The following is a 55458-nucleotide window of genomic DNA, read 5'->3' as shown; positions in this document are numbered from 1 at the left end:
GCCGGCGGCATAACCGAGCGGTACCAGCGGCGCGATGAAGTCATACACGTCCAGCAGGTTGCGCTTGCGTTTGCGCGCCCACAGCGCCATGCCGATCAACACGCCGAGGAAGCCGCCGTGGAAGCTCATGCCGCCTTCCCACACTTTGAAGATGCGCAGTGGCGTCAGCAGCATTTCCGGCTGGTAGAAGAATACTTCGCCCAGGCGTCCGCCGACGATCACACCCAGCATGCCGTAGAACAGCATGTCGTCCAGGTCTTCCTTGGTCCAGCCTTGCGCGGCGATATGCGGCAGCTTGATGCGCAGGCGGCCAAGCCCGATGAACATGGCAAAAGCCAGGACGTACATCAGGCCATACCAGTGGATCGCCACAGGACCCAGGTGGATGGCGACCGGATCGGGCATTGGATGCATTAACGGCATTCAGATTCTCTTTCTCATTAATTCCAAAAAGCCGCGCAGCACGGGCGAGGCATTGTCGCGCCGCCAGGCCAGGCCGGTTTCCACCAGCGGCGTGCTCTGGACCAGGGGCAGGTACTCCACCCCGGGGCGGCGCAAATTCGACACGGATTGTGGCACAAGTGCGATACCCATGCCAGCCGATACCAGGCTGACGATGGTCTGCATCTGGATCGCTTCCTGCGCCACCTCGGCGGTGATGCCGGCATCGCGGAACACCGACAGGATGGCGTCGTACAGCCCGGGCGAGATATGGCGCGGAAAAATGATCAGCGGCAGGCCGGCCAGCTTGCGCAGATCGGCGGCGCCGGTGCGCTTGCCTGCATGCGCCACGGCCGGCAGTCCCGCAGGCGCGGCCAGCACCAGCGGCTCGCTCAGCACGGGCAGGTATTCCAGTTCCTGGCGGGCGCGGTCGGGCAGGGGAGGGATCAGCAGGCCGGCATCGACCCGGCCTTCCAGCAGGTCGTCGAGCTGCAGGTCGGACGTGGCCTCCTTCAGCGTGATTTCGACTTGCGGGTATTCAGCGCGATAGGCGCGCAGGGTAGGCGGCAGCACGCTGTAGTCGGCAGAGGACACGAAAGCCAGCGACAGCCGCCCGCTGGCGCCGGTGGCGGCGCGCTGCACCAGCGCCGCCAGCCCGGCCGATTGTTCGAGCAGGCGGCGCGCCTCCGGCAGCAGGGCTTCGCCGGCAGCCGTCAGCGCCACGCCGCGCCGGTTACGCTCGAACAGCGGTGCGCCCAGCATCTCTTCCAGCGCCATGATGGTTTGCGACAGCGGCGGCTGGGTCATATGCAGGCGGCGCGCAGCACGGCCGAAATGCAGCTCCTCGGCGACGGTGGCGAAGTAGCGCAGCTGGCGAAGTTCGATATTCATTCGCAAAGCATATCACAGCAGTGCATATCATATATTTGACAACTCGCCATGGGCGAGGCACCCTAGGACTCTTACTGAGGAGACCCCGCCATGCCGCAATACCGTTCCTACACCACCACCCAAGGCCGCAATATGGCAGGCGCTCGCGCCCTGTGGCGTGCCACCGGCATGAAGGACGGCGATTTCAATAAACCGATCATCGCCGTGGTCAACTCCTTCACCCAGTTCGTACCGGGCCACGTCCACCTGAAAGACCTGGGCCAGCTGGTCGCGCGCGAGATTGAAGCAGCCGGCGGCGTGGCCAAGGAATTCAACACCATCGCAGTCGACGACGGCATCGCCATGGGCCACGGCGGCATGCTGTACTCGCTGCCCTCGCGCGACCTGATCGCCGACTCGGTGGAATACATGGTCAACGCCCACTGCGCCGACGCCATGGTCTGCATTTCCAACTGCGACAAGATCACGCCCGGCATGCTGATGGCTGCCATGCGCCTGAATATCCCGGCAGTCTTCGTCTCCGGCGGCCCGATGGAAGCGGGCAAGGTGGTCAAGGCTGTCAACGGCGGCGAAAAGATCATCAAGCTGGACCTGGTCGACGCCATGATCAAGGCCGGCGACAGCAGCGTATCCGATGCCGACGTGGCGGAAATCGAGCGTTCGGCCTGTCCGACCTGCGGTTCCTGCTCCGGCATGTTCACTGCCAACTCGATGAATTGCCTGACCGAAGCGCTGGGCCTGTCCTTGCCTGGCAACGGCACCATCGTCGCCACCCACAGCGACCGCAAGGAACTGTTCCTGCGCGCCGGCCGCCTGATCGTGGAGCTGGCCAAGCGCCACTACGAACAGGATGATTACACCGTGCTGCCGCGCTCCATCGCCAGCAAGGAAGCGTTCGAGAACGCGATGGCACTGGACGTATCGATGGGCGGCTCCACCAACACCGTGCTGCACCTGCTGGCTGCTGCGCACGAAGCTGGCGTGTTGTTCACCATGGCCGACATCGACCGTATCTCGCGCAAGGTACCTTGCCTGTGCAAGGTGGCGCCAATGACCGACAAATTCCACATCGAAGACGTGCACCGCGCAGGCGGCATCATTTCCATCCTGGGCGAACTGGCGCGCGCCGGCCTGCTGGACACCACCCAGCACACCGTGCACAGCCCGACCATGGGCGACGCCATCGAAAAGTACGACATCAAGCGCAGCGACGACGCAGCGGTGCACCAGCTGTTCCGTGCAGCGCCGGGCGGCGTACCGACCCAGGTGGCGTTCTCGCAATCCGAACGCTACGCCTCCTCAGACCTGGACCGCAGCACCGGCTGCATCCGCGACCTGGAACACGCTTACTCGAAGGACGGCGGCCTGGCAGTCCTGTACGGGAACATCGCGGAAAAGGGCTGTATCGTGAAAACCGCCGGCGTCGATGAATCGATCCTGAAATTCAGCGGCAAGGCACGCGTATTCGAAAGCCAGGACGCAGCGGTGGAAGGCATCCTGGGCGATTCCGTGCACGAAGGGGACGTCGTCATCATTCGCTACGAAGGCCCGAAAGGCGGCCCGGGCATGCAGGAGATGCTGTACCCGACTTCGTACATCAAATCGAAAGGCCTGGGCAAGGCCTGCGCGCTGTTCACCGACGGCCGCTTTTCGGGCGGCTCGTCCGGCCTGGTGATCGGCCACGCCTCGCCGGAAGCGGCGGAAGGCGGCGCGATCGGCCTGGTGGAAGAGGGCGACATGATCGACATCGACATCCCATCGCGCACCATCAACCTGCGCGTAACGCCGGATACGCTGGCAGCGCGCCGTGCCGCAATGGAAGCGCGCGGCGCCGACGCCTGGAAACCGGAGAATCGGGAGCGCTACGTCTCGCAAGCCCTGCAAGCCTACGCCGCGCTGACCACCTCCGCCGACCGCGGCGCAGTACGCGACCTCAGCCAGCTCGCGCGTAAGTAATTAAAAGTCGGGGTCAGCTCCGGCAATCGGACAGAATGTCCGATTGCCGGAGCTGACCCCGACTTTCATCTGCTGTAGTTAAGGTGGTATTGGGCTGGGGTGAGGTTGGTCAGGTCCTTGAACATGCGGCGCATGCCTGAGTCGCTGCTGAAGCCCAGTTCGTGGCTGATCGTGGTAGCGAATCATCTTGAAGCCCTGAGCCGCTGCCCGGTTCAGCGGGCAGCGCTACAGGAGGGGGCGCACGGCGCCTGGATGGCCAGACGCTTACTTACGTTTCTTGAGGTCGTCGAAGGCCTTCTTGACGCGGTCTTTGCGGCGTTGCTCGTCGACGTTGTGGGCCTTGCGCTTGTCCAGTCCCAGCATCGGTTCGATGAACTCGAACCAGAGGAAGGCGGCGGCCATGGCGCCGATGATCCACCACCACGACAGGTCGGCGAACTTCCAGACTTCAAAGTACTTCAGTGCCACGAGGGCGATTATCAATAAAATAATGGGCATGGAAAACTCCTTAGTATTCCATCATAGCAATATCCAGCTAACGGTCAACCCATAATACGCAGCGTGCGTTGTGGAGTAGAATTGTGTCAGTTTTTTTCCCGGAGATGAAAATGAAACGTTCACTGTTGGTTGGTTTCCTGGTAACCGCGGCTTTCTCGTCGCAGGCTGCTTTCGCAAATGCTGACCTGGCCAAGGCCAAAAACTGCATGGCGTGCCACGCAGTGGCCACCAAGCTGGTTGGCCCGGCATACAAAGATGTCGCTGCCAAGTACGCCGGGCAGAAAGATGCTGAAGCCAAGCTGGTACAGAAAGTGATGAAGGGCGGTTCCGGCGTGTGGGGCGCAGTCCCAATGCCAGCCAACCCGCAGGTAAGCGAGGCGGAAGCCAAGACCCTGGTGAAATGGGTCCTGTCGCAGAAATGAATTGGGGTTGACTTAAAAAAGCCGGGCGAGCCCGGCTTTTTTTTATTTGATTACTTCGATGCGCGTCTTCTTGTCGGCCTTGTAGCCGAACAGCGTCAAGGCGCCGTCCTTGATGTCGCCCTTGGCGTCGAAGGCGATAGTGCCGCTGATGCCGTCATGCTTGACCTTCTTCAGGAAGGGCAGGTACTTGGCCGGGTCGGTCGACTTGGCGTCGGCCATGGCGTGGGCGATGGCCATTGTTGCATCATAGGCGTACGGGGCGTAAATCTGCACGTCGTAGCCGTAGCGTTTTTTGAAGCGGACGGCGAATTCGTCCAGCTTTTTCTCCTGCTCCGCTGTCACGCCGCCGGCTTCCGCGCATACCACCACGTCGTCGGCGCCGCCCGACAGCTTCGGCAGTGCTTCGGTGCAGATGCCGTCGCCGCCCATCAGCTTGGCCTTGATGCCCAATGCCTTCATCTGGCGCAGCAGAGGGCCGCCCACCGAGTCCATGCCGCCGAAGAATACCAGGTCCGGGTTCTTGGAACGGATCGAGGTCAGGATGGCGTTGAAGTCGGTCGACTTATCGGTGGTGAACTGCTTGTCCACGATCTGCACGCCGGCGCCTTTCTTGGCTTCCTTCAGGAATTCGGCGGCCACGCCCTGGCCGTAGGCGGTGCGGTCATCGATCACTGCGATGCGCTTGGCGCCCAGTTTCTGGGTCGCGTATTTGCCCAGCGAGCTGCCCAGCTTGAAGTCGTTCGCCACCACGCGGAAGGTGGTGTTGAAGCCCTGGTTGGTATACACCGGGCTGGTGGACGAGGCGGAAATCTGCGGAATCCCTGCGTCGTAGTAGATCTTGGAGGCAGGGATGGTGGTGCCGGAATTCTGGTGGCCGATCACGCCCTGCACTTTGGCGTCGACCAGTTTCTGCGCAGCCGAAGTACCCTGCTTAGGGTCGCCGGCGTCGTCTTCGGACACCATCTCGAATTTGACCGCCTTGCCGTTAACCTTGAAACCTTTGGCGTTCAAGTCTTCCACCGCCAGGCGGACGCCGCTCTGGTTATCCTTGCCCAAATGGGCGGACTGGCCGGACAGCGGGCCAACGTAGCCGATCTTGACCAATTCCTGGGCGCTTGCGGCGCCAGCAAAGGCCAAAGCGATGGCGGCGATGATGGTTTTGGTTTGCATTGCACTTTCTCCTGAAACGAAAATGGGCCGCCATGCTGGCTGGCGGCCCACGGGCTCCCCCCCGATAATTCTCGTGTATTACTTGACTACTTCCATCCTGGTCTTGATGCCGCCCTTGTAAGTGAACAGGGTCAACGCGCCATCCTTGATGTCGCCGAACTGGTCGAATTCAACCAGGCCGGTCACGCCCTGGTGCTTGATCTTGGCCAGCACCGGCAGGTACTTGGCAGGCTCGGACGAATTGGCTTTTTCCATGGCGTCGGCCATGGTCATGATGGCGTCGTACACATACGGTGCGTACAACTGCACTTCCTGGCCGTACTTCTTCTTGTAGCGGGCACGGAAGTCATCCATGTTCTTCTGCATGTCGGCAGTCACGCCGCCCGCTTCGGCGCAGGTGACCACGCCGTCTGCAGCAGCGCCGGCGGACAGGCGGTACAGCGCATCGGTGCAGACGCCGTCGCCGCCCATGAATTTGGCGGTGATGCCCAGCGCCTTCATCTGGCGCAGCAGAGGGCCGCCCACCGAGTCCATCCCGCCGAAGAATACCAGGTCCGGATTCTTGGACTTGATGTTGGTCAGGATGGCGTTGAAGTCGGTCGCATTGGCGTTGGTGAACTCCTTGCCGACCACTTGCACGCCCGGCAGGGCTTTCTTGGCGCCTTTGACGAATTCGTCGGCCACGCCCTGGCCGTAAGCGGTGCGGTCGTCGATCACGGCGATCTTCTTGACGCCCAGCTTCTGCACGGCGTAGGCGCCGAGGGTGCCGCCCAGCTTATTGTCGTTGGCGACCACGCGGAAGGCGGTGTTGAATTTCTGCTTGGTGTACACCGGCGACGTAGCGGCCGGGGAAATCTGCGGAATGCCGGCGTCGAAGTAGATCTTGGAGGCCGGGATGGTGGTGCCGGAATTCAGGTGGCCGATCACGCCCAGTACCTTGGCGTCCACCAGTTTCTGCGCGGCGGTGGTGCCCTGTTTCGGGTCGCCGGCATCGTCCTCGAACTGGACGACGAACTTGACCGCCTTGCCGCCGATCTTGACGCCCTTGGCGCCAAGGTCTTCGACGGCCATGCGGGCGCCGTTTTCCATGTCCTTGCCCAGGTGGGAGTTGGGACCCGATACAGGGGCGACGTGGCCAATCTTGATGGTGTCCTGGGCGTAGGCGCTGCCGGCAAAGGCCAGTGCGAGGGCAACAGGGGTGAACTTGATCTTGAACTGCATCGGGGGCTCCAGTCAAAAAGTCATATTTGCCAGAGAAAATACAACAAAAACCCCGAATGGCAAAGAGGGAATTAATCGCGGCGGCTGGAACCGGCCTGCAGCTGGGTGATTTCCTGTTGCACAGCGCGGGTAACGATCTTGCCGATGGTGTCGTGCAGGCCTGCGCGGATTTCCGCCGTCAGGGCGTGCAGCGCGTGCTCAAGGACTTCGGCCAAGCTGTCCTTGATGCGTTGTTCGAGTACGAAATCGACTCGGTTCGACAGTTGCTGCAGCACCTGTTCGGCGACGCGGCGTTCCAGCGCCTGCCATCCCAAGGCGTTTTCCTCGGTGAACGGTGTTTGTGCGACCGCTGCCGGCACCTCGTCCTTCATGATTTCGGTCAGGACCGGGATGCTGGCGTCGAAAGGCTGGTTCATTGACTACTTGCCTACAGTGAGGTGTTTGAGCGGGAAATCCTGGCGCTTGTAGGCAGCATAGCGCAGGCGGCCAGCCGCGGCATCTTCCTCGTCGGAAGAGATGACTTCGATCAAACGAGGAAAAGCCTCGAACTGGGCCGGTGCGCGGCGCGCCAGGTTCACCAGCAGGCCCGCTTGCGGCAGTTCGGCGGTGCCGCTGTCGGCCAGCACGATGGCGGAATCAGGCGCCAGCGGATCGTCGGCGTGGGCGTGGGGCAGGAAGTCGGTGGCGGAGAAGGTCCACAGGGCCTTGTCCAGCTCCGCCAGTTGCGCCGCATCTTCAGTCATGACGACGATGCGGGGCGTGCTGGCGTAGGCTTTACGCAGCAGGCGGCAGGCATAGGCAACCTTGTCCGGCACGCCGCTGTGGAAATCAATCTGCGTCATTATTTCTTTGAAGCGTCTTAGAAGCGGAAGTTTGGCGATGCGTTTTTCTGCTCGTCGCGTTGGCGCGCCTTCTCCGCCGCGGCTGCAGCGCGCTCGGCATCCGCCTTGGCGGCGGCTGCTTCTTCGGCGCTCGGACCGCGCGGCGGTGCGGCCGGTGCCGGCGGCGGGTTCGAATAGCCCTGTGGCAGCATCTTCTCGGTAGGGTAGCCGGCCTGGGTCAGGGCGCTATCCCATGCACTCTGTTCGAAACCGATCTGGCGCGTACGCCCCACCAGCAGCAGCGGCACCTGGCCGTCGCTGCCGGCCTTTTTCAGGGCGTCAAAGTCATCGGTGGAGGAAACGGTCTTTTCGCGGTATGGAATACCGCGGTTGGCCAGCATGGTGCGGGCCATGTTGCAGCCGGCGCCGCAGTTGGCCGTGGTGTACAGCACCACCGGACGGGAGCGCACAGCTTCCGCCAGTTCCGATGGCAAGGCAACACCGCCGGCGCCGGCGGTGTTGTAATTCTTCACCTCAGCCTTCTGGGCAGTGGCGGGCGGCGGCGTCGCAGTAAAGTGGGTGACGCCTTTTTCGTCCTTCCACTTGTACATCTGGGCGTGCGCCGCGCTGGCAGTCAGCAGCAGCAAAAGCAGGGCAGCGCGTTTCATTGAATCTCTATCTCCTTTATGCCGCCATGCCGCTGTGGCGCAGCAGGGCGTCGATGGTCGGCTCACGGCCGCGGAATGCGGTAAACGACTCCAGGGCCGGGCGCGAACCGCCGACGGCCAGGATCTCTCGCTGGAAGCGCTTACCAGTATCGGTGGACAGTTTGCCGCCGTCCAGCGCCGCTGCTTCCTCGAAGGCAGCGTAGGCGTCGGCAGACAGTACTTCCGCCCACTTGTAGCTATAGTATCCCGCCGCGTAGCCTCCGGCAAAGATATGGCCGAAGGAATGTTGGAAACGGTTGAAACTTGGCGGGATGATAACGGCGAACTTGCGGCGTACTTCGTCGATCAGGTCCTGCACCGATTTGGCGCCGGATGGCTGGAAGTCGTAGTGCAGTAGCATGTCGAGCAGGGCGAATTCAACCTGGCGCAGGGTCTGCAGGCCGGACTGGAAGTTTTTCGCCGCCAGCATGCGGTCATACAGGGCGCGCGGCAGCGGCAGGCCGCTCTTCACGTGGGCGCTCATATGGCTCAGCACATCCCACTCCCAGCAGAAGTTTTCCATGAACTGGGACGGCAGCTCGACCGCATCCCATTCGACGCCGGAAATGCCCGAGACCGCCAGTTCCTCGACCTGGGTCAGCATGTGGTGCAGGCCGTGACCGAATTCGTGGAACAGGGTGATCACTTCATCGTGGGTGAACAGCGACGGCTGCGGCACGCCGTCCACTTCCAGCGGTTCGGTGAAATTGCAGGTCAGGTAGGCGACCGGGGTTTGCAGCTCGCCGTTTTTCAGGCGGCGGCCGCGCGCGTCATCCATCCAGGCGCCGCCGCTCTTGCCTTCGCGGGCGTACAGGTCAAGGTAGAACTGGCCCACCAGCACGCTGTCGCGCTCGATGCTGTAGAAGCGCACGTCCTTGTGCCAGACCGGCGCGCTGTCGGGCCTGATGCTCACGCCAAACAGGGTTTGCACCAGCTTGAACAGGCCGTCGATCACCTTATGCTCTGGGAAGTACTGCTTCACTTCCTGCGCCGAGAAAGAGTACATGTGCTGCTGCAGTTTTTCGGAAGCGTATGGCAGGTCCCACGATTGCAGGTCATTGATGCCCAGTTCCTTGGCGGCGTAGTCCTGCAGTTCGGCCAGGTCTTTCTCGGCGAACGGGCGGGCGCGCCTGGCCAGGTCTTCCAGGAATTCGATTACCTGTTCCGGCGACTTGGCCATTTTCGGCACCAGCGAGACTTCGGCGAAGTTTTTGTAGCCCAGCAGGCCGGCTTCTTCCGCGCGCAGTTTCAGCAGGGTGGCGATATTGCCGGTGTTGTCCCAGTCTTCGCGCTTGCTGAACGCGTCGGCCAGGTCCGAAGCCTTGGTAGCGTTGGCGCGGTAGACCTTTTCGCGCAGGGCGCGGTTGTCGCAGAACTGCAGGATCGGGTAGTAGGAAGGGAAGTGCAGGGTGAATTGCCAGCCCTGCTTGCCGTCTTTCTCGGCCAGCGCCTTGGCTGCGGCCTTGGAATCGTCGGGCAGGCCGCGCAGCTCGGCTTCGTCTTCGACCAGCAGTTTCCAGTCGTTGGTGGCGTCCAGCACGTTTTCGCTGAAGCGGGTGCTGGTCGCTGCGTGTTCTTCCTGGATCGCGGCGAAGCGCTCCTTCTTATCGGCCGCAAGCTCGGCGCCGCCCATGCGGAAGTCGCGGATCGCGTTGTCGATGATGCGCTGGCGCGCCGGCGACAGGGCGGCGAATTCCGCGCTGGCGCGCAGGGCCTTGTATTTGGCGAACAGCGCCTCGTTCTGGGCCAGGGCAGTCCAAAACTCGGTCACTTTCGGCAGGTTTTCGTTGTAGGTGGCACGCAGCTCGGGCGTGTCCACCACGTTGTTCAGGTGACTGACGATGCCCCAGGCACGGCCCAGCAGCTCGGTGGAATTCTCCAGCGGGGTGACGAAGTTATCCCACGTCACATTGTCGCTTGGCGCTTCCAGCTCCACCACGGCGGCGCGGTTCTTCTCCAGCAGGTGCTCGATTGCGGGGGTGACGTGTTCGGGCCTGATCGCATCGAAACGCGGCAAGCCGCTAAAGTCCAGCAGGGGATTGTCAGTCATTTGGTTTCCTTTAAACGCGTTCTGCCGATTCAATGGTGTTCATCAGCAGCATGGTAATCGTCATCGGACCTACGCCACCTGGCACCGGCGTGATATGCGAAGCGACTTCCTTGATGCCTGCAAAGTCCACATCGCCGCACAGCTTGCCGTTCTCGTCGCGGTTGATGCCCACGTCGATCACGATGGCGCCCGGCTTCACCATATCAGCAGTCAGGGTATTGCGGCGGCCAGTTGCTGCCACCACGATGTCTGCCTGGCGGGTGTGGTAGCCCAGGTCCGAGGTTCCGCTATGGCAGATGGTGACGGTTGCATTGGCTTGCAAGAGCAGCAGGCCCATTGGCTTGCCGACGGTGTTGGAGCGGCCGATCACGACGGCGTGCTTGCCCTTCAGGCTGACGCCGGTCGATTCGATCAGCTTCATGCAGCCGTACGGCGTGCATGGCAGGAAGCCTTCCAGGCCGGTCATCAGTTCACCGGCGCTCAGCACCGAGTAGCCGTCCACGTCCTTGGTGGTGGCGATGGCTTCGATCACTTTGTGCGGGTCGATGTGCTTTGGCAGCGGCATCTGCACCAGGATGCCGTGGATGGCCGGGTCGGCGTTCAGGGTGGCGATGCGCTCGAGCAGCGCTTGCTCGGTCATGTCTGCGGCGTACTGTTCTTTCACCGAGCGGATGCCGGCGTCCTCGCAAGCCTTGACCTTGTTGCGCACGTAGACGTGGCTGGCCGGGTCGTCGCCGACCAGGATCACGGCCAGGCCTGGCTGCTTGCCTTTGGCGGTCAGGGCGGCGGCGCGGGACGCGATTTCGGCGCGCAGTTTTTGGGAGAGCGCTACTCCGTCGATCAGTTGTGCGGACATGATTGCTTGGATTGGTGGAATGGAAAGTCGCCATTATAAATGGTGGCGGCCTTGTGCTGCACTGCACATGATTGTAAGCTTGCCAACAAATGATCTCTTACCAGTACCTGATTGATGCCCAGCTGCGTCCCGACAAGACGCCTGATTTCTCGGCCTACCCCTTCTTCCTGCCCGCCGTGCGCCACCTCGGCCGGCTCGAATTCGACCCGGCCGTGACCTTTATCGTCGGCGAAAACGGCTCGGGCAAGTCGACTTTGCTGGAGGGACTGGCGGTCGCGCTGGGCTTTAACGCGGAAGGCGGGAGCAAGAATTTTAGTTTTGACACCCGTGCCTCGCATTCCCGCCTCCATGAGTACTTACGTGTCGCACGGGGCGTGCGCAAGCCGCGCGACGGGTATTTCTTGCGCGCGGAAAGTTATTTCAATGTTGCGACGGAGATTGAAAGGCTTGACGAAGGACCTGGAGGCCCGCCAATCATCGATTCCTATGGCGGCGTTTCGCTGCACGAGCAGTCGCATGGCGAGTCCTTTCTCGCCCTGCTGGACAAGCGATTTGGCGGTAAGGGCCTGTACATCCTCGACGAACCGGAAGCGGCGCTGTCGCCGCAGCGCCAGTTGCGCGCCCTGAAACGCATCCACGAGTTGGTGCAGGGCGGCTCGCAATTCGTGATTGCGACCCATTCGCCGATCCTGATGGCCTATCCGGAAAGCTCCATCTTCGTTTGCACGCCCGACGGCCTGCGCCAACGCGCCTACGAGGACACCGAACACTATGAGGTCATGCATGAATTCATGGCTAATCCGCGTGGCCTGCTGAAGCAGGTGTTGGCGGCTCCGAAATCATGATCTCGTACCAGTTCCTGATCGACGCACAGCTTCATCCCGACAAGAAGCCCGATTTCTCGGCCTATCCTTTCTGCCTGCCCGCCGTGCGCCACCTCGGCCGCCTTGAATTCGACCCGGCGGTGACCTTCATCGTCGGTGAAAATGGCTCGGGAAAATCGACGTTGTTGGAGGCGCTGGCTGTAGCGCTTGGCTATAACGCAGAAGGTGGCGGCAAGAATTTTGGTTTCGCGACCCGCGCATCGCACTCCTGCCTGCACGAATACCTGCGGATTGCACGCGGTGTGCGTATGCCCAAGGACGGCTATTTCCTGCGTGCGGAGAGCTTTTTCAATCTTGCGACCACGATTGAGGATCTTGACGTTGGTGGCGCGTATAGCGATCGCTCGTTGCACGAGCAATCGCATGGTGAATCTTTCATGGCCCTGCTCCAGAACCGATTTCGCGGCAAAGGACTGTACATCCTTGACGAACCGGAGGCCGCATTGTCGCCACGCCGGCAACTGGCCGCACTGGCACGTATCCACGAGCTGGTGCAGGAAGGCGCCCAATTCGTGATTGCGACCCATTCGCCGATCCTGATGTCCTACCCTGAAGCCAGCATTTTCGTCTGTTCGCCCGAAGGCATCCGGCAGCGCGCCTATGAAGACACCGAGCACTATGAGGTCATGCACGATTTCATGGCCAACCCGCGCGGTGCGATCAGGAAGCTGCTAGAGACTCCGAAAGAACCCTGAACCTAACACGTGGTACGGCGAAGCAGAAAGGCGTGCCGGCGTTGGCGCCTGCCATCGGGCAGGCCACGGACGTCGCGTCCAGCGGCAGTACTTCATCGAGCGCAATCGGCAGGCTGATTTCGGATTCCGCCATGCGGCCCAATCCTGGAACCTCGATCATGGCCGTATGCTGGCAAGCCAGGAATCTGACCGCCTCTTCCCAATTGCCGAAGGCGCAGGCCAGGTCATGCGGCAGCTCGCGCCCGCCGGACACGCGGGTACGCGCCTTCAGCAGAGGCGCGCTGCCGGCGCCAGGGTCGATGACGGTGGTGTATTCCTCGCCATCGCGCTCATGCACGAAGCGTTTGGGCAAGTGGGTCGGCAGGATATCGCTGAAGATGCGTGTGCCAAGCGCATGCACCGTGCTATCCATGATATTGCGCACGAAATACACCTTACCCGGCTCCTCGAGGTAGAAGCGCCAATTGCTTTGCAAGGGCGATGGCAGCAGGCGGCGCGCAGGCCCCGCCAGCGCCGGGCCGAAATGGCCGTGGCGATAGGTCAGGATGCTGAACGGCGTCAGGCCATTGTGCTGCCACAAGCGCAGGCCGGCAGGCACCATCGCCTGGGCGGTCGCCGCGTCCATCATCCAGGTCAGGTAGACCACATCGCGCACGTTGCTTTCCAGCGTCAGGAATGGCAGGCGCGAAAACACGGCGCGGCGAACGCCGGCCAGGCGGCGGGAATTTGCAAGACGGGCGAGAAGGCGGCCGGGCAGGCCGGGTGTCGGGTGAATGTAAGCGTTGGTCATATCGCGCTATCATAGGCGAATGAATATAACGGAGACAACCATCCGCCTGGCCGCGCTGCTGTTCGCATGCGCCGCGCTCGATGCCCGGGCGGTGGATGCCGTGATCTTCGACCGCGCCGCATCTGCCGCCGACCTGCGGCGCGAATATTCAAAGGCCCTGCTGCAGCAGGTGATGGAGCGCACCGTGCCCGAATTCGGGCCGTATACCATCGACTATGCCGACATCCACATGGAGCGCCCACGCCTGCTGGCGGCGCTCAAGGACGGGAAGCTGATCAACGTGACGGCCTATCCAGCGGACGCCCAATGGCTCAAGTCCCTGCGTGCGGTACCGGTGCCGACCGATATGGGCCTGCAAAACTGGCGAATCTCCCTGATCGACAGCAAGAACCAGGACCGCATGCACAAACTTGTACTGCCTGAAGGCCTCAGGGAAATGACCGCCGGTGTTGGCGCCGTTTGGGTCACGCGTGCGTCGCTGCAGGACAACGGCTTCCGCTACGTCACGGGCAGCAATTACATCGGGCTGTTCGATATGCTGATCGCCGGGCGTTTCGACTATTTCCCGCGCGGCGTGAATGAGATTTTCCAGGAGTACGACCAGCGCAAGCAAGCCTTCCCGCAACTGGCGGTTGAAGACAGCATTCTCCTGCACGACAATATTCCGTCATTGTTTTTTGTCTCGCCCGGGAATCCGCGGCTATATAAGCGCATCCGCGCCGGCATGGAAGCGCTGCTGAAGGACGGCACGCTGGAGCGCCTGGTACTTGAACACCACCGCAGCTACCTTCAGCGCGCCAGGCTATGCAATCGCCGCCGCATCGACCTGCCGAACAAGGACATCGATCCGGCGGTGCTGGCCAGGAAAGAGCTGTGGTTTGATCCGTTCAACCCGCGCCACGGCTTTTGTCCGAAGGCAGCGGCAGGGTGGGCCGACGCAGCAGGATCTCGCGGGCGGCAGGCTCCGGCAAAGGGCGGCTGAAGAAGTAGCCCTGGATTTCGTCGCAGCCCTCTGCGAGCAGCAAACGTACCTGGTCCTCGGTCTCGACGCCTTCCGCAATCGCTTTCAGCCCGAGACTGTGCGCCAGGCTGATAACAGCGGTGACGATGGCATGATCTTCGGTATTGCTCGCCAGCCCGGAAGTAAAGCTTTTGTCGATTTTCAGCCGGTCGATCGGGAAGCGTTTCAGGTAACTGAGGTTGGAATACCCGGTGCCGAAGTCGTCGATCGCCAGATTGATGCCGATGGCGCGCAGGCGCTGCATCAGCGCGATGGAACCCATCGGGTCGCCCATCGACAGGCTTTCGGTCAGCTCCAGTTCCAGCAAGCCCGGGTCGATTGCGTACCTGCCCAGCGCATCTTCCACCGTAGTGTCGAAGTCCTGCCGCGCGAATTGCGAGGCCGCGATATTGACCGCCACCGGCACCACGGGCACGCCGGCATCGAGCCATTCGCGCAACGTGGCGCAAGTCTTTTCCAGCACCCATTTTCCGATATCGACAATCAGGTTGCTTTCCTCCGCCAGCGGGATGAATTCCATCGGCGGCACCAGGCCCAGCTCCGGCGACTGCCAGCGCAGCAAGGCTTCCAGGCCAGTCAGGCCGCCGCTGCGCAAATCCATCTGCGGCTGGAAGTGCAGTACGAACTCGTCGCGCTGCAAGGCGCGCAGCAGGCCTTGTTCGAGCGTCACCCGCGCATCGAGCCTGTGCTGCATGTCCGGTGTGAAAAGTTGCACATTGCTGCAACGCTGGCCTTTGCAGTGGTACATGGCGATATCCGCATGGCGCAGCATTTCTTCCGCATGCAGGCCGTCGTCAGGATAGATACTCAGGCCGATGCTGCCGCTGATGACGTGCTGCTGGCCGGACAGCATGACCGGCTCCGCCAACTTGTCGCTGATGCGCTGCGCCAGCACGGCCGGCGTCGGATGGCCTTGCGAGCTGTCCAGCAACAGGACGAACTCGTCGCCGCCGAGGCGGGCCACGGTATCGCTGTCGCGTACGCAGGAGCGCAGCACCGAAGCGACGATGCGCAGCAATTCATCGCCAACCGCATGGCCGCGGGTGTCGTTGATCTGTTTGAATTTGTCCAGGTCGACAAAGGCCACCGCCAGCGAGGTGCCGGCGCAGCGCGCCTTCTCGATTTCTTCGCCCAGGCGCTCCAGGAAGTAGGCGCGGTTGGCCAGGCCGGTCAGCTCATCGTGCGTAGCGCGGTGGCGAATTGCCACCTGCTGCAGGCGCTCGGTGACATCGTGCGCCGCATGCATCACCGAATCGCGATTATTGAAGCGGATCGAACATCCAAAGAATTCCACGTCCACCGGCGTGCCGTCCAGCCGCAGCAGGCGCAGTTCGCTGCGCGGGCGCTGGTGCACCTTATCGAGTTCCATCGGGGTCCAGGCTTCGACGGCCGCATGGAACTGCTCCGGTACCCGGTCGATGGCCAGGGTGCCAAGCAATTGCTCGGGACAGCTGGCGCCGAACAGGCGCAAGGCGGCCAGGTTCAGGAAGCTGATGCGGCCCTCGCTGTGAATCCAGATTGCGTCGGGTGCCAGTTCCACCAGGTTGCGGTAGCGCAGTTCGCTTTCCTGCAGGAACTGGTTTTTCTCGTAGAGCTCACGGCTTTTTTGCTCCAGCAATGACTCCGCCTCCTTGCGCGCAGTGCGTTCGCGCTGCAGGGTTCGGGCCGAAACGAGGTCAGGCGTGCTCTCCATGTTCCTGAGTATACGTAGGAGATTTCCCACCGACAATTAACCATTACAACCATTTGTAGATCTGCAACGCATTTCGCAATATGAAATCAACTTCCGCAATTTGAAAAACAAAGGATTCGCTGATAGAATCCTTCACACTTAGCCAAAGTCTTAGTAAATAATCACCTGCACCGTCCGGAGACATAAAGGGTGGGGCGCCTTCAATCGATAGGAGACTAGTTACATGTCAGCTCAACTTGACCAGGTCACGGCACAAACGGCCAACGATCCTGATGCACAGGAAACCAAAGAATGGCTGGAGGCGTTGGAAGCCGTCCTGGAAAACGAAGGCCCTGAGCGTGCCCACTACCTGATGGAGCGACTGGTCGACCTGGCGCGCCGCCGCGGCGCCGATATCCCGTTCTCCGCCAACACCGCCTACGTCAACACCATCCCCGCCCATAAAGAAGCCCACTGCCCAGGCAACCTGGAATACGAAGAGCGCCTGCGCTCGTGGATGCGCTGGAACGCGATGGCAATGGTGGTCAAGGCCAACCGCGCCGACGGCGACCTGGGTGGCCACCTGTCCTCGTTCGCCTCGCTGGCGAACATGCTGGGCATCGGCTTTAACCACTTCTGGAAAGCCGAGAGCGAGACCCACGGCGGCGACCTGCTGTACATCCAGGGCCACTCCTCCCCAGGCGTCTACGCGCGCGCCTTCCTGGAAGGTCGCCTGAGCGAAGAACAGCTGCTGAACTTCCGCAAGGAAGTGGACGGCAAAGGCCTGTCTTCCTATCCGCACCCGAAACTGATGCCGGAATTCTGGCAGTTCCCGACCGTGTCGATGGGACTGGGCCCGCTGATGGCGATCTACCAGGCACGCTTCCTGAAGTACTTGCACGCACGCGGCATCGCCAACACCGAAGGCCGTAAAGTCTGGGCCTTCTGCGGCGACGGCGAGATGGACGAACCGGAATCGATGGGCGCGATCGGCATGGCTGCCCGCGAACAGCTGGACAACCTGAACATCGTAGTCAACTGTAACCTGCAGCGCCTGGACGGTCCGGTGCGCGGCAACGGCAAGATCATCCAGGAGCTGGAAGCGGACTTCCGCGGCGCCGGCTGGAACGTCATCAAAGTCATCTGGGGCCCGGGCTGGGACAACCTGCTGGCACAGGACAAGGACGGCATCCTGCAGAAGGTGATGATGGAAACCGTCGACGGCGAATACCAGAACTACAAGGCCAAGGACGGCGCCTACGTGCGCAAGCACTTCTTCGGCAAGCATCCGAAGCTGCTGGAAATGGTCGCCAACATGTCCGACGACGACATCTGGCGCCTGACCCGCGGCGGCCACGATCCGCACAAGATCTACGCCGCATTCAAGCAGGCCAACGAATCCGTCGGCAAGCCAACCGTGCTGCTGGTGAAGACCGTCAAGGGCTTCGGCATGGGCAAGTCCGGCGAAGCGCGCAACACCGCGCACCAGACCAAGAAGCTGGACGACGAAGCGATCCGCGAAATGCGCGACCGCTTCAACATCCCGATCCCGGACGACAAGCTGAAAGACATCCCGTTCTTCAAGCCGTCCGACGACGCGCCTGAAATGAAGTACCTGCACGAGCGCCGCAAAGCGCTGGGCGGCTACCTGCCGTCGCGCCGCACCAAGGCCGACGAGCAACTGGTAGTACCGGGCCTGGACGCCTTCAAGGCCGTGACCGACCCGACTCCGGAAGGCCGCGAGATCTCCACCACCCAGGCTTATGTGCGTATCATCACCGCACTGCTGCGCGACCAGTCCCTGGGCCAGCGTGTGGTGCCTATCCTGGTTGACGAGTCCCGTACCTTCGGTATGGAAGGCCTGTTCCGCCAGATCGGTATCTTCAACCAGCAAGGCCAGTTGTACGAGCCGGTCGACAAAGACCAGGTGATGTACTACCGCGAAGACAAGGCCGGCCAGATCCTGCAGGAAGGTATCAACGAAGCGGGCGGCATGAGCTCGTGGATCGCCGCCGCGACTTCGTACTCGACCAACAACCGCGTGATGATCCCGTTCTTCACCTACTACTCGATGTTCGGCCTGCAGCGCGTTGGCGACCTGGCATGGGCGGCAGGCGATATGCGCGCACGCGGCTTCCTGATGGCAGGTACCGCCGGCCGCACCACGCTGAACGGCGAAGGCCTGCAGCACGAAGATGGCCACAGCCACATCGTTGCCGCGACCATCCCGAACTGCGTGCCGTACGACCCTACTTTTGGCCATGAACTGGCTGTGATCATCCAGGACGGCCTGCGCCGCATGGTCGGTGAGCAGGAAGACGTGTTCTACTACATCACCATCATGAACGAGAACTATGCCCACCCAGGCTTGAAGCCAGGCCAGGAAGAGGGCATCCTGAAGGGCATGTACCTGCTGCAAGAAGGCGATAAAGCCGCCAAGCAGCGCGTGCAGCTGGTCGGCTCCGGCACCATCCTGCGCGAATCCATCTTCGCCGCGGAACTGCTGAAGAACGACTGGAACATCGCCGCCGACGTGTGGTCCGCTCCTTCGCTGACCCTGGTGGCGCGCGATGGCCAGGATTGCGACCGCTGGAACATGGTCAACCCGACCAAGGAGCAGCGCGTGCCTTACGTGACCGGCCTGCTGAAGGACAGCACCGGCCCGATCGTTGCCACCACTGACTACATGCGTGCATTTGCCGACCAGATCCGTCCATACATCCCTGCCGGCCGCACCTACAAGGTGCTGGGCACCGATGGCTTTGGCCGTTCGGACAGCCGCGCCAAGCTGCGCGAGTTCTTCGAGGTGAACCGTTACTACATCACCGTCGCTTCCCTGCGCGCCCTGGCGGACGAAGGCAAGATCGCGATGTCGGTGGTGGAAGACGCCATCAAGAAGTACGGCATCAACCCGAACAAGCCAAATCCGGTGACCCAATAAATAGAAGACGGAGCAAACACTATGAGCATGGTTGAAGTGAAAGTCCCGGATATCGGCGACTTCAAGGAAGTTGAAGTCATCGAGCTGATGGTCAAGGTGGGCGACACGATCAAGGTTGACCAGTCGCTGGTGACCGTTGAATCGGACAAGGCATCGATGCAGATCCCTTCGTCGCAGGCTGGTGTCGTCAAGGAAATCAAAGTGAAGGTGGGCGACAAGGTGGCCGAAGGCTCGCTGCTGCTGGTCGTTGAAGCTTCCGGCGCTGCCGCTGCACCTGCAGCAGCTCCCGCAGCTCCCGCAGCGGCTGCTGCGCCGGCACCGGCCCCAGCCCCAGCGCCCGCCGCAGCTGCCGCGCCAGCGCCGGCCGCTGCATCGGCCGGCCCGGTCGAGGTGAAGGTGCCGGACATCGGCGACTTCAAGGAAGTGGAAGTCATCGAAGTACTGGTCAAGGTTGGCGACACCATCGCCAAAGACCAGTCGCTGGTGACCGTCGAATCCGACAAAGCCTCGATGGAAATTCCATCGTCGCACGCCGGCGTGGTGAAAGAGATCAAGGTCAAGGTAGGCGACAAGGTCGCTGAAGGCTCGCTGGTGCTGATCGTCGATGCGGTCGGCGGCGCCCCGGCAGCCGCGCCTGCAGCCGCAGCATCCGCGCCAGCTACTGCACCGGCCGCAGCTCCTGCAGCCGCTCCAGCCGCCAGCGCCGTTGCCCCAGCGCCCGCAGCATCTTCCGCGCCGTCCGCCCCTGCGGTGAACGGCAAGCTCGCCCACGCCTCCCCATCCGTCCGCAAGTTCGCGCGCGAACTGGGCGTGGACGTGACCCGCGTTGGCGGCACCGGTCCGAAAGGCCGTGTGAGCCAGCTGGACGTGCAGAACTACGTCAAAGGCATCGTCTCCGGCGCGGTAGCATCGCCGGGCGCCGCGCCGGCCGCCGCTGGCGGTGGTGCAGGCCTGAACCTGCTGCCGTGGCCGTCGCTGGACTTCAGCAAATTCGGCGAAACCGAACTGTCCCCGCTGCCGCGCATCAAGAAGATCTCCGGCCCGAACCTGCATCGCAACTGGGTCATGATCCCGCACGTGACGCAGTTCGAAGACGCCGACATCACCGACCTGGAACAGTTCCGCGTCGACAGCAACAACGCCAATGCCAAGAACAAGGACGCCGTCAAGCTCACCATGCTGGCGTTCGTGATCAAGGCCTCCGTCTCGGCGCTGAAGAAATACCCGACCTTCAATTCCTCGCTGGACGAGAAGGGCGAGAACCTTATCCTGAAGAAGTACTACAACATCGGCTTCGCCGCCGACACGCCGCAAGGCCTGGTGGTACCGGTGGTGAAGAATGCCGACCAGAAGTCCGTGTCGCAGATCGCCAAGGAAATGGGCGAACTTTCGCTGGCAGCGCGCGAAGGCAAGCTGAAACCGACCGACATGCAGGGCGCCTGCTTCACCATCTCGTCGCTGGGCGGCATCGGCGGTACTGCCTTCACCCCGATCGTGAACGCACCGGAAGTGGCGATCCTCGGCCTGTCCAAGTCCTCCATGAAGCCAGTATGGGACGGCAAGCAATTCGTGCCGCGCCTGATGCTGCCGCTGTCGCTGTCATACGACCACCGCGTGGTCGACGGCGCGTCCGGTGCCCGCTTCGCTGCATACCTGGCCGAAGTACTGGCCGATATGCGCAAGATCCTGCTGTAAGGAGGCCGCGATGATCGAAGTTAAAGTACCGAACATCGGCGACTTCAAGGAAGTTGAAGTGATCGAACTGCTGGTCAAGGTTGGCGATACCGTCAAGGTCGACCAATCGCTGGCCACCGTGGAATCCGACAAGGCATCGATGGAGATTCCATCGACCCACGCAGGCGTGATCAAGGAGCTGAAGATCAAGGTCGGCGACAAGGTGAGCGAAGGCTCGGCGCTGATGGTGGTCGAGGAGACCTCCGGCGCAGCCGCAGCCCCGGCCGCCGCCGCCCCAGCCCCGGCACCAGCCGCCGCACCCGCACCGGCAGCTCCTGCAAGCGCGCCGCAAGCCGGCGGTTACGCCGGCCAGGTCGACGTCACCTGCGACATGATGGTCCTGGGCGGCGGCCCGGGCGGCTATTCCGCCGCCTTCCGCTCCGCAGACCTGGGCATGAACACCGTGCTGGTCGAGAAATACGCGACCCTGGGCGGCGTATGCCTGAACGTCGGCTGCATCCCATCGAAAGCCCTGCTGCACCTGGCCGCCGTGGTGGACGAAACCAGCCACATGGCCAAGAACGGCGTCACTTTCGCCAAGCCGACGATTGACATCGACCAGGTGCGCAGCTACAAGGACGGCGTCATCAAGAAGATGACCACCGGCCTGGCCGGCATGGCCAAGATGCGCAAGGTGAACGTAGTGCAGGGCGTCGGCCAGTTCCTCAGCCCGAACCATATCGAAGTCACCGCAGCAGACGGCAGCAAGAAGGTAGTCCAGTTCAAGCAAGCCATCATCGCCGCTGGTTCCAGCGTGGTGAAGCTGCCATTCGTCCCTGAAGACAAGCGCATCGTCGACAGCACCGGCGCACTCGAACTGCGCTTCATGCCGAAGAAGATGCTGGTCATCGGCGGCGGCATCATCGGCCTGGAAATGGCCACCGTCTACAGCACTTTCGGCGCGCGTATCGACGTGGTCGAAATGATGGACGGCCTGATGCAAGGCGCCGACCGCGAAGCCGTCAAGGTCTGGCAGAAGTACAACGAGAAGCGCTTCGACCGCATCATGACCAAGACCAAGACCGTCGGCGTGGAAGCGCTGCCGGAAGGTATCAAGGTCACCTTCGAAGCAGCCGAAGCCGGCGCCACCGCACCGGAACCGCAGCTGTACGACATGGTCCTGGTAGCAGTCGGCCGCAGCCCGAACGGCAAGAAGCTCGCCGCCGACAAGGCCGGCGTGGTGGTCACCGACCGCGGCTTCATCAACGTCGACAGCCAGATGCGCACCAATGTACCGCACATCTTCGCCATCGGCGACATCGTCGGCCAGCCAATGCTTGCCCACAAAGCCGTGCACGAAGCGCACGTCGCAGCAGAAGCAGCCCATGGCGAGAAAGCCTACTTCGACGCCAAGATCATTCCATCGGTAGCCTACACCGATCCGGAAGTGGCATGGGCCGGCATCACCGAAGACGAAGCGAAAGCCAAAGGCATCAAGGTTGAAAAGGGCCACTTCCCATGGGCAGCCAGCGGCCGCGCCGTGGCGAACGGCCGCGACGAAGGCTTCACCAAGCTGCTGTTCGATGCGGAGACCCACCGCATCATCGGCGGCACCATCGTCGGCACGCACGCCGGCGACATGATCGGTGAAATCGCCCTGGCGATCGAAATGGGCGCCGACGGCATCGACATCGGCAAGACGATCCACCCGCACCCGACCCTGGGCGAATCGATCGGCATGGCGGCCGAAGCCTACGAAGGCGTCTGCACCGACCTGCCGCCACCGCGCAAGCGCTAAGCTTGCTCCAGCAAAATGTCCACCTAGGGGTCAGGAACGAAAGTGGACATTTTCTCTTCTTCAACGCGCAGCTTCGGCTGCGCGCATTCTTTGTACCGTCTTCGTTGAAACTTTGAAATGCTCTGCGATTTGAGTGGGGCTGTGCTCGCCTGCACGCAAGGCTTCAGCGATGGCTTGCTGACGGTCCATTTTGTCGGTAACGATGGGCAGGGGAGGTGGTTTCAATGGGTTGTGTCCGCCAATCCCGGCGGATATGAAGTCACAATACGCCCGGATGCGTTCGGTATCGTTTGCACCGTGAGAGCGCGCTCGAATGGTCGTTATATCGCAGCAGATGGAAATGGTTCGGCATCTGGCAATACGCATGGCAGATGAATCCGAAGCGGTCGGCGGTGCGCGCGACCAGGCCATGCCAGATCAGGTAATCGCGCTCGTCAAGATAGATATTGGCCTTGCGATTGCCACGTGCGGTGACGTGGTAGAAGGCATCTGGGAGCAGGGGCGTGGTGGTCGGCTCATTCACCGACGATAGCACCGTGACAATAAAGTGAACTGATCTAGATCAGGGGAGGGCGGAGACCTGGGGAGGAACAAAAATGTCCACTTTTGTTCCTGCCGGATCGCCGGACCGCCCCAAGGTGGACATTACTTCTGGTTGCGGTATTGCTCGTAGTGCTGGCTGTAGTCGTTCCAGTTGTCGTCGAACATTTTACCGAATTGGTCCATGAAGTAAGCCTTGGCTTCTTCTTTCTTGGCGTTGTAGGTTTCCAGGTCGCCCTGGGCGCGGGCTACCAGGAAGATGTTGTAGCGGGCGGCTGCGAACAGCAGGCTGGCGCCAACCAGCTGTGGCGCGCCTTTATTGCTGTTTTCGTGGGCGTTGGCCAGTGCAATGTAGGCGTCGATGTTCTCGAAGAATTTCTGGTCGTCGTTTTGCTGCTGTTGGGTTGCTTGTTCGCTCATGATTCACTACCAATAAGTTGATACTAGGGGTGGGCATCGTGACACATGAAGCGGGTTGCTGCAATAAAAAACCGGGCTTTTGCCCGGTTTGTTGTTAGCTCGCTATGAAGCGCTCTGGGATTTCGATGCCGCCGCTATTGGCAGCTTCTGCATAGGCCTTCAGTTCATTGATCGCGGCGTCCAGGTGTTCCTTGTTGGGGTTTGCCTGGAAGCCTTTGATGCGCTCGTTAATCGTGGCGATTTTCCTGCTCCATTCGAGCCGATCGACCTTGCTCATACAACCTCCCACTTTAATTATGTTCTTGAGAAGGTCAGTATCCGGCAGCTACCCGAAGGGCCACCGTGCGCTAGCGCACATACGCTGCCGCGCACGCTTAAAGGGCACTTATCGCTTGACGACTCCGCGCAGGAACAGCTCGATACCCTGCTCGATTTCTTCCGGCGTCGTCGCTACGCCGCAGCGCGATTCGAACAGGAAGCGGCGCAACTGGTCGCCCATCAGGCAGTTCATCAGGTGGATCGCCAGCCGCTCCGGCGACGAGTTCGTGTCAAGTTGGGCTGCGATATCCGGACGGGCGAAATAGCGCGCCAGCAGTTCGCGCGTCTGGCGCGGGCCGGCATCCCAGAAGGCTTCCGCCAGGTCGGGGTTGGCGTGGGCTTCCGCCACCACGATCTGGTACAGCGAGGTGGCTTCGGGCGTGCTGACCAGGCGATGGAAACGCAGGCCAAATTCCAGCAGGGTGTCGCGGATAGGGCGGTGCAGGGTTTCCATGCCGGCAGGGTCGAAGGCGCCGGCGCGGTAGCGCAGCAGGATGGCCTTCAGCAGGCCGGCCTTGCCGCCGAATTTCACGTAAATCGTGCGCACGGCAACCCTTGCCTCCTTGGCAATGGCTTCCAGGCTGACCTTGCCGTATCCCTTTTCCAGGATCAGGTGGGCAGCCGTATCCAGCAGGTCATTCAGGCGTGATTCGGCCTCCGCTGCCTTCGGGCGGCCCGCTTTGACTGGCTCAGTAACTTGTTCAACAGACATGATGGATACCGTACGTAATGCCCGAAGGCTATCAGATAGCCCCTACTTTAAGTCAAATAAAAATGAAATGCAATCGTTTCATTTCTTGACTTTGGTCATTGATTGTCGAATAATGCACACGACTCATTTCATTTTCAGGGAGTTTCCCACCATGTCCCAGCACAACCCAGCCGAACAAAAAGTGCTCAGCGCCGTGCCAGAAGCCGCGCCTGCCGCCACCCCTCCTAACCGTCGCGTGCTCCTGGTCGCCGGCCTGATCGCCCTGGCAGCCCTGGGCGCCGGCGGCCGCATGTGGTACCGCAGCCATCACTACGTGGAAACGGAAAACGCCTATGTGGCAGGCCACGTGCATCCCGTGTCTTCGCGTATCTCCGGCGTGGTGACCAAGGTGCTGGTGGACGACAACCAGCTCGTGAAAGCCGGCGATGTGATCGCCGAACTCGATCCCTTCGACCAGCAGGTGAAGGTAGAGCAGATCCAGGCGCAGATCGCCAGCGTGCAGCAGCAAGTGCTGCAGGCCGACGCCCAGATCGCCCAGGTCAACGCGCAAGCCAGCGCCGCCGCCGCCCAAGTCGCGCAGTCGCAGGCCAACCAGCTGCGCGCCACGCAGGACGCCGAGCGCTACGGCCAGCTGTATACCAGCCAGATGAAGGCTGTCTCGAAAGCCGAACTGGATGCCGCCAATGCGGCCCGCGCCAGCGCCACTGCCGACGTGGCAGCACGCAAGGACAGCGCCGTCGCGGCGAAAGCGCAGATCGGTTCCGCGACCTCCGCGCGCGAAGTGCTGAAGGCGCAAGTGAAGGTGCTGCAAGTGCAGCTGAAAGACGCGCAGCAGCAACTGGCATACAACCGCATCGTCGCCCCGGTCGAAGGCCGCGTCGGCAAGCGCAGCCTGGAAGTGGGCCAGCGCGTGCAGCCAGGCCAGCAGCTGGTGGCGCTGGTGCAGGACAATGTCTGGATCACCGCCAACTTCAAGGAAACCCAGCTCGCCGACATGCGCGTGGGCCAGGAAGTGAGCCTGTCCATCGACGCGCTGCCTGGCAAGGAACTGGTTGGCCGCGTGGACTCGTTCTCTCCAGCCTCCGGCGCGCAATTCGCGCTGCTGCCGGCCGATAACGCCACCGGCAATTTCACCAAGATCGTACAGCGCGTGCCGGTCAAGATCACCTTCAAGCCGGAAGACCTGAAAGCCTATGAAGGCCGCCTGGTGCCGGGCATGTCGGCCATCGCTGAAGTCAGCATCAAATCGAACACTCAGGCAGCCAACGTAAAATGAGCGCCCCAATGACGGTGCCTGAAGGCCGGGTATCCGGCCGCACCTGGATCGCAGTCGCTGCAGGCATGCTGGGTGCCTTCATGGCGGTGCTGGACATCCAGATCACCAACTCCTCGCTGCGCGACATCCTCGGCGCGCTGAACGCCACGCAGGAAGAGGGCTCCTGGATCTCGACCGCCTACCTGGTGGCGGAAATCATTGTCATCCCGCTGACCGCGCTGCTGACGCGCACCTTCGGCATGCGCGGCTACATGATGGGTACCACCGCGCTGTTCCTGATGTTCTCGACCCTGTGCGGCGCGGCGTGGAACCTGCAAAGCATGATCCTGTTCCGCATGCTGCAGGGCTTTACCGGCGGCGCACTGATTCCGATGGCGATGACGCTGGTGATGGCCAAGCTGCCTCCTTCCAAGCGCGCAGTCGGCATGGCCATCTTCGGCCTGACCGCAACCCTCGCGCCTTCCATGGGCCCGACCCTGGGCGGCTACCTGAGCGAACTGTATGGCTGGCCATCGATCTTCTATATCAACTGGGCGCCCGGCATCCTGCTGATCGCCGGTGTCGCATACGGACTCGATCATGAAGAACGCAAACTGAGCGAGTTGTTCAACGCCGACTGGCTGGGCATCGCCTTCATGGCGATGGGCCTGGGCTGCCTGACCATCTTCCTGGAAGAGGGCAATAGCAAGGACTGGTTCGAATCCGGTTTCATCATCGCCTTTGCAGGCCTGGCGATCGTCGGTTTGCTCGGTTGGGTGCTGACCAGCGCGATGCGCCCGCAACCCTTCGTCAACCTGGGGCTGTTCGCGCAGCGTAACTTCCTGGTGGCGTCGGCGCTGGCAGCGGTGATGGGCATGGGCCTGTATGGCTCGTCCTTCCTGCTGCCGCTGTACCTGGGCCAGATCGCCGGTTACTCGCCGATGCAGATCGGTGAAGTCATCATGTGGGCCGGCTTGCCGCAGCTGTTCATCATGCCGTTCGCGGCCAAGCTGTCGATGAAGGTCGACAACCGCATCCTGTGCTCGATCGGCCTCGGGCTGTTCGGCGTGTCGTGCATCATGAATGCCTATATGGACGCGACCACCGGCTATGACCAGTTGCTGCTGTCGCAGGTGGTGCGCGCGCTGGGCCAACCGTTTGTCATGCTGACGCTGTCGAACTTTGCGATGAACGGCATTGCACCGAAAGACACCGCATCGGCATCGAGCCTGTTCAACATGATCCGTAACCTGGGCGGCTCGATCGGCATTGCCCTGCTGGCGACCCAGCTGACGCAGCGCGAACACTTCCACTCGGCCCGCCTGGGCGAGGCAGTGAACAGCTTCTCGGCCGCGACCCAGTTGCGCCTGGACCAGCTGACGCAGAATTTCATCGGCAAGGGCTTCGACCCGGTCACCGCATCGGACAAGGCGCTGAAGGCGGTCGACAGCATCGTGCGGCGCGAGTCCTTCGTGATGGCATACAACGACGGTTTCCTGATCGTGGGCGCGATCCTGCTGTCCTGCATCCTGATCCTGTGGCTGTCCGACAAGGTGAAGTCCCCCTCGGGTGGCGGCTCCGGCGCGCACTAAATGAGAGAAAGAACTATGAACATCAAAATGATTGCAATGGCAGTTGGCGCAGCGGCGGTATTGGCCGGCTGCGGCACCGTAGGCGGCGACTTCAAAGCGCCTGCCGGGATGAAGGAACAGGCCTTCCGCCACGCGCCGCAAGGCGCATCCGGCGAAGCCCAATTGCCGGCGCAGTGGTGGACCGTGTTCAGCGACGACACGCTGAACCGGCTTGAGCACCAGGCCCTGCGCGACAGCCCGACCGTCAAGGCGGCGGCGCAGCGCCTGTTCCAGGCCGAAGCGCAACTGGGGCTGACCAAGGCCAGCCAGCTGCCGTCCGTGACGCTCAGCACCGGCGTCTCGAATTCGCGTACCTCGGCCAATACCTCGCAAGGTATCGCGCTGGGCCACCGCTCGATCCATGGCAACAACTATTCTGTCGCCGCAGGCTTCTCGTACGAGCTGGACCTGTTCGGCCGCGTGCGCCGCGCCGTGGAATCGGCCGATGCGCAAGCGCTGGCCSCCAGCCATGACCGCGACGGCGTGCTGTTGCTGCTGTCGTCGCAGATCGCCACCTCCTACTGGCAGTTGCGCGGCCTGGATGCCGAAATGGCGATCCTGCGCGGCGCGCTGGCCACCCGCAAGGAAACCGAGGAACTGGTGAATGCCCGCTTCAATGCCGGCCTGTCGAATGAGCTGGACACCTCGCGCGCCCGCATCGAACGCGCCAACGCCGAAGCCGACCTGGAAGAAGTGCAACGCCAGCGCAACACCCTGGAGCACGCGCTGGCCGTGCTGGTAGGCGCATCGCCATCGTCGATGCAACTGGAGCCGGCAACGGCCACCGAGATGCCGGCGCCGCCGGTCATTCCAACCGGCCTGCCCGCCAACCTGCTGGCCAATCGTCCGGACCTGGCAGCCAGTGTCGCCACGCTGCGCGCCACCAACGCCAATGTGGGCGTCGCGGAAGGCGCGTTCTACCCATCGGTCAGCCTGACCGGCAACTTCGGCTATGCATCGGAAAGCCTGAGCGAGATCGCCAAAGGCGGCTCGCGCGCCTTCAGCTTCGGCCCACTGGCGCTGTCGCTGCCGATCTTCGACGGTGGCCGCAACCAGTCCAACCTGACCGTTGCCAAAGCCCGCTACGAAGAAGCGGTAGCCAACCACGAAGGCAGGCTGCTGACCGCCCTGCGTGAAGTGGAGGATGCCCTGTCCGACGTGCAGCAGCGTACGCAGCAAGGCAAGGTCCAAGCGACTTCCCGCGAAGCCGCCACCCGCGCCTACGACGTCGCCCGCGCCCGCTACGAGCGCGGCATCAGCACCTACCTCGACGTCACCGACGCCCAGCGCAGCGCACTGGCAGCGGAGCGCGCCGCGGTGCAAATCAACACGCAGCGCATGCTGGCCACCGTCAGCTTCGCCCGCGCCCTCGGCGGCGGCTGGCAAGCCCCTTAAGGGTTAGAAGTCGAAAGTCGGGGTCAGCTCCGGCAATCGGACATTTCGCTGCGCGAAATGTCCGATTGCCGGAGCTGACCCCGACTTTTTAATTGCCAGGGCCGAGGCGGGTGAGCATGAAGTCGACGAAGCTGGTCAGCTTGGGTGTGGGCTGGCGGTCGCGGGGGTAGAGCAGGTGCATGGGGCGCGGGGTGGGCAGGTAGTCGTCGAGTACGCGTACCAGTCGGCCGGCGGCGATGTCTTGCGCCAGCGCTGTTTCGGCTTGCATGATCAGGCCGAAACCCTTCAGTGCGGCTTGCTTCAGCGCGTAGCTGTTGTTGGCGCGCAGCCGGCTTAAGGCGACGTGGCGGCCGTCCTTGTCGCCTTTCAGGCGCCAGCGTGCTTGCGGCACCCAGCCGCTGAATTCCAGGCATTCGTGCTGCGCGAGGTCGGCCGGTATTTGCGGTACCCCGTTTTTTGCGAGGTAGTCGGGGGAACCGCAAATCACCACGCCGTACGGCCGCAGCGGGCGCGCTACCAGCGACGAATCTTCCAGCGTGCCGATGCGCACGGCAATGTCGAATCCTTCTTCCACCATGTCGATCATGCGGTCGTTCAGGTTCAGGTCCACGCTGACTTCGGGGTACATCGCGAGGAAGTCGGGGATCATGGGGCTGAGCCATTCCATGCCGAACGAGACTGCCGCCGTCACCTTCAGTACCCCGCGCGGCGCCACGCGCATGGTTTCGGCCAGGCTTTCGGCGGCGCCGATCTGCGCCAGGATGGCGCGGCATTGTTCAGCATACTGGCGCCCGATCTCGGTCAGCGACTGGCGCCGCGTGGTGCGCGTCAGCAGGGCGGCGCCAAGCTTTTGTTCCAGCTCGCGCACGTGCTTGCCGACCATGACGGCGGATATGCCGAATCGTTCTGCCGCCGCCGTGAAACTGCCGGTGTCGACGGCGGCGACGAATACTTCCATGCTGCGAAGTTTGTCCATTGCTAACCATGAGTTTGTAATCATCTAAATGATAGCTCATTTATTCCTGTGGTGACGGAGCGCATACTGGCTTCACTTCGAAACCCAACAGGAGATTCAACATGAAGAAGATCATCGTTATCGGCGCTTCGGGCACCATCGGCAAAGGCATTGTGGAGCAACTGGGCTTGCGCCACGAAGTGATCAGCGTTGGCCGCAGCAGCGGCCAGTACCAGGTGAAGATCGAGGAACCGGCTTCGGTGCAGGCACTGTTCGAAAAAGTCGGCAAGGTGGATGGGGTGGTGGTGGCTGCCGGCGATGTGCACTTCGGCGCGCTGCAGGAAATGACCGCGGAGCAGTTCTACACCGGCCTGAATTCCAAGTTGATGGGCCAGGTGAACGTGGCGCTGGCTGCACAGAAGTACCTGAATGACGGCGGCTCGATCACCCTGACCAGCGGCATCCTGTCCGAGCAGCCAATCCGCTACGGCGCCAATGCCAGCGCGGTCAACGCTGCGGTGGAAGGCTTCGTGCTCGGCGCTGCCATCGAGCTGCCGCGCGGCCTGCGCATCAACGTCATCAGCCCGACCCTGGTCAATGAGTCGGTGGATGCTTACGGTCCTTACTTCTACGGCATCGAAACCGTGCCGGTGAAGCGCGTGGCGCTGGCTTACAGCCGCAGCGTGGAAGGTGCGGAAAACGGCAAGACTTACCGCGTATGGTAATGCGTTCGGTCCTGGTAATTGGCGGCAGCGGCACCATCGGCAGCGCCGTGGTGCGGGAGCTGGGCAAGCGGCATCGCGTGATCACTGCTGGCCGCAGCGGCGGCGATCATCGCGTAGCGATCGAGGACATCGCTTCGGTTCGGGCCTTGTTTGCGGAAGCGGGCAGGGTGGACGATGTGGTGGTGGCGGCAGGTGCGCTCCATGTCGGTCCACTGCAGGAGATGACGCACGATCAGTTCCGCATCGGCCTCGCTTCGAAGTTGATGGGGCAGGTGAACGTGGCGCTCGTCGCGCAGCACGCGCTGAACGATGGCGGCTCGATCACCTTGACCAGCGGCGTCGATGCGCACAACCCGCTGCGCGGCTGCGCCAACACGGTCGCCGTCAACCATGGCATCGAGGGCTTTGCCCGCGGCGCGGCGATTGAGCTGCCGCGCGGGCTGCGCATCAACGTGGTCAATCCTTCGCTGCTGGAGGAGTCGGCGGAAAAATTCGAGTCGCTGTTTTATGGCTTCGAGCCGGTTCAGGCCAGTCGCGTGGCCCGTGCCTACAGCCGTTGCGTGGATGGCGCAGAATCCGGAAAAACCTACCGCGCCTGGTAGACGCAGGCATACAATGTGGCCTTCCTTTTAACTGTAGAGAAAAGGCCACATGAAAAACCTCCTGACCCCCTTGGTGCTGGCGCTTGCCAGCGCTGGCGCTGCCGCTGCTCCCGCTGATGTCGCCGAGCTGCAGAAGATGACCAAGCGCTACGCGCCGGTGCAGCTGAAAGCCGATACGTCGAAGCTTTCGGCCGGCGACCGCCAGGCGATCAAGAAGCTGATCGAAGCGGCGAAGATCGTCGACACCTTGCAGCTGCGCCAGCGCTGGTCCGGCAACGAAGCCTTGTACGCTGCGCTGCAAAAGGATAAGTCGGCGCTGGGCAAGGCGCGCGCCGAGTACTTCTGGCTGAACAAAGGCCCATGGTCCATCCTCGACGAGCACAAGTCCTTCCTGCCTGAGGAAGTAGCGGGGATCAAAGTGCCTGGCCAGAAGCCTGCCGCCGCCAACTTCTATCCGGAAGGCGCCAGCAAGGAGGAAGTGGAAGCGTGGATCAATGGCCTGCCTGCTGCACAGAAGCAGGAAGCGCAGTGGTTCTTCACCACCATCCGCAAGGGCGATGACGGCAAGTTCAAGACCGTCAAATATTCGGACGAATACAAGCCGGAGCTGGAGAAACTGTCCAAACTGTTGAAGGAAGCCTCTGCCGCCACCAGCAACGCATCGCTGAAGAAATTCCTCGACCTGCGCGCGGATGCCTTCCTGTCCAACGACTACCTGCCATCCGATTTCGCCTGGATGGACCTGGATTCGCCGGTCGACGTCACCATCGGCCCTTACGAAACCTATAACGACGAGCTATTCGGCTACAAGGCCGCCTTCGAAGCCTATGTGAACATCCGCGACGAAAAGGAAACGCGCAAGCTGGACTTCTTCGCCAAGCATATGCAGGAGCTGGAAGACAACCTGCCGCTCGATCCGCAATACCGCAACCCGAAAGTCGGCGCGGTGGCGCCGATGGTGGTGGTGAACCAGGTCTACGGTGCGGGCGATGGCAATATGGGCGTGCAGACGGCCGCCTACAACCTGCCGAACGATGAACGCATCATCAGCCGGCGGGGCTCCAAGCGCGTGATGCTGAAGAACGTGCAGGAGGAAAAATTCAAGGCCACTTTGACCCCGATCGCCAAGCTGGTGCTGCGTGCAGCGGACCAGAAGGACCTGGACTTCAATTCCTTCTTCACCCATATCCTGGCGCATGAAATCACGCACGGCCTGGGCCCGCACATCACCAAGGCCGGCGCTACCGAATCGACCCCGCGCCAGGACCTGAAAGAAGCCTATTCCACCATCGAGGAGGCGAAAGCCGACATCACCGGCCTGTACGCCCTGATGTACATGATGGAGAAGGGACAGTTGAACGACACGCTGGGGCAGGGCGAGTCGGCGGAGCGCAAGCTGCACACCACCTTCCTGGCATCGGCCTTCCGTACGCTGCACTTCGGCCTGACCGACTCGCATGCGCGCGGCATGGCGATCCAGGTCAACTACCTGCTGGATAAGGGCGGCTTCGTGTCGTACGGCGATGGCACTTTCTCGGTCGATTTCAAGAAGATCAAACAGGCTGTGACCGATCTTGACCGTGAGTTCCTCACTATCGAAGCCACAGGCGATTACGCGCGCGCCAAGGACATGATGGCGAAGTATGTGGTGATCCGCCCCGATGTGCAGAAGGCGTTGGACAAGATGAAGAAAGTCCCGAATGACATTCGTCCATCTTTCCCGACTGCCAACTCCTTGCTGGCAAAATAAACTTGTCGACTAGCTCAGCCAATATTTTGTAACAGCCCAGAAACTCCGGTAACAGCTTGCCGTAAGGCATGTATAGTTGAATCCAGTTACCGGAGTTTTGTTATGAAGCTGAGCCTGCCAATCCTGCTGTCCTTCTTCGCTGCCTCTGCCGGGGCTGCCCAGCTGACCGAAACCGAAACGCGTTGGCTGCAAGCCGGCTCGCCCGTGCTGGCCTACGCCAGGCAGGAACTTAAACTCCCTATCGATATCATGGTGCAGCCGCAAGCTGGCCCGAACGATGTTCCGCTCGCCATGGGCTTTGCCGATGGCCGCTGCAAACTGGTGTTCTCCATGCGCGGCAACCCGCAAGCGGAGGAAGTCCTGTCCGGTGTACCTGCTGAACAACAGAAATTCCTGATCGAAGCCATTACCGCGCACGAGGTCGGCCATTGCTGGCGCCAGGCGCAGGGCAACTGGCATGTATTGCCTGCCGGCTTTGTCGAAGGCCCGCATGAGCAGCTCGACAATCCGGAATTGCAAGCGATGTCGAAAGCAATGCGCGATACCCGCCGTGAAGAGGCCCTTTCCGACCTGGTGGCGCTGGCCTGGACGCAACGCGCCAATGCCGCGCAATACCAGCAAGTCCATGCCTGGCTGATGCAGGTGCGCCAGCCTGTCGAGCATGGCTCACACAACACGCGCGCATGGCTGCAACTTGCCAGCGACGGCGCTGTGTTCTCGAGCGAACATAATCCTTTCGAACAGGCACGCGTGCTGTGGGGCAAAGGCTTACTTAAAGACGAGCAATAACCCGACTGTGTTCGGTCGCGCACAGAAAATAGTTCCCGGGAGGCGTGTAATCGCCATGCAAACCATCCTAAAGGGGACTAACCATGAAGAAAATTCTGTGTATCTCGCTGGCTGCCCTGTTCAGTACTTCGTTCGCTGTCGCGCAGGCTGCCGATAACGACGCCTACAAAGCGGCGAAAGACAAGGCTGAATCCGACTACAAGGTTGCTAAGGACAATTGCAAGAGCTTGAAAGGCAATGCCGAAGACATCTGCAAAGATGAAGCCAAAGTAGCCGAAGCTCGCGCGATCCTGGATGCGACCAGGCAGCACCAGAACACGGCCAAGGACGTCGATAAAGCCCAGCGCAAACTGGCCGATGCCGAGTATGACCTGGCCAAGGAACGTTGCGATGACATGAGCGGTTCGGCCAAGTCGGCCTGCAAGTCGGATGCCAAATCTGCCCATAAAACCGCGCTGGCAAATGCCGGCACCACCAGTACCACGGCTGTATTAGCCCAGGACGCGCGTGAAGCCGGCACCAACCTGGCCAACACCACCCGTGATGCAGCTGCCGACACCCGTGCCGCAACGCGCGAGGCCACTGCCGACACCCGCACCGCGATGTCCGATACCATGATCACCACCAAGGTGAAGGCTGAATACGCAGCCGACCCGCTGGTCAAGGCCATGGACGTTCACGTGGAAACCCAGAAGGGTATCGTCATGCTGAGCGGCTTCGTGCCATCGAAAGCGGAAGCTGACAAAGCAATCGCACTCGCTCGCAAGATCGAGGGCGTGCAGGAAGTGAAATCTTCCCTGCAAATCAAGAAATAAGCCGGCGCCTGGCGCCGAAGAAAGGCCGGCCGCGTGCCGGCTTTTCTTTTCCTTGCATTTATGACGATCATAATCTAACATGAGTCGCATGATTGCACATACCCTCTCCCAGCGGTTGCAACGCCGCGGCATCCACTACGCGTGGGTCATCGTTGCCTTGACCTTCCTGACCGGGCTGGCTTCGTCGGCGGCACTCGGCTTACCGGGGGCGCTGCTGCAGCCGCTGAGCAAGGAATTCGGCTGGGGAGTTGACCAGATATCGTCAGCGCTGGCGGTGCGCTTTGCCCTGTTTGGCTTGATGGGGCCTTTTTCAGCCATCCTGATGGAGCGCTTTGGCTTGCGCAAGGTGGTGGTGACGGCGCTTAGTCTGGTTACGGCCGGCTCTCTGCTGGCGCTGGGGATGACCCAGTTCTGGCACCTGGTGCTGTTGTGGGGCGTGATGCTGGGCGTAGGCTCCGGCATGACGGCGCTGGTCTTGAGCGCGGTGGTGTCCAATCGCTGGTTCGAAGCGCGCCGTGGCCTGGTGGTTGGCTTACTGACGGCCAGCTCGGCAACGGGGCAGTTGATCTTCCTGCCGGTCGGAGCGTGGCTGGTGGAGCATTTCGGCTGGCGCATGGCGGTGCTGCCGGTGCTGGTGGCGTGCGGCGTGATCGCCGTTGCCGTGTTTTTCCTGATGCGTAATCGTCCTGCGGATGTAGGCCAGCTGCCGTTTGGTGCAACCCAGCCCGCAGGCGCGGCAGCGGCGCCGATGGCGATCGGTTTCGCCACCCCGTTCCGCATCTTGCGCGAAGCGTCGCGCAGCCTGGTGTTCTGGCTGCTGGCCGGCAGCTTCTTCATCTGCGGCTTGAGTACCAATGGCCTGATCCAGACCCACTTCATTTCCCTGTGCGGCGACGCCGGCCTGGGGCCGGTGCCTGCCGCTTCGGTACTGGCCATGATGGGCGCCTTCGACTTGATTGGCACCATCCTGTCCGGCTGGCTGTCGGACCGCTATGACAACCGCAAGCTGCTGTTCTGGTACTACAGCTTGCGCGGCCTGTCGCTGCTGTGGCTCCCTTACTCGGAATTCACGCTGTATGGCCTGTCGGTATTCGCCATGTTCTATGGCCTGGACTGGATTGCCACCGTGCCGCCGACCGTGCGCCTGGTCGCGACGACTTTCGGCAAGGAGAAAGCCGGCATGGTATTCGGTTGGATTTTCGCAGCCCACCAGTTGGGCGCTGCGGTGGCTGCGTTCGGGGCAGGGCAGGTGCGTACGCTGCTGTTGACCTACAATCCGGCGCTGTTCACAGCGGGCGCGGCCTGCCTGGTTGCCGGCTTGATGGTGCTGGCGATCCGGCTGCGGCCTGCCGCCGTAGCGGCGCCAGTGGCAGCCAGCGCCGCGTAATCGAGCGTGAGCGCGCTCAGGACTGGGCCAGGATCGCCAGGCTGACGCCCATGCCGGCGAACCACACCACCGTGCGCAAGGTGGCCAGGTTGCTGATGTAGATGATGCTGTAGGTCACGCGAATCAGGACGAAGGACATCGCGAGGATGTCGACGCGGTCCTGGTTCGCATGCGCTTGCTGCGCGAGGATAACGGCTGCGATGAACAGCGGCAGTGCTTCGAAGCCGTTCATCTGTGCAGCATTGGCGCGCTTCATCCAGCCGGCCTGGCGGCTGGCCCAATCGCGTGGTTCGGTATTGTCGTAGCGGTCCTTGCCCTTGACCGACGCGACTTTCGACGTCATCGCGACCATCATTGGCAGCACGCAGGCCGCGGCGATACACCAGTTTGCAACCGTCATCTTTTACTACTCCTTCTAATTAAGGTATTTGGCGAGCCAGCCGTGCACTTCGTTATAGAAGTAGCGGCTGTTTTCGCCTTTCAGGATCCAGTGGTTTTCGTCCGGGAATACTACCAGCTTGCTAGGAGTATTCAAACGCTGCTGTGCTGCGAAGTTCATCAGCGCGTTGTTGACGGGTACACGGTAATCCAGTTCGCCCACGGTAATCAGGATAGGCGTCTTGAAGCCGGTGCCTTTTTCGTGGTTCGCGCCCTGCATGATCGGACTTTGTTCGCGCCATACCGGCAGGTTGCTCCACACCGGGCCGCCGCCATTGACTTCGCGGCCGTAGATGCTGTCGCTGGTCCCCCATTGCATCACCAGGTCCATCTCTCCGGCATGCGACACGATGGCCTTGTAGCGGGTAGTGGTGGCCTGCAGCCAGTTGGCCAGGTGGCCGCCGTAGCTTGCGCCGCCGGCTGCCAGTTTGCCGCTGTCGATGAACGGGAACTTCCGGATCGCTTCGTCGACCGCCCAATTGATCTCATCGCCCGGGCCCTTCAGCGGGTCGTGCTGGATGGAGCGGGCGAATTCTTCGCCGTAGCCGGTGGAGCCCTTGTAGTCGGTCAGCAGCACCACATAGCCTGGCTTGGCCAGCAGGTGGTAGTTCCAGCGCAGCACGAACTGGTCGCGCCACATATTCGCAGCCCCGCCGTGGATGACCGCGAACAGCGGATATTTCCTGTTCGGGTCGAAGCCTGCCGGTTTCACGATCATGTTGTGGATCTGGCGGCCGTCCGGGGTTTTGTACCAGAAGTGCTCGGGCGCCTGCCAGTCGATGGCTGCGGCTTTCTCCACGTTGAAGGAGGTCAGGCGCTTCGGTGTGCCGTTGAAGGAGTAGATCTCCGGCGGGTTGATGGCCGATTCCCATACGCCCACCAGTGCCTTGCCGCCGGCGTTCAGCGCGTTGATCGAGCCGTTCGGCAGCGACGGTTCTTCGCGCTTGTCGCCGCCGGCGTAGTTCATCGAATTGACCTTTTCCAGGCCGGCATGCTCGAAGGAGAAGTAGATGCGCTTGCCGTCGCCTGGCAGGGCGATGCGCGAAATCGAACGGTCCAGGTCCTGGGTCAGGATCTTCGGCTGCGCGCCAGTGAAGGGCCAGGCAAAGCTGGCCACGCGGGTCAGGTCGTACACCTTGTTCGGCACTTCTTCTTCGGTCAGCGCAAGCAGGGTTCTGCCGTCGGGGGAGAAGCGCAGGTCGTGGTAGCTGCGCATGTCTCTGGTCAATTGGGCCGGCTCGCCGCCGCTTGCCGGTACGCTGTAGATCTGGGTGAAGGTCGAAGCGCGTGCGGCTTCATCGCGGTTGGTGGAAACAGCGAAGACCACGCCTTTGCCGTCCGGCGTCCAGATTGCGTTCACGGATTGGCCATCGTCGCCCTGGCTGCCGCCAAAGCCCGGCAGGTCGGCCAGCTTGCTGCCGGCCAGGATGTCGCGCGGCTTGGCTTCAGGCTGTGCATCCATCACGAACAGGCGCACCTTCTTGTCGTCCAGCCATTTGTCGAAGAAGCGCGGCGGGAATGACTCGTAGGCACGGGCGCTGTATTTGCGGTCCTTGCGTTCCTTGGCGACTTTCTTCACTGCTTCCTCATCAGTGGTGCCGGGGAAGATTTCACTGACGAACAGGATCTGTTTGCCGTCCGGGCTCCATTTCGGCATGCGCGCGCCCAGCGTCAGGGTAGTCATGCGCTGCGCTTCCCCGCCGTCGGCAACGTCCAGGCGGTAGACCTGCGATACTTCGTCGCCTTCGCGTTTGGCGACGAACAGCAGGAAGCGGCTATCCGGCGACCATGCGTGTGCGGATTCGCCGCCCTTGCTGAAGGTCAGGCGGCGCGGCGCGCTGTCGTCCACCAGCGACTTGATCCAGATGTCGGACCATTGTTCCTTGCTGTCGTAGGCGGGATCGGTGACCGAGAACACGGCCCACTTGCCGTCCGGGCTGGGCTGCGGAGCGCCGACGCGCTTCATCAGCCACACGTCTTCGTGGGTGATGGCGTGCCTGGCCGGTTCGGCCGCAGCGGCCTGGGCCAGGCCGGCGCATGCGCCAAGGATCAGCAGGGAAGTGAGCTTGGGAAGGAATTTGGTTGCAATCATTGCACGGTCTTCTTTGATTCAATGGAGCGAGGATAGTGAGGAATCGGCTGGTCCATGTCAACGTGCTGTTACTTGCCTGTTACAAAGGGCGCCCGTGCTAGACTCGCGCCCCATGAACGCCATCCTCGCCTTGAAGCTATTCCTCGTTCCTTCACTGATTTATGCCGTCACGCTGGCTGGGCGGCGCTGGGGGCCTGCTGTTGCGGGCTGGCTTTCCGCTTTCCCCATCGTCGCCGGGCCGATACTGCTGGCGATTTCGCTGGAACAGGGTCCCGGGTTTGCCGCCAGCGCGGCGGAAGGGACGTTGCTGGCCGTGCTGGCAATGATTACCTTCAGCCTGGCGTATGCGTGGGCATCCGGCCGGACGGGCGTGGCGGGAGCGATGCCGCTCGCGCTGGGCGCCTGGGCCTTGGCGGTGGCCGGCCTGCAGTCGGTTCGGCTGCCATTGCCGTTTGCCGCGCTGGCGGTTGTTGCAGCGTTGCTGGCCGCTCCGCGCTTGTTTCCACCGCGCGCGCCGGCACCAGCCGCCCCGACCGCCGCGCAGCCAGTGCGCCGCCGTAGCGACCTGCCGTGGCGTATGTTGGCCGGTGCGGTGCTGGTCATGTCGGTCAGCGCGGCCGCTGCCGGCCTTGGCCCGCGCCTGAGCGGCTTCTTCGCCATGTTTCCGGTGATGGGGACGGTGCTGGTCGGTTTCACCCACGTGCAGGCAGGCCGCGACAGCGCTGTGCAACTGCTGCGCGGTACGATGCTGGGCTACTTCGCCTTCGCTGCGTTCTGCGTCGCGATCTCGCTGCTGCTGCGTGCGCAGGCCGTTGCAGTGTCCTTCTTCTGCGCCTTTGTGTTCGCGCTGACTATCCAGCTATTGGCGAAAGCCGCATCGTCAAAGCGCCTGGCGACATGACGAAGCCGTGGTATTCCTCGCTGTCGCCTTCGACGGAGACCAGGTCGAAGCGCCCCAGCAGGCAAGCCATGGCTACTTTGATTTCCAGCAGCGACAGATAGCGCCCCGGACAGAGGCGCGGCCCGGAACCGAACGGCATCGCCAACTGGCGCGCGTTGCTGCCATCGAGCCAGCGCAGCGGGTCGAATGCCGCCGCATTGCGTAGCTTCGTTTCCGCCACACTGTCGTGCCGCAGCACGCACCAGACCACGCTGTCTTTCGGCACCTGCACGTCGCCCACCACGCAATCGCGGTTTGCCTGCAGCGGAATGAAAGGCGCCGGCGGCTTGAGGCGCATGGCTTCGTGGGCGCAGGCGTCGATGTATTCCAGCTGGTCCATCTGCTCGATGGTAAAGCCGGAAGGATCGGGCGCAACGCGGCGCACTTCGGCCTGCGCGCGCTGCAGCGCCGCCGGATGGCGTGACAGCAGCCATATCAGCCACGACAGGGCGCTGGACGTCGTATCTTCGCCTGCCAGCAGCATGGTGCTGACATTGCCCACCACCGCGGCGTGGTCGATAGCGCTGCCTTCCTGGTCGGCCGCCGCCAGCATCGCTTCCAGCATATTCTGCGGCCGTTCGGCGCGCGCGGGATCATCCTGCATGCGCTGGCGCGCCTTGGCGATAAAGCCGTTGGTCGCCTCGCGCATGGCCAGCACCGCAGCCTCCAGCTTGCGGTCGTAGGGCAGTTTGATATAGCGCCAGTAGGGAATCGGCAGCAGCGAACGGCGCGCCGTGCCGTCCATGATCAGCTCAAGCTGCTGCTGCACCACGTCGTCGCCATGTTCGATGGTGTTGACCTCTTCGCCGAAAGCCAGGCCGGCGATCACGTCCACCGTGTAGCGCTTCAGGTCGGCATTCAGGGCGACCGGGTGGCCTTCCTGCGCCGCCCCTGCCCAGCGTGCCTGCAGGCGTGCGCCGACCCGTGCCAGCAATGGGAAGTAGGCCTTGATCGCATGCGGCGCAAACGCCTGCATCACCATCTTGCGCTGGTTGCGCCAGGCGGCGCCTTCCGCCAGGAAGACACCGCGTTCGCCGCCCATTTCGTCCGAAACCTGGGCTGTGACGTCGGGACGCCTGAAGCCATCCGGCCGGTCGCGCAGGACGCCGTTGACCAGCGCCGCGTCGGCAACGACCAGCGCCTGCGTGCGGCCTATGCTCAGGCGGAACAGGGAACCGTATTGCTGCGCCAGGGCCTCGACGTCAGCGTGCACCTTGCGCGGCCGCAGCTGCAAGGCATTGCCGAGGAAGGGCAGCCCTTTGGGGCCGGGCAGGTCGGAGAGCTGGCGCAGGGCGCCGGAGGCTGGGGCGGTCGTGGTATCCATGTTGGCCAGTATGCGCGGGCCGTGCGGTGCGGTCTTGAACATTTGCGACATCGCGCTACAATGTTGCGCATGTTGCCGATTAGTAAATTCATTGCACCGCGCCGTTCGCTCGCTTCCTGCCTGCGTGCGATCGTCGTGCGCAGCACCGTCGGCTGCGAGCTGCCCGATGAGCAGCGCCTGAACCGCTATCCCGCGACGGGTTTCCCGGTGCTGTTCCTGCAGCTGGTAGGCGAATCGGTGATGGTCGAGCCGCCGATGCCTGACGTGAAGTGCCCGCAAGGCGGGGTGCTACTGTCCGGCGCGTGGACCGGGCCAACGGTGTCGAGCAATCCTGGGCCGACGCATTTCATGACCGTGCTGTTCTTTCCCGAAGCGCTGCATCGCCTGACGGGAATCGATATGAGCACCATCGTCGACCAGTTCCAGCCGATCAGCGTATTGCTTGACAACGGGTGGCAGCAACTTGCGTCGCAAATGCTCACTGCCCCCGACGACGAAACGCGCGTGGCTTTGCTGGAGGAGTTCCTTGAGCCGCGCTGGCGCGCTGTGCGAGGCGAGGGCAGCTTGGATGGCGCGGTGGGCGATTGGGTGCGCCGCCTGGAGGGACAGGCTGCCGCGGCTGGCATCGGCCGCAGCGTACGCATGGCCGAACGCCGCATCCGCGAATGGGCGGGCCAGCCGCTGCGCCGCCTGCGCCGCTCCTATCGCGCCGAGCAGACCTTCATCGCCGCGCGCGATGCCTCGTTGAAAGGCAAAGTCTCACTCGGCGACATGGCGCAGCTTGGCGGCTATTCCGACCAGTCGCATATGAGCCGCGAAGCGCGCGAGATCAGCGGCCTTAGCCCTTCGGAAATCCTGCGCCGCGGCCTGGAAGACGAAACTTACTGGGTCTACCGGATCTGGAACTAGCGTGGCTGCGCCATTCGCTATAATCGTCCCGCCATGACAGATTTTGACGACGACGAACAGTTGGTGACTGAGCTGGGTCTTGCGGCCCGCGGCATCGAACTGGCAAAGCAGGAAGGCCGCGTATTCCTGCGCTTCACAGGTTCTGTGGAGCTGGACGGCCTGCACATTCCCTACGACCTGGTGCCGCAGCAAGGCGTGCTGGCCAAGCCATCCAAATGGCGCAAGCTGGAGCGCGAAGGGCGCGCAGCCCTGCTGCTGGAACGTGGCGGTGAAGCGGCGCAGTCTGCGCTGCATAGCGATGTCGTCGCCTTCGCCGCTGATTTGCGCGAGGAATGCGACGACTACGGCATGCGGCCGATGGATTTCCTGCATGCGCTGGAAGACATGCAGACTTCCGAGCCCGCCGACGTGGTCTTCGACCGTATCCGCCAGCGCCTGGAGCATGCGGTGGAACGCCATCGCGAAGAGCGCCACGCCGAACGCACGCGGCAAAGCATCAACCTGGCCGAGTATCCCGATACCTTTGAGGTGGCGCGCCGCCTGCCGCGCAAATTCATCGCGCTGCTTGGACCGACCAACTCCGGCAAGACCCACAAGGCGATGGAAGCCCTGGCGAAAGCGCGCAGCGGCGTCTACCTGGCCCCGCTGCGCCTGCTGGCGCTGGAGAACTATGAACGCCTGCAAGCCTCCGATCCAGACCTGAAGGTCAGCCTGGTGACCGGCGAAGAGCGCCGCATCGAGGAAGGCGCCACCCATGTCGCCAGCACGGTGGAAATGCTGGATACCCGCAGCCAGGTCGAAGTGGCCGTGATCGACGAGATCCAGATGCTGTCCGACCGCGACCGCGGCGCTGCCTGGACGGCCGCCGTCTGCGGTGCGCCGGCACGCACGGTCTACCTGGTCGGCGCAGCCGAAGCACGCCGTGCGGTGGAAGCGCTGGCCGAGCGCCTGGAATGCGAGATCGAGGTCCACATCCTGAAGCGCAAGGCGCCGCTGACGATGGAGCCGTCCGCCGTGCGCAAACTGAAAGGACTGCGCAAGGGCGACGCCGTTATTGCTTTCTCGCGCCGCGAGGTATTGATGTGGCGTGATATGGTGACCGAGGCCGGCCTGTCGGTGGCCACGGTGTACGGCAACCTGTCGCCGGAAGTGCGGCGCGCGCAGGCGCAACGCTTCCGCGACGGCCATGCCGACGTGGTGGTGGGCACAGACGCCATCGCCATGGGACTGAACCTGCCGATCCAGCGCGTGGTGATGACCACCACCGTCAAGTACAACGGCTACGAGGAAGAGGAGATCCCCGCCGCGCTGGCGCGCCAGATCGCCGGCCGGGCAGGACGCTACGGCGTGCACGAGGAAGGCCATGTGGCCGGCTACGACGACGAGACCCATGGCGTGATGCGCTCGCTGCTGAAGGAAAAGCTGCCGCCGCTGAAAGCCACCGGCTTCGCCGTGGCGCCGACGCTGGAGCACCTGCACCGCATCGCCTCCGTCACCGGCGAGGATTCGCTGGCGCGCCTGCTCAAGCGCTTCGTCCACAATATCGACGTGCCGGATGGCTTCTTCTTCCCGCGCATCACGGAAGAGCAGTTCGAACGCGCCGAATGGCTGGACATTTTGCCGCTGTCGGTGGCGGACAAGTTCACCTTGTCGCTGGTGCCGATTTCGTCCAAAGTGGTGACGCTGCAGAAGGCCTGGGAACATTGGTGCGTGTCGCTGTCGCGCCAGCGGGTGACGCACCTGCATCCGGAGCAGAACCCGCTGCAGTGGATGAACCTGCAGGAAGCGGAAGATGCCTGCCGCCTTTACTCGGCCTACGCCTGGCTCGGTTACCGCTTGCCGGAGTTCTTCCCCGACGTGGCGCAGGCGCTGGAACTCTCGCGTTCCGCTTCGGCGCGGGTGGACAGCATCCTGCAGGACCAGAACGCCGTCAACCGCCGCCGCCAGCCGAAGCGTTTCCGTTAAGCCCGCGCGAAGCGGACCTGCACCGCCGCCACAGCCTGCAGGCGCTCTTGCAGGTAATTGCCAAGACGCGGGTGCTGGCTGAATGCCACGTTGAAGCGGACGTGCTGGTCCGGAACGTCGTTGGCCGAGAATGCGGCGCCGCGCGTCAGCAGGATCTTGTTGCGGTAGGCGTCTTGCACCAGCAGGTCAACATCCAGGCCGTCCGGCATGGTGCCCCACAGGAAAATGCCGGCGTCGCCAGGCTGCTCGAATTGAACGCCGGCCGCGCTTAATTGGCGCGTACTGGCGCTGCGTGCAGCCATGATCTTGCGCTGCAGTCGATCCAGGTGTTTGCGCAGGTTGCCGGCCCTGAGCACTTCGAGCAGCACATATTCATTCAGCGCCGGTGTCGTCATGACTGAATGAATCTTGGTCCGCATCAGTACTTTGAGAAGGGCAGGGGCCGCGGCCAGATAGCCCATGCGCAGCGCAGGGCTGAGCGCCTTGCAGAAGCTGGAATAGTAAATGACGCCATCGAGGCCGGAAAGCGCCGCCAGCCGGGTGCTTTGGGCTTGCTGGAAGTGGCCGTGCACGTCGTCCTCGGCGATCAGGAAGCCATACTGCTGCGCCAGCATCAAAACCCTGTGCAGGTTGGCCGCGCTGCTGCTCCAGCCGGTCGGGTTGTGCAAGGCCGTTTGCACAAACAGCATGCGGGGACGGTGCTCGCGGCAGGCGGCCTCCAATGCGTCCAGGTCCAGGCCTTGGGGGCGCCGCTTGATTGGTACCAGGCGTATGCCCTCCTGACGCAACCTGCCGAACATCAGGAAGAACCCAGGGTCTTCCACCAGTACCGTATCGCCGGGTTGCAGGAAACTGCGGCAAATCAGGTCGATCGCATGGGTGCCGCCAAAGGTAGTGAGGATCTGGCCTGCATCAATGGGGGCACCGATGCCTTGCAAGAGCAGCGCAATGTGCTCGCGCAATTCAGGTAGTCCCTGGGGCGGGCAGCGCGAAGCCATGCCGGCGCTACTGTTTGCGATTGCCCTTTGCACTGCGGTAGCCGGTACCGCGTCTTGCAGCCAGGTCGGCGGCAAAGCGCCGCTACTGGCCAGCAGTACCCCGGCACGCTGGTCGTTTGCCTGTTGCACAAGCCAGACGGGTTCCTGTTCCTCGCCCGCTTCCAGTGCCGCATCGTCAGGTGCCGACCTGCCGTCCTCACTCCTTGCCCGGACATAGAATCCCGCCGTGCCATGCGAATCGATGATGCCTGCTGCGACCAGCCGGTCATACGCAAGTACGACGGTATTCGTGCTCACCGCCAGTTGCGTGGCCAGCTGGCGAATAGACATGAGCTTGGAACCTCCGGGCAGCGCGCGCCTCTCGACCAGCTGTCGCAACTGGTCTTCAATCTGCTTGGACAGGGCGACGGGAGAGGTGCGGTCGAGGGAGAACATCCTTGGAGTCTAGCGCAAAAACGTCAGGGCCAGGACGAACAGGATGGCGCCCATGGATAAGTTGAAGGCGCGCTGCATGCGCGGCTCTTTCAACAAGCGGCGAATTGACATGCCGAACAGGGCCCAGGTGGCATTGCATGGAGCTCCCACCAGCGCACCGATCAGGGAGGCTTGCAGCGCATTGGCAACCGTGTCCTGTCCCGCGGGCATGAAGACCGATGCCACGGTGATGGCTTTCAGCCAGCTTTTGGGATTCAGCGCCTGGAAGATGGCAGCCTGGATGAACGACACCGCTTTCGGGGCTTGGGTTCCATCAACGGATGCTCCGCTGAGCTTCCATGCCAGGTAGAGGAGATACAACGCACCTGCGATGCGCAGCACCTGTTGCGCCAATGGGTAGCTTACGAAGACACTTCCCAGTCCTACGCACATCAGCATGGTTTGCAGGAACACGCCGGCCTGGATGCCAAGAATGACAGGTACGGCACCGCGACCGCCGAAGTTTGCACCGGTAATGGCGAGCATGAAATTATTCGGACCGGGCGTGGCCGACATGACGAGGCAATAGGTGGCCAGCGGCAGGAGTTCAGTCATGGTGTGCAATTCGCAGTGGAGGAATGGCACAAGTCTAGGAACGCGGCCCAGGTTGGGCAAGGCACAAGGGCGGGGCGATGGGCTCATGCTGTATCAGTCGGCCGACAGCTACAGGGCGCGGCGCGGAAACAAAAAAGCCTCGTCCTAAGACGAGGCTTTCCTGTTCATTCTGGTAGGCCGTGCGGGGCTCGAACCTGCGACCAACGGATTAAAAGTCCGCTGCTCTACCAACTGAGCTAACGACCCGAAGAGGCCGTATTATATACGAGGATTTTGGCGTTTGCAAAGCCCCTTTTTTCTGCGTTAGCGCATGGCGGTCACTTTAAGTACTTCCTCCGCGGTGGTCACGCCTTCAAGCACCTTGTAGGCGCCGGCAATGCGCAGCGGGACCATGCCTTCGGCTACCGCTTGCTTGCGCAGGGCGGTGATGTCGGTTTCCTCTTCCAACATGGAGTTGAACGATTCGCTGGTGGTCAGCAGCTCGTAAATGCCGGTACGGCCGCGGAAGCCGGTCTGGCGGCACTCCGGACAGCCGACCGGGCGGTACACTTTCTCCGGCTTGCCGATGTCCCAGCCGCCGCTCAGGCCTTGCCAGAGGTCGTCGGCCAGCTCGCCGCCTGCTTCCTTGCAGTCCACGCACAGCGTACGCACCAGGCGCTGCGCCATGATGCCGATCAGCGTCGCCTCCAGCATGTAGTAGGGCACGCCCAGTTCCAGCAAGCGCATCACGGCCGAGGGCGCGTCGTTGGTGTGCAGGGTCGACAGCACAAGGTGGCCGGTCAGCGCGGCCTGGATTGCCATCTCCGCGGTCTCCAGGTCGCGGATCTCGCCGACCATGATGATGTCCGGGTCTTGCCGCATCAGGGCGCGTACGCCGTCGGCGAAGGTGAGGTCGATGCCGGGCTGCACCTGCATCTGGTTGAACGAAGCTTCCACCATCTCGATCGGGTCTTCCACCGTACAGACATTGACCTCCGGCGTCGCCAGCGTTTTCAGCGTGGTGTACAGCGTAGTGGTTTTGCCCGAACCGGTCGGGCCGGTGACCAGGATGATGCCGTGCGGGCGGTTGGTCAGCGAGTCCCAGCGTTTCGCATCGTCGACCGGGAAGCCCAGTTCCGGCAAGGTCTTCACTACCACTTCCGGGTCGAAGATACGCATCACCAGCTTTTCGCCGAAGGCGGTCGGCAGGGTCGAGAGGCGCAGCTCGATTTCCTGGCCGCCGGCGGTGCGTGTCTTGATGCGGCCGTCCTGCGGGCGGCGCTTCTCGATCACGTCCATGCGGCCCAGCAGTTTGATACGCGCGGTCATCGCAATCATCACCACGGCGGGAACCTGGTAGACCTGGTGCAGCACGCCGTCGATGCGGAAGCGGATGGTGCCGAGGTCGCGCTTCGGCTCCAGGTGGATATCCGAGGCGCGCTGTTCGAAGGCGTATTGCCACAGCCAGTCGACGATGTTGATTACGTGCTGGTCGTTGGCGTCGACCGTCTTGTTCATCTTGCCCAGTTCGACCAACTGCTCGAAGTTGTTGCGCAGCGCGACGTCCTGGCCGGTGTTCTTGTTGGCGTGCTTGATCGACTTGGCCAGCGAGAAGAACTGCGAGGTGTACTGGGAAATGTCGAGCGGGTTCGAGATCACGCGCTTGATGATGCGGCGCGAGACCTTGGCGATTTCCGCTTCCCACTCAAGCGCGAACGGATCGGCGGTGGCCACCGTCAGCGTGTCCGGGGTAATTTCCACCGGCAGGATATTGAAGCGTGCTGCATAGCTGGCCGACATCACGTCCGCCACCTTGGTGAAGTCGATCTTCAGCGGGTCGATGCGGTAGAAGGACAGCTTGGCGCGCTGTGCCAGCCATTCGGTCAGCACGTCCAGCGTCAGCAGCTTTCCGCTCTTGGCCGATACCAGTTTGCAGTGTGCGACGGCGCTCAGGGGATGCATGGCGCCGGGCGTGTTGCGCAGGATGCCCTGCGCCTGCGCGTAAAGTCCTTTGACTTCGGCTTTCTCGACCATTCCATCAGCCAGCAGCCAGGTGAAGATAATTTGAAGATCGAGTGCTTTTGCCATGTGTGACCTTATGCGAGTGCGGCTTTCAGTCCTTTGAGCCAGGACTTTGCGGGCAATTTAGTTTCGGCGACGATTTGCGCGGCGCGATCGGCCAGCGCTGCCACGTCGATATTGCGGCGAGTCTTGAAGGCGATCGCCACCACGTTCCCGTCATGGACTTCCGGCAGCGACACCACCTGCGGGAAGGCGAACTTCATGGCTTTCAGGTTTTTGGCGTAGCTTGGATGGTCGCCGAACAGGTTGACGGTCATGATGCCATCGTCATTCAGGCAGGCGGCACAAGCCTGGTAGAACTCGGCCGTGTCGAGCACCGGGCCGCGCGCGGTGGCGTCGTACAGGTCGACCTGCAGCGCGTCCAGCATGCCGTGGTGGTCCGGGTTGGTGACGTAATCCATCGCATCCATTTCGAGCACGTTCAGGCGGCCGTCATTGTCGGGCAGCTTGAACATGGAATAGCAGATGCTGATCACCGAAGGGTTCAGCTCCACCGCGGTGACTTGCGCGGCAGGGAAGTGCTTGTAGCTGAACTTGGTCAGCGCGCCGGTACCCAGGCCCAGTTGGGCAATATGGGCGGGCGCATCGTGCCACAGCATCCAGGCCATCATCTGCTGGGCGTATTCCAGTTCCGGCCAGTCCGGCTTGCGGATGCGCATGGCCCCCTGCACCCATTCGGTGCCGAAATGCAGGTAGCGCACGCCATCCAGCTCGGAGAGCGTGACCGGCGCAAACTTGGGTTTTCGCGTGGCCGGACGCGAAGACTCTTCTTTTTCGATGGATTTACGTTTAATCAGCATGGCGGCATTATCCCGCGTTATCTTGCTCACAAGCAAGCGTACAAATAAAAACTGCCGGCCATTACTGGCCGGCAGTCCGGGTGGCCGAGATGGCCCGGGACTTAATTATTCATCGGTTCAACATTTACGCGCAGGCGAATGCGCTGACCCGGGTCGTGGCTCATGAAATTGGTGTAAGTACGACCGCGATAATCGTACTCTACGTTATAACCGGTGGTGCGGGTTTCATACGCATCGACCATGCGGCACTGTTTCACGGCCTGCTCCTGCACCGCGCCTGGCTGCACGTTCGAGTTTTGGGTACGGTCGCCGATCACGGCGCCGGCAATCGCGCCGGCCGCCGTGGCGGCCGTCTTGCCGTGGCCGCCGCCCACCTGGCTACCCACCGCCGCACCCAGGATGCCGCCCAGGATGCTGCCCCCGACGCCGCGTTCCTGCGGCTGCTGCACCTGGACATATTCGGTACGGCATTCCTGGCGTGGACGGTTGATCTGCTCGGTCACCGGCGTGACGCGGGTGACGCGGCCGTAGTCCTCGAAATCAATGGCCTGGGCGTGCGCCAGCGGCAGGGTGCCGAGGCTCAGTGCTGCGAAAAACAATTTAGTTTTGGTTTTCATTTTGTATACCTCGTTTCTGTCTTTTTGGCAGTTCACTTTGGTTTAATGGGAATTGCACGCCTAAATAGTAACGCCAAGGCTTGTATCCTTGGGGGAAGTAAGGCAACAAAATGTAACCCCATGCTTTTGGGTTAATATGGTAAGTTTTTAACAAAACTTGCGTTAGGACTCACTTTCGGGTTGATTCATAGAGTACAACACGTTACCCTTATGGCGTGGATCAGATTGACAGGGAGAAACGAAAGCTCCGGCCCCGGCGCATTGACCCGCCTGCGGCTCGTACTTGATAGGTCGATTTGAGGGAAAGATGAGTTTGTTGATAACTGTGCCGCCTAATTTAGTCCAGTCTATTCGCGCCTTCCGCGTGGCAGAGCTGCAGGACGAGGCAGCGCGCCTGGGGCAGCATTTCTTGTACGCGCATTGCCATGCCGGCCTGACCAAACAGCAAGTCCTGGGCATTATTGCCGAGTCTTTCCATATCCCCAAACCGCACGCCAAGAATTTCGACGCCCTGCGCGAAACCCTGACTGAAACCATGGCCAAGGCAGGCGAGCAGCCTGGCTTCCTGACGGTGCTTGAACAGTTGCCAAACACGCAAAAATTTGACCGTGAAGCACGCGAGTGCCTGCTCGATGTGTTCCGTGATGCGGCCGATTTCTGGGCCGAAAAGAAAGTCCCATTCCGCGTTTTTTACTCGTTCGAGTAGCCTTCATTCCCCGCTTGCATAGTTTGCTGCAGGGCAGCATAATGTCGCGTTGGCTCGCCTGAGCAGGTACAATGGCGGCCATGAAAAACATCGTCATCCTCATTTCCGGACGCGGAAGCAATATGGAAGCGGTGGTCCGTGCAGCCCAGGCCGAACAATGGCCCGCCCGCATAGCCGCCGTCATCAGCAACAAGGCGGATGCCAAAGGCCTCGAATTTGCGGCCCAACACGGCATCCCGACCGCAGTAGTCAGCAACAAGGATTACCCTAGCCGCGAAGCATTCGATGCTGCGCTGCAGGAAGTCATTGACGGCTTCAGCCCCGACCTGGTCGTGCTGGCCGGTTTCATGCGCATCCTCACGCCGGGCTTTGTCAGCCACTACGAAAACCGCATGCTGAATATCCACCCATCGCTGCTGCCGCTGTTTCCAGGATTGCATACGCACGAGCAGGCCCTGGCATCGGGCGCAGCCACGCACGGCGCCACCGTGCACTTCGTGACTGCGCAGCTGGACCATGGCCCGCTGGTGGACCAGGTCTCCGTGCCTGTCCTGCCGGGCGATACCGCTGACGTATTGGCGGCGCGCGTGCTGGAACAGGAATGGGTCATGTACCCGCGTGCTATCCGCTGGTTCGTCGAAGGCCGTTTGAGCGTCGAGGATGGCAAGGTCAATATTGACCGCAACTAATTAAGAAAGAACATCATGCGTTTGCCACCATACGTCCTCACCAGCGCCGAAAACGTTCTGCGTGAAATCATGCGCTTCAGCGCGCCAGCCGACACCACTTTGTCGTTCTTCTTCAAAGCGCACCCGAAACTGGGCGGCCGCGAACGCGGCGCGATTGCGGAAGCGGTGTACGCGGTACTGCGTAACAAAGCCTTCTTCAGCGACCGCGCGGAAGCCGGTGTTTCCGGCGGCGCCACCATGCGCCGCCTGGTACTGCTGGGCATGGCCGATGCGGTCGGTATCGACGCGCTGCCGGGCCTGTCGGACGACGAATCCGAATGGCTCAAGCGCCAGCTGGAAATCGACCGCTCGCTGCTGCACAAATCGATGCGCGCGAATATGCCGAAATGGCTGTTCGACAAGCTGGTCAAGCAGTACGGCGAAGAGGAAACCCTGGTCATGGCCGATGCGCTGAACACCCCGGCGCCGCTGGACCTGCGCGTCAACGCCATGAAGGCCGACCGCGATGCCGTGGTGGCCGAACTGGCGACCGCGCCGATCGTCGCCGAGCCGACTCCGTTCGCCCCACTGGGCCTGCGCCTGCGGAAAAAGCCAGCGCTGCAAAACCTGCCGCTGTTCAAATCCGGCGCCATTGAAGTGCAGGACGAAGGCAGCCAGCTGCTGGCCCAGATCCTCGGCGCCAAGCGCGGCGAGATGGTGGTGGACTTCTGCGCCGGTGCCGGCGGCAAGACGCTGGCGCTGGGGGCGCAGATGCGCAACACGGGCCGCCTGTATGCCTTCGACGTCTCCGAAAAGCGTTTGGCCAAGCTGAAGCCGCGCCTGGCGCGCTCCGGCCTGTCGAACGTGCACCCGGTTGCCATTGCCCATGAACGCGATGCCAAGGTCAAGCGCCTGGCGGGCAAGATCGACCGCGTGCTGGTGGACGCGCCATGCTCGGGCATGGGCACGCTGCGCCGCAATCCGGACGTCAAATGGCGCCAGGATGAAAGCGCGATCGGCGAATTGCACGAGAAGCAGGTCTCGATCCTGGACGGCGCCGCGCGCCTGGTCAAAGGCGGCGGCCGCCTGGTATACGCCACCTGCTCGCTGCTGGAAGAAGAGAACGACGCTGTCGCCAGGCAGTTCATCGAAACCCATCCGGATTTCGAGCTGGTGCCGATGTCCCAAGTGCTGGCCGAGCAAAAGATCGCCAACCTCGAAATGGGCGACTACCTCAAGCTGCTGCCGCACAAACACCAGACCGACGGCTTCTTCGCCGCCGTGTTCGAACGCAAGCCGATGGCCAAGCCGGCCAAGGCCGACGAAGAGTAACAGCCCAGCCCGTGTCACACCTTGGGGTCACACCCCGAGAGTGACACGAGCGCAGCCTTAGTAATGCTGGGTCCGTGTCACACTTAGGGTGTGACCCCATGGTGTGACACGGGCTGAACCATAAGGAGTAGGTCGAACGATGCCGTTGGCGAATTTGCTGAATGATCTTCTGGGGGATCTGCGCGATCCGGGCCTGATGTGGCAGTTGGGCGCGATCGTGCTGTCTGTTTTGCTGGGCTGGAGCTTGTCGCGCCTGCTGTGGCGCGGCGTCAAGGCGCGTACTGCAAACAATCATGTGGCGCGCTTCGGCGTGGAGAGCTTCGGCCGCGTGGTCGGCCCGCTGGCCGTCGTCGTGCTGTTGTGGGCTTCGCAGAAAATGCTGGGCCGCTTCCACCTGCACACGAACCTGTTCAACCTGGCGCTGCCGATCTTCAGTTCGCTGGCGGTCATCCGCTTCGGCTTCTACCTGCTGCGCCGCGTGTTTGCGCGCGGCGGGGTAGTGGGCGAGGGCATGCAGAATTTCGAGAAGGCTTTCCAGCTGCTGGTGTGGCTGGCCTTCGTGCTGTATATCACCGGCTTCTACGTCGACCTCTTTGACTTCCTCGACGACACGCTGGTCCCGCTTGGCAAGCACAAGGTGTCGATTGCCACCATCTTGCAGGCGGCGGTGTCGGTCGTGGTGCTGCTGTTGCTGGCGATGTGGGCCGGGGCGGCGCTCGAAGAGCGCTTGATGAATTTGCACACCATGCACTCCAACCTGCGCGTGGTGATCGCGCGCATGGGGCGTGCGGTGCTGATCCTGGTTGCGGTGCTGGTCAGCCTGTCGCTGGTGGGCATCGACCTGACCGTGCTGTCGGTGTTCGGCGGCGCGCTGGGTGTCGGCCTGGGTCTGGGTTTGCAGAAGATCGCCAGCAATTACGTGTCGGGCTTCATCATCTTGCTGGATCGCAGCCTGACCATCGGCAATGTGATCACGGTCGACAAGTACAGCGGCCAGGTCACGCAGATCAATACCCGCTATACCGTGCTGCAGGGGACCGATGGCGTGGAATCCATCGTGCCGAACGAAATGCTGGTGTCGGGTGCGGTGCAGAACTCTTCGCTGACCAATCCTGCCGTGGTGATCGTCACGCGTGTGACAGTCGGCTACGAAAGCGATGTCGACGCCGTGCTCAAGCTGATGGAAGACGCTGCGCTCACCATCGAGCGTGTCATGAAGGACAAACCGCCATCGGGCATGCTGCAAGCCTTCGGCGCCGACGGCCTGGAACTGGCGCTGGCTTTCTGGATCGCCGATCCGGAAAACGGCCGTGGCGGCGTGACCTCGGATGTCAATCGGGCAATCTGGAAGTCCTTGAAAGAAAACGGGATTTCTGTACCGTTCCCGCAACGCGAGATCCGCCTGATCGGTTCTCTGCCGGAGCAGTCTGCCTAAAAAATAATCAGTGCCTACGGGAAAACCTTCCTCTAATTACCTGCGAATGCGCGTACAATTGCGCCTATTCGGAGTACCTCAAATGGAGTTGTAATGGATTTAAGCGCAGTTCTCGATTTCATCAGCAATGGCGTGACCGGCATCAGTGCCTGGGCAACGGTTGGCGTGACGCTGATCCTGACCCACATCACCATCGCCAGCGTGACGATCTTCCTGCACCGCCACCAGGCGCACCGTGCTTTGGAACTGCACGCGATCCCTTCGCATTTCTTCCGTTTCTGGCTGTGGCTGACCACCGGCCAGGTGACCAAGGAATGGGCTGCCATCCACCGCAAGCACCATGCCAAGTGCGATACCGAAGAAGATCCGCATAGCCCGGTTACCAAGGGCATCAAGAAAGTGTTCTGGGAAGGCGCCGAGCTGTACCGCGCTGAATCGAAGAACAAGGAAACCATGGAGAAGTACGGCCATGGCACGCCTGACGACTGGATCGAAAAGAACCTGTACACCCGCTTCTCCTGGCAGGGCGTGGCGCTGTTGCTGATCCTCGACTTCATCCTGTTCGGCGCCAAGGGCATTACCGTGTGGGCCGTGCAGATGCTGTGGATCCCAGTAACCGCCGCCGGCATCATCAACGGCATCGGCCACTGGTGGGGCTACCGCAACTACGACTGCTCCGATGCGGCGACCAACATCATCCCTTGGGGCATCATCATCGGCGGCGAAGAACTGCACAACAACCACCACACCTATGCGACTTCGGCCAAGCTGTCGTCCAAGTGGTATGAGTTCGATATCGGCTGGGGCTATATCCGCGCCATGGAAATGATCGGCCTGGCCAAAGTGAAGAAGATGCCTCCGAAGCCCAAGTTTGACCCGGCCAAGGTGAAGGCTGATTTCGAAACCCTGCAATCGGTGATCGCCAACCGCTACGACGTCATGGCCAAGTATGCCAAGTCCGTCAAGCACGCCTGGAAAGAAGAACTGGCGCAGCTGAAGGACAAGCCGCAGCTCGAAACGCGCTTCCTGAAGTCTTCGCGCAAGCTGCTGCAGCGCGAACCAGGCAAGCTGGAAGCCCCGCAGAAGCAGCAGCTGGTGGAACTGTTCCAGCACTCGAAGGCGCTGGAAACCATGCACAATATGCGCGTGGAACTTGGCGTGCTGTGGGAGCGTTCGCAACTGTCCCGCGAAGAGCTGGTGCAGAGGCTGCAAGACTGGTGCGAGCGCGCTGAAGCGTCCGGCATCAAGTCCCTGCAAGAGTTCTCGATGCGCCTGCGCAGCTACGCGTAAGCCGGATCGACCTTTCAATAAGACGGCCCTTTGGGGCCGTTTTGTTTTTGGGAGGATGAATGACTGGAACCTCGACGGCCGAATGCATGTGCGGCGTTGCCGCGTTCGAACTTCGGGGCGAGCCTGCGGCGCACGCGCATTGCCATTGCAATGCCTGCCGCGACTTTTACGCTACGGCTATCCTGTCGGCTACGGCCTGGAAGGCCGAGGCGGTGCAGGTCACGCGCGGCGAGACCGCCAGTGTCGCGCATTCGGCGCGGCGGATGGCCCGTATGGATGGGATGGCCCGCAATTCGTGTTGGCGTGACTTCACTCTTAAGAGTATGCTGTTTCCATGAGTAAATATTTTAAGGAGGCTGCTGTGAAGTGGTGGATTTTGTCGTTGGCAATGACGCTGGCGGGAAGTGCCCAGGCCGGGCCGAACTGGGTCATTAAACCGGATGGTCTGGGTCCGTACAAGGTGGGCGCCCAATACGAGAACCTGGGCAAGACCTTTGGCGGCCTGGAACCGGACTCGATGATCACTGAAAACAAGGTGTGTCGCGTGGCGCGCTCCAAGCGTTACCCGAACGTTGAAGTGACCTTCGTGAAAAAGGTGGTGGCGCGTGTCGACGTGTCGAGTGGCTATGGCACCGAACGCGGCGTGCGGATCGGGGATCCGGCATCCAAGCTGCAGCGCGTGTATGGCGACGCGGTAAAGCCGCATCCCCAGCATGCCGACTGGCTGATGGTGGAAACGGGCGACCGCGAACTGGCCATCCGCTACGTAATGGTTGACGGAAAAGTCAAGGAAATTCACGCCGGCAAGCGCATACAGCTGCAAACAGAAGACGGCTGCCAATAAAAAAACCGCCCGGAGGGGCTAATGCCGTTCAGTTAAGATCTCTTTTGAGAACTTTGACTGCATAGCGTTGAGGTAGGGCTTTAACGGCCCGGTCGTGCGAACCACCGGGCCGTTGTTCATTGTGCAGGTCTATTAAGCGCTGGCGTAGTCGTTGCAGTAAGGCCGGCAATTTGCCTTGTGCTTTGGTGACCGCGGCCCAATGCAGCTC

The 55458-nt window shown here is 62.0% G+C and carries 52 protein-coding genes, 1 tRNA gene and 1 pseudogene (1 of these 54 only partly in view); 27 read left to right on the top strand and 27 right to left on the bottom strand.

All coding sequences use genetic code 11. The features are described from left to right. Together lgt and ASE26_RS15705 are read right to left on the bottom strand one after the other, a co-directional pair. Window positions 1-423 carry the 5' portion of a prolipoprotein diacylglyceryl transferase gene (gene lgt, locus ASE26_RS15710; protein WP_055930281.1) on the bottom strand. 399 nt of this gene lie to the left of the window's left edge, so 423 of the gene's 822 nt are visible here — the first part of the coding sequence; it begins with the start codon at window positions 421-423; the stop codon falls past the left edge of the window. Next, entirely contained in the window at window positions 424-1332 is a 909-nt protein-coding gene (locus tag ASE26_RS15705; protein WP_055930285.1) for a LysR family transcriptional regulator, read from the bottom strand. Window positions 1333-1422: 90 nt separating this feature from the next. Between ASE26_RS15705 and ilvD the strand changes: the two genes are divergently transcribed. Beyond that, window positions 1423-3288: a dihydroxy-acid dehydratase gene (gene ilvD, locus ASE26_RS15700; protein ID WP_055930288.1), complete on the top strand. Its 1866-nt coding sequence runs from the start codon at window positions 1423-1425 to the stop codon at window positions 3286-3288. A gap of 264 nt (window positions 3289-3552) precedes the next feature. Here ilvD and ASE26_RS15695 read toward each other — a convergent pair whose 3' ends face one another. Then, window positions 3553-3786 carry a TIGR04438 family Trp-rich protein gene (locus ASE26_RS15695; protein WP_055930291.1) on the bottom strand — a complete coding sequence of 78 codons (234 nt, stop codon included), beginning with the start codon at window positions 3784-3786 and terminating at the stop codon, window positions 3553-3555. Window positions 3787-3896: 110 nt separating this feature from the next. On the opposite strand from ASE26_RS15695, the gene ASE26_RS15690 reads away from it, so the two are divergent. Continuing rightward, the gene (locus ASE26_RS15690) at window positions 3897-4208 is read left to right on the top strand and encodes a c-type cytochrome (RefSeq protein ID WP_055931820.1); all 312 of its coding nucleotides are present in this window, start codon (window positions 3897-3899) and stop codon (window positions 4206-4208) included. A gap of 42 nt (window positions 4209-4250) precedes the next feature. Here the strand turns inward: ASE26_RS15690 and ASE26_RS15685 are convergent, their stop codons facing one another. The 7 genes from ASE26_RS15685 to folD all read right to left on the bottom strand — a co-directional run bounded on the left by ASE26_RS15685 (window position 4251) and on the right by folD (window position 11033). Then, window positions 4251-5378, bottom strand: a complete 1128-nt coding sequence (locus ASE26_RS15685) for a branched-chain amino acid ABC transporter substrate-binding protein (RefSeq protein ID WP_057246530.1) — start codon at window positions 5376-5378, stop codon at window positions 4251-4253. Between the two features lie 78 nt (window positions 5379-5456). Beyond that, complete coding sequence (locus ASE26_RS15680) at window positions 5457-6599, bottom strand: branched-chain amino acid ABC transporter substrate-binding protein (RefSeq protein WP_055930297.1); 1143 nt, start codon at window positions 6597-6599, stop codon at window positions 5457-5459. A 71-nt stretch (window positions 6600-6670) separates the two neighbouring features. Next, window positions 6671-7015: a hypothetical protein gene (locus ASE26_RS15675; protein WP_057246529.1), complete on the bottom strand. Its 345-nt coding sequence runs from the start codon at window positions 7013-7015 to the stop codon at window positions 6671-6673. A 3-nt stretch (window positions 7016-7018) separates the two neighbouring features. After that, complete coding sequence (locus ASE26_RS15670; protein ID WP_055930303.1) at window positions 7019-7441, bottom strand: DNA polymerase III subunit chi; 423 nt, start codon at window positions 7439-7441, stop codon at window positions 7019-7021. A 17-nt stretch (window positions 7442-7458) separates the two neighbouring features. Further along, window positions 7459-8088 (bottom strand): glutaredoxin family protein, encoded by a 630-nt coding sequence (locus ASE26_RS15665; RefSeq protein WP_055930307.1) that lies wholly within the window; start codon window positions 8086-8088, stop codon window positions 7459-7461. 16 nt (window positions 8089-8104) lie between these two features. Then, the gene (locus ASE26_RS15660) at window positions 8105-10177 is read right to left on the bottom strand and encodes a M3 family metallopeptidase (RefSeq protein ID WP_055930310.1); all 2073 of its coding nucleotides are present in this window, start codon (window positions 10175-10177) and stop codon (window positions 8105-8107) included. Between the two features lie 10 nt (window positions 10178-10187). Then, window positions 10188-11033 carry a bifunctional methylenetetrahydrofolate dehydrogenase/methenyltetrahydrofolate cyclohydrolase FolD gene (folD, locus tag ASE26_RS15655; protein ID WP_055930313.1) on the bottom strand — a complete coding sequence of 282 codons (846 nt, stop codon included), beginning with the start codon at window positions 11031-11033 and terminating at the stop codon, window positions 10188-10190. 89 nt (window positions 11034-11122) lie between these two features. Between folD and ASE26_RS15650 the strand changes: the two genes are divergently transcribed. Both ASE26_RS15650 and ASE26_RS15645 read left to right on the top strand, forming a co-directional pair. Further along, complete coding sequence (locus tag ASE26_RS15650; RefSeq protein WP_057246528.1) at window positions 11123-11878, top strand: AAA family ATPase; 756 nt, start codon at window positions 11123-11125, stop codon at window positions 11876-11878. After that, window positions 11875-12612, top strand: coding sequence for an AAA family ATPase (locus ASE26_RS15645; protein ID WP_055930316.1), 738 nt, complete (start codon window positions 11875-11877; stop codon window positions 12610-12612). Before ASE26_RS15650 ends, ASE26_RS15645 begins: the two co-directional genes overlap by 4 nt. Here the strand turns inward: ASE26_RS15645 and ASE26_RS15640 are convergent. Beyond that, complete coding sequence (locus tag ASE26_RS15640; RefSeq protein ID WP_057246527.1) at window positions 12578-13402, bottom strand: DUF2071 domain-containing protein; 825 nt, start codon at window positions 13400-13402, stop codon at window positions 12578-12580. The genes ASE26_RS15645 and ASE26_RS15640 overlap by 35 nt on opposite strands. 19 nt (window positions 13403-13421) lie before the next feature. Between ASE26_RS15640 and ASE26_RS15635 the strand changes: the two genes are divergently transcribed. Next, a complete protein-coding gene (locus ASE26_RS15635) occupies window positions 13422-14384 on the top strand; it encodes a hypothetical protein (protein ID WP_057246526.1) in 963 nt (320 codons plus the stop codon). Here ASE26_RS15635 and ASE26_RS15630 read toward each other — a convergent pair. Beyond that, a complete protein-coding gene (locus ASE26_RS15630) occupies window positions 14290-16116 on the bottom strand; it encodes a bifunctional diguanylate cyclase/phosphodiesterase (RefSeq protein WP_055930325.1) in 1827 nt (608 codons plus the stop codon). The two genes, ASE26_RS15635 and ASE26_RS15630, sit on opposite strands and share 95 nt — an antisense overlap. A gap of 223 nt (window positions 16117-16339) precedes the next feature. On the opposite strand from ASE26_RS15630, the gene aceE reads away from it, so the two are divergent. The 3 genes from aceE to lpdA are packed head-to-tail and all read left to right on the top strand — an operon-like array spanning window position 16340 to window position 22508. Beyond that, on the top strand, window positions 16340-19036 hold the full coding sequence (aceE, locus tag ASE26_RS15625) for a pyruvate dehydrogenase (acetyl-transferring), homodimeric type (RefSeq protein WP_055930327.1): 2697 nt from the start codon (window positions 16340-16342) through the stop codon (window positions 19034-19036). A gap of 21 nt (window positions 19037-19057) precedes the next feature. Next, entirely contained in the window at window positions 19058-20731 is a 1674-nt protein-coding gene (aceF, locus tag ASE26_RS15620; protein ID WP_057246525.1) for a dihydrolipoyllysine-residue acetyltransferase, read from the top strand. Between the two features lie 10 nt (window positions 20732-20741). Continuing rightward, entirely contained in the window at window positions 20742-22508 is a 1767-nt protein-coding gene (gene lpdA / locus ASE26_RS15615; RefSeq protein WP_055930331.1) for a dihydrolipoyl dehydrogenase, read from the top strand. A 259-nt stretch (window positions 22509-22767) separates the two neighbouring features. On the opposite strand, the gene ASE26_RS30650 is transcribed toward lpdA, so the two are convergent. From ASE26_RS30650 to ASE26_RS15595, 4 genes are all read right to left on the bottom strand, one after another. Beyond that, window positions 22768-23031, bottom strand: coding sequence for a transposase (locus tag ASE26_RS30650; RefSeq protein WP_162246556.1), 264 nt, complete (start codon window positions 23029-23031; stop codon window positions 22768-22770). Between the two features lie 122 nt (window positions 23032-23153). Further along, a complete protein-coding gene (locus ASE26_RS15605; protein WP_055930337.1) occupies window positions 23154-23468 on the bottom strand; it encodes a DUF3144 domain-containing protein in 315 nt (104 codons plus the stop codon). 94 nt (window positions 23469-23562) lie between these two features. After that, window positions 23563-23745 carry a hypothetical protein gene (locus ASE26_RS15600; protein WP_055930340.1) on the bottom strand — a complete coding sequence of 61 codons (183 nt, stop codon included), beginning with the start codon at window positions 23743-23745 and terminating at the stop codon, window positions 23563-23565. A gap of 108 nt (window positions 23746-23853) precedes the next feature. Continuing rightward, window positions 23854-24498, bottom strand: a complete 645-nt coding sequence (locus ASE26_RS15595) for a TetR/AcrR family transcriptional regulator (protein WP_055930343.1) — start codon at window positions 24496-24498, stop codon at window positions 23854-23856. 151 nt (window positions 24499-24649) lie between these two features. Between ASE26_RS15595 and ASE26_RS15590 the strand changes: the two genes are divergently transcribed. From ASE26_RS15590 to ASE26_RS15580, 3 genes are read left to right on the top strand one after another with little or no spacing between them, the layout of a single operon-like run. Next, entirely contained in the window at window positions 24650-25774 is a 1125-nt protein-coding gene (locus ASE26_RS15590; RefSeq protein WP_055930346.1) for an HlyD family secretion protein, read from the top strand. An 8-nt stretch (window positions 25775-25782) separates the two neighbouring features. Then, window positions 25783-27345 (top strand): DHA2 family efflux MFS transporter permease subunit, encoded by a 1563-nt coding sequence (locus ASE26_RS15585; protein ID WP_229207133.1) that lies wholly within the window; start codon window positions 25783-25785, stop codon window positions 27343-27345. A 15-nt stretch (window positions 27346-27360) separates the two neighbouring features. Continuing rightward, window positions 27361-28779, top strand: coding sequence for an efflux transporter outer membrane subunit (locus tag ASE26_RS15580; protein WP_055930352.1), 1419 nt, complete (start codon window positions 27361-27363; stop codon window positions 28777-28779). 88 nt (window positions 28780-28867) lie between these two features. On the opposite strand, the gene ASE26_RS15575 is transcribed toward ASE26_RS15580, so the two are convergent. Next, window positions 28868-29755 carry a LysR family transcriptional regulator gene (locus tag ASE26_RS15575; RefSeq protein ID WP_055930355.1) on the bottom strand — a complete coding sequence of 296 codons (888 nt, stop codon included), beginning with the start codon at window positions 29753-29755 and terminating at the stop codon, window positions 28868-28870. A 101-nt stretch (window positions 29756-29856) separates the two neighbouring features. Between ASE26_RS15575 and ASE26_RS15570 the strand changes: the two genes are divergently transcribed. From ASE26_RS15570 to ASE26_RS15545, 6 genes are all read left to right on the top strand, one after another. Continuing rightward, on the top strand, window positions 29857-30459 hold the full coding sequence (locus ASE26_RS15570; protein WP_055930358.1) for a short chain dehydrogenase: 603 nt from the start codon (window positions 29857-29859) through the stop codon (window positions 30457-30459). Continuing rightward, window positions 30459-31061, top strand: coding sequence for a short chain dehydrogenase (locus tag ASE26_RS15565; protein WP_055930361.1), 603 nt, complete (start codon window positions 30459-30461; stop codon window positions 31059-31061). The genes ASE26_RS15570 and ASE26_RS15565 overlap by 1 nt, the downstream gene beginning before the upstream one ends. 49 nt (window positions 31062-31110) lie before the next feature. Then, complete coding sequence (locus ASE26_RS15560; protein WP_055930364.1) at window positions 31111-32811, top strand: DNA mismatch repair protein MutT; 1701 nt, start codon at window positions 31111-31113, stop codon at window positions 32809-32811. A gap of 102 nt (window positions 32812-32913) precedes the next feature. Further along, entirely contained in the window at window positions 32914-33600 is a 687-nt protein-coding gene (locus ASE26_RS15555) for a hypothetical protein (RefSeq protein WP_055930367.1), read from the top strand. 83 nt (window positions 33601-33683) lie between these two features. Continuing rightward, window positions 33684-34415, top strand: coding sequence for a BON domain-containing protein (locus tag ASE26_RS15550; protein WP_057246524.1), 732 nt, complete (start codon window positions 33684-33686; stop codon window positions 34413-34415). 88 nt (window positions 34416-34503) lie between these two features. Next, a complete protein-coding gene (locus tag ASE26_RS15545) occupies window positions 34504-35802 on the top strand; it encodes an MFS transporter (RefSeq protein WP_057246523.1) in 1299 nt (432 codons plus the stop codon). A gap of 16 nt (window positions 35803-35818) precedes the next feature. Here ASE26_RS15545 and ASE26_RS15540 read toward each other — a convergent pair whose 3' ends face one another. Beyond that, a complete protein-coding gene (locus ASE26_RS15540; RefSeq protein ID WP_055930376.1) occupies window positions 35819-36202 on the bottom strand; it encodes an MAPEG family protein in 384 nt (127 codons plus the stop codon). A gap of 15 nt (window positions 36203-36217) precedes the next feature. After that, window positions 36218-38332: a S9 family peptidase gene (locus ASE26_RS15535; RefSeq protein ID WP_055930379.1), complete on the bottom strand. Its 2115-nt coding sequence runs from the start codon at window positions 38330-38332 to the stop codon at window positions 36218-36220. 112 nt (window positions 38333-38444) lie between these two features. Between ASE26_RS15535 and ASE26_RS15530 the strand changes: the two genes are divergently transcribed. Beyond that, window positions 38445-39233, top strand: a complete 789-nt coding sequence (locus ASE26_RS15530; protein ID WP_055930382.1) for a hypothetical protein — start codon at window positions 38445-38447, stop codon at window positions 39231-39233. Here the strand turns inward: ASE26_RS15530 and ASE26_RS15525 are convergent. Beyond that, the gene (locus ASE26_RS15525; RefSeq protein WP_229207134.1) at window positions 39184-40638 is read right to left on the bottom strand and encodes a cytochrome P450; all 1455 of its coding nucleotides are present in this window, start codon (window positions 40636-40638) and stop codon (window positions 39184-39186) included. The two genes, ASE26_RS15530 and ASE26_RS15525, sit on opposite strands and share 50 nt — an antisense overlap. 27 nt (window positions 40639-40665) lie before the next feature. Between ASE26_RS15525 and ASE26_RS15520 the strand changes: the two genes are divergently transcribed. Then, window positions 40666-41505: a helix-turn-helix domain-containing protein gene (locus tag ASE26_RS15520; RefSeq protein ID WP_229207135.1), complete on the top strand. Its 840-nt coding sequence runs from the start codon at window positions 40666-40668 to the stop codon at window positions 41503-41505. A gap of 33 nt (window positions 41506-41538) precedes the next feature. Next, a complete protein-coding gene (locus ASE26_RS15515; RefSeq protein ID WP_055930385.1) occupies window positions 41539-43470 on the top strand; it encodes a helicase-related protein in 1932 nt (643 codons plus the stop codon). Here ASE26_RS15515 and ASE26_RS15510 read toward each other — a convergent pair. The 6 genes from ASE26_RS15510 to ASE26_RS15485 all read right to left on the bottom strand — a co-directional run bounded on the left by ASE26_RS15510 (window position 43467) and on the right by ASE26_RS15485 (window position 48975). Continuing rightward, a complete protein-coding gene (locus ASE26_RS15510; protein WP_055930389.1) occupies window positions 43467-44903 on the bottom strand; it encodes a PLP-dependent aminotransferase family protein in 1437 nt (478 codons plus the stop codon). The two genes, ASE26_RS15515 and ASE26_RS15510, sit on opposite strands and share 4 nt — an antisense overlap. 9 nt (window positions 44904-44912) lie before the next feature. Further along, window positions 44913-45497, bottom strand: coding sequence for a LysE family translocator (locus ASE26_RS15505; protein WP_055930392.1), 585 nt, complete (start codon window positions 45495-45497; stop codon window positions 44913-44915). A 170-nt stretch (window positions 45498-45667) separates the two neighbouring features. Next, window positions 45668-45743, bottom strand: a tRNA-Lys gene (locus tag ASE26_RS15500). Between the two features lie 57 nt (window positions 45744-45800). Continuing rightward, on the bottom strand, window positions 45801-47564 hold the full coding sequence (locus ASE26_RS15495; RefSeq protein WP_055930395.1) for a GspE/PulE family protein: 1764 nt from the start codon (window positions 47562-47564) through the stop codon (window positions 45801-45803). Window positions 47565-47572: 8 nt separating this feature from the next. Then, window positions 47573-48358 (bottom strand): spermidine synthase, encoded by a 786-nt coding sequence (locus tag ASE26_RS15490; RefSeq protein WP_055930398.1) that lies wholly within the window; start codon window positions 48356-48358, stop codon window positions 47573-47575. A 101-nt stretch (window positions 48359-48459) separates the two neighbouring features. Beyond that, a complete protein-coding gene (locus tag ASE26_RS15485) occupies window positions 48460-48975 on the bottom strand; it encodes a glycine zipper 2TM domain-containing protein (RefSeq protein ID WP_055930401.1) in 516 nt (171 codons plus the stop codon). Window positions 48976-49282: 307 nt separating this feature from the next. Here ASE26_RS15485 and ASE26_RS15480 point away from each other — a divergent pair, with 307 nt between their 5' ends. The 7 genes from ASE26_RS15480 to ASE26_RS15450 all read left to right on the top strand — a co-directional run bounded on the left by ASE26_RS15480 (window position 49283) and on the right by ASE26_RS15450 (window position 55250). Beyond that, window positions 49283-49681 carry a barstar family protein gene (locus ASE26_RS15480; RefSeq protein WP_055930404.1) on the top strand — a complete coding sequence of 133 codons (399 nt, stop codon included), beginning with the start codon at window positions 49283-49285 and terminating at the stop codon, window positions 49679-49681. A gap of 80 nt (window positions 49682-49761) precedes the next feature. Next, window positions 49762-50370, top strand: a complete 609-nt coding sequence (gene purN / locus ASE26_RS15475) for a phosphoribosylglycinamide formyltransferase (protein ID WP_055931830.1) — start codon at window positions 49762-49764, stop codon at window positions 50368-50370. 15 nt (window positions 50371-50385) lie between these two features. Further along, window positions 50386-51681, top strand: a complete 1296-nt coding sequence (locus ASE26_RS15470; protein ID WP_055930407.1) for an RsmB/NOP family class I SAM-dependent RNA methyltransferase — start codon at window positions 50386-50388, stop codon at window positions 51679-51681. Between the two features lie 139 nt (window positions 51682-51820). Beyond that, window positions 51821-53116, top strand: a complete 1296-nt coding sequence (locus tag ASE26_RS15465) for a mechanosensitive ion channel family protein (protein WP_055930410.1) — start codon at window positions 51821-51823, stop codon at window positions 53114-53116. A 93-nt stretch (window positions 53117-53209) separates the two neighbouring features. After that, entirely contained in the window at window positions 53210-54406 is a 1197-nt protein-coding gene (locus tag ASE26_RS15460; RefSeq protein ID WP_055930413.1) for a fatty acid desaturase, read from the top strand. 59 nt (window positions 54407-54465) lie between these two features. Continuing rightward, complete coding sequence (locus ASE26_RS15455) at window positions 54466-54744, top strand: GFA family protein (RefSeq protein ID WP_057246522.1); 279 nt, start codon at window positions 54466-54468, stop codon at window positions 54742-54744. A 23-nt stretch (window positions 54745-54767) separates the two neighbouring features. Then, window positions 54768-55250, top strand: coding sequence for a hypothetical protein (locus ASE26_RS15450; RefSeq protein WP_156397987.1), 483 nt, complete (start codon window positions 54768-54770; stop codon window positions 55248-55250). A 28-nt stretch (window positions 55251-55278) separates the two neighbouring features. Here the strand turns inward: ASE26_RS15450 and ASE26_RS31550 are convergent. Next, window positions 55279-55458 (bottom strand): annotated as a pseudogene (locus ASE26_RS31550) (DDE transposase); the annotation flags it as partial.

This window comes from Duganella sp. Root198D2, from assembly GCF_001428585.1.
Lineage (GTDB): Bacteria > Pseudomonadota > Gammaproteobacteria > Burkholderiales > Burkholderiaceae_D > Rugamonas.
This window is presented reverse-complemented; position numbering and strand designations above follow the sequence as displayed.

Bases quoted from the DNA above. Each gene is read 5' to 3' on its own strand.
- ASE26_RS15530 (WP_055930382.1), top strand. From the start codon at position 38,445: ATGAACGCCATCCTCGCCTTGAAGCTATTCCTCGTTCCTTCACTGATT.
- ASE26_RS15485 (WP_055930401.1), bottom strand. From the start codon at position 48,975: ATGAAAACCAAAACTAAATTGTTTTTCGCAGCACTGAGCCTCGGCACC.
- ASE26_RS15480 (WP_055930404.1), top strand. From the start codon at position 49,283: ATGAGTTTGTTGATAACTGTGCCGCCTAATTTAGTCCAGTCTATTCGC.
- ilvD (WP_055930288.1), top strand. From the start codon at position 1,423: ATGCCGCAATACCGTTCCTACACCACCACCCAAGGCCGCAATATGGCA.
- ASE26_RS15570 (WP_055930358.1), top strand. From the start codon at position 29,857: ATGAAGAAGATCATCGTTATCGGCGCTTCGGGCACCATCGGCAAAGGC.
- ASE26_RS15680 (WP_055930297.1), bottom strand. From the start codon at position 6,599: ATGCAGTTCAAGATCAAGTTCACCCCTGTTGCCCTCGCACTGGCCTTT.
- ASE26_RS15505 (WP_055930392.1), bottom strand. From the start codon at position 45,497: ATGACTGAACTCCTGCCGCTGGCCACCTATTGCCTCGTCATGTCGGCC.
- ASE26_RS15590 (WP_055930346.1), top strand. From the start codon at position 24,650: ATGTCCCAGCACAACCCAGCCGAACAAAAAGTGCTCAGCGCCGTGCCA.
- ASE26_RS15565 (WP_055930361.1), top strand. From the start codon at position 30,459: ATGCGTTCGGTCCTGGTAATTGGCGGCAGCGGCACCATCGGCAGCGCC.
- ASE26_RS15545 (WP_057246523.1), top strand. From the start codon at position 34,504: ATGATTGCACATACCCTCTCCCAGCGGTTGCAACGCCGCGGCATCCAC.
- ASE26_RS15540 (WP_055930376.1), bottom strand. From the start codon at position 36,202: ATGACGGTTGCAAACTGGTGTATCGCCGCGGCCTGCGTGCTGCCAATG.
- aceE (WP_055930327.1), top strand. From the start codon at position 16,340: ATGTCAGCTCAACTTGACCAGGTCACGGCACAAACGGCCAACGATCCT.
- ASE26_RS15665 (WP_055930307.1), bottom strand. From the start codon at position 8,088: ATGAAACGCGCTGCCCTGCTTTTGCTGCTGCTGACTGCCAGCGCGGCG.
- ASE26_RS15685 (WP_057246530.1), bottom strand. From the start codon at position 5,378: ATGCAAACCAAAACCATCATCGCCGCCATCGCTTTGGCCTTTGCTGGC.
- ASE26_RS15670 (WP_055930303.1), bottom strand. From the start codon at position 7,441: ATGACGCAGATTGATTTCCACAGCGGCGTGCCGGACAAGGTTGCCTAT.
- ASE26_RS15650 (WP_057246528.1), top strand. From the start codon at position 11,123: ATGATCTCTTACCAGTACCTGATTGATGCCCAGCTGCGTCCCGACAAG.
- ASE26_RS15515 (WP_055930385.1), top strand. From the start codon at position 41,539: ATGACAGATTTTGACGACGACGAACAGTTGGTGACTGAGCTGGGTCTT.
- ASE26_RS15560 (WP_055930364.1), top strand. From the start codon at position 31,111: ATGAAAAACCTCCTGACCCCCTTGGTGCTGGCGCTTGCCAGCGCTGGC.
- ASE26_RS15460 (WP_055930413.1), top strand. From the start codon at position 53,210: ATGGATTTAAGCGCAGTTCTCGATTTCATCAGCAATGGCGTGACCGGC.
- ASE26_RS15575 (WP_055930355.1), bottom strand. From the start codon at position 29,755: ATGGACAAACTTCGCAGCATGGAAGTATTCGTCGCCGCCGTCGACACC.
- ASE26_RS15605 (WP_055930337.1), bottom strand. From the start codon at position 23,468: ATGAGCGAACAAGCAACCCAACAGCAGCAAAACGACGACCAGAAATTC.
- ASE26_RS15470 (WP_055930407.1), top strand. From the start codon at position 50,386: ATGCGTTTGCCACCATACGTCCTCACCAGCGCCGAAAACGTTCTGCGT.
- ASE26_RS15675 (WP_057246529.1), bottom strand. From the start codon at position 7,015: ATGAACCAGCCTTTCGACGCCAGCATCCCGGTCCTGACCGAAATCATG.
- ASE26_RS15645 (WP_055930316.1), top strand. From the start codon at position 11,875: ATGATCTCGTACCAGTTCCTGATCGACGCACAGCTTCATCCCGACAAG.
- ASE26_RS15455 (WP_057246522.1), top strand. From the start codon at position 54,466: ATGACTGGAACCTCGACGGCCGAATGCATGTGCGGCGTTGCCGCGTTC.
- ASE26_RS15510 (WP_055930389.1), bottom strand. From the start codon at position 44,903: ATGTTCTCCCTCGACCGCACCTCTCCCGTCGCCCTGTCCAAGCAGATT.
- folD (WP_055930313.1), bottom strand. From the start codon at position 11,033: ATGTCCGCACAACTGATCGACGGAGTAGCGCTCTCCCAAAAACTGCGC.
- ASE26_RS15635 (WP_057246526.1), top strand. From the start codon at position 13,422: ATGAATATAACGGAGACAACCATCCGCCTGGCCGCGCTGCTGTTCGCA.
- ASE26_RS15695 (WP_055930291.1), bottom strand. From the start codon at position 3,786: ATGCCCATTATTTTATTGATAATCGCCCTCGTGGCACTGAAGTACTTT.
- lpdA (WP_055930331.1), top strand. From the start codon at position 20,742: ATGATCGAAGTTAAAGTACCGAACATCGGCGACTTCAAGGAAGTTGAA.
- ASE26_RS15600 (WP_055930340.1), bottom strand. From the start codon at position 23,745: ATGAGCAAGGTCGATCGGCTCGAATGGAGCAGGAAAATCGCCACGATT.
- ASE26_RS15595 (WP_055930343.1), bottom strand. From the start codon at position 24,498: ATGTCTGTTGAACAAGTTACTGAGCCAGTCAAAGCGGGCCGCCCGAAG.
- ASE26_RS15555 (WP_055930367.1), top strand. From the start codon at position 32,914: ATGAAGCTGAGCCTGCCAATCCTGCTGTCCTTCTTCGCTGCCTCTGCC.
- aceF (WP_057246525.1), top strand. From the start codon at position 19,058: ATGAGCATGGTTGAAGTGAAAGTCCCGGATATCGGCGACTTCAAGGAA.
- ASE26_RS15630 (WP_055930325.1), bottom strand. From the start codon at position 16,116: ATGGAGAGCACGCCTGACCTCGTTTCGGCCCGAACCCTGCAGCGCGAA.
- ASE26_RS15465 (WP_055930410.1), top strand. From the start codon at position 51,821: ATGCCGTTGGCGAATTTGCTGAATGATCTTCTGGGGGATCTGCGCGAT.
- ASE26_RS15585 (WP_229207133.1), top strand. From the start codon at position 25,783: ATGACGGTGCCTGAAGGCCGGGTATCCGGCCGCACCTGGATCGCAGTC.
- ASE26_RS15525 (WP_229207134.1), bottom strand. From the start codon at position 40,638: ATGTTCAAGACCGCACCGCACGGCCCGCGCATACTGGCCAACATGGAT.
- ASE26_RS15495 (WP_055930395.1), bottom strand. From the start codon at position 47,564: ATGGCAAAAGCACTCGATCTTCAAATTATCTTCACCTGGCTGCTGGCT.
- ASE26_RS15520 (WP_229207135.1), top strand. From the start codon at position 40,666: ATGTTGCCGATTAGTAAATTCATTGCACCGCGCCGTTCGCTCGCTTCC.
- ASE26_RS15705 (WP_055930285.1), bottom strand. From the start codon at position 1,332: ATGAATATCGAACTTCGCCAGCTGCGCTACTTCGCCACCGTCGCCGAG.
- ASE26_RS15690 (WP_055931820.1), top strand. From the start codon at position 3,897: ATGAAACGTTCACTGTTGGTTGGTTTCCTGGTAACCGCGGCTTTCTCG.
- purN (WP_055931830.1), top strand. From the start codon at position 49,762: ATGAAAAACATCGTCATCCTCATTTCCGGACGCGGAAGCAATATGGAA.
- ASE26_RS15535 (WP_055930379.1), bottom strand. From the start codon at position 38,332: ATGATTGCAACCAAATTCCTTCCCAAGCTCACTTCCCTGCTGATCCTT.
- ASE26_RS15660 (WP_055930310.1), bottom strand. From the start codon at position 10,177: ATGACTGACAATCCCCTGCTGGACTTTAGCGGCTTGCCGCGTTTCGAT.
- ASE26_RS15490 (WP_055930398.1), bottom strand. From the start codon at position 48,358: ATGCTGATTAAACGTAAATCCATCGAAAAAGAAGAGTCTTCGCGTCCG.
- ASE26_RS15550 (WP_057246524.1), top strand. From the start codon at position 33,684: ATGAAGAAAATTCTGTGTATCTCGCTGGCTGCCCTGTTCAGTACTTCG.
- ASE26_RS15640 (WP_057246527.1), bottom strand. From the start codon at position 13,402: ATGACCAACGCTTACATTCACCCGACACCCGGCCTGCCCGGCCGCCTT.